General features: G+C 69.1%; 45 protein-coding genes (1 of these 45 running past the window's edge). 24 read left to right on the forward strand and 21 right to left on the reverse strand.

The genetic code is table 11. From position 1 onward, the window contains the following. From RIV12_RS09060 to RIV12_RS09080, 5 genes are all read right to left on the reverse strand, one after another. Positions 1-719 (reverse strand): HhH-GPD family protein (locus tag RIV12_RS09060; protein ID WP_309323293.1); only part of this gene is annotated, 719 nt, incomplete at its 3' end. Positions 720-868: 149 nt separating this feature from the next. Next, the gene (locus RIV12_RS09065) at positions 869-1705 is read right to left on the reverse strand and encodes a hypothetical protein (RefSeq protein WP_309323294.1); all 837 of its coding nucleotides are present in this window, start codon (positions 1703-1705) and stop codon (positions 869-871) included. Positions 1706-1827: 122 nt separating this feature from the next. Beyond that, positions 1828-2313: an SRPBCC family protein gene (locus RIV12_RS09070; protein ID WP_309323296.1), complete on the reverse strand. Its 486-nt coding sequence runs from the start codon at positions 2311-2313 to the stop codon at positions 1828-1830. A gap of 129 nt (positions 2314-2442) precedes the next feature. Further along, on the reverse strand, positions 2443-3075 hold the full coding sequence (locus RIV12_RS09075; RefSeq protein WP_075417413.1) for an amino-acid N-acetyltransferase: 633 nt from the start codon (positions 3073-3075) through the stop codon (positions 2443-2445). 126 nt (positions 3076-3201) lie between these two features. Next, a complete protein-coding gene (locus RIV12_RS09080) occupies positions 3202-4299 on the reverse strand; it encodes a sugar-binding transcriptional regulator (protein WP_075417395.1) in 1098 nt (365 codons plus the stop codon). Between the two features lie 361 nt (positions 4300-4660). Here RIV12_RS09080 and RIV12_RS09085 point away from each other — a divergent pair, with 361 nt between their 5' ends. From RIV12_RS09085 to RIV12_RS09110, 6 genes are all read left to right on the forward strand, one after another. Then, a complete protein-coding gene (locus RIV12_RS09085) occupies positions 4661-6472 on the forward strand; it encodes a glycerol-3-phosphate dehydrogenase/oxidase (protein ID WP_309323298.1) in 1812 nt (603 codons plus the stop codon). A gap of 167 nt (positions 6473-6639) precedes the next feature. Further along, positions 6640-7380, forward strand: coding sequence for an MIP/aquaporin family protein (locus RIV12_RS09090; protein WP_309323300.1), 741 nt, complete (start codon positions 6640-6642; stop codon positions 7378-7380). A gap of 90 nt (positions 7381-7470) precedes the next feature. Next, positions 7471-9006 carry a glycerol kinase GlpK gene (glpK, locus tag RIV12_RS09095; RefSeq protein WP_075418166.1) on the forward strand — a complete coding sequence of 512 codons (1536 nt, stop codon included), beginning with the start codon at positions 7471-7473 and terminating at the stop codon, positions 9004-9006. A gap of 242 nt (positions 9007-9248) precedes the next feature. Beyond that, positions 9249-11297, forward strand: a complete 2049-nt coding sequence (locus tag RIV12_RS09100; protein ID WP_309323302.1) for a heavy metal translocating P-type ATPase — start codon at positions 9249-9251, stop codon at positions 11295-11297. A 279-nt stretch (positions 11298-11576) separates the two neighbouring features. Further along, entirely contained in the window at positions 11577-13286 is a 1710-nt protein-coding gene (locus tag RIV12_RS09105; protein WP_075418165.1) for an L-lactate permease, read from the forward strand. Between the two features lie 268 nt (positions 13287-13554). Then, positions 13555-14388 (forward strand): RCC1 domain-containing protein, encoded by an 834-nt coding sequence (locus RIV12_RS09110; RefSeq protein WP_309323304.1) that lies wholly within the window; start codon positions 13555-13557, stop codon positions 14386-14388. A 126-nt stretch (positions 14389-14514) separates the two neighbouring features. On the opposite strand, the gene RIV12_RS09115 is transcribed toward RIV12_RS09110, so the two are convergent. Next, the gene (locus tag RIV12_RS09115; protein WP_309323306.1) at positions 14515-15132 is read right to left on the reverse strand and encodes a TetR/AcrR family transcriptional regulator; all 618 of its coding nucleotides are present in this window, start codon (positions 15130-15132) and stop codon (positions 14515-14517) included. Between the two features lie 176 nt (positions 15133-15308). Between RIV12_RS09115 and RIV12_RS09120 the strand changes: the two genes are divergently transcribed. The 5 genes from RIV12_RS09120 (at position 15309) to RIV12_RS09140 (ending at position 21381) form a co-directional block, all read left to right on the forward strand. Then, positions 15309-15989, forward strand: a complete 681-nt coding sequence (locus RIV12_RS09120; RefSeq protein WP_309323308.1) for a GAP family protein — start codon at positions 15309-15311, stop codon at positions 15987-15989. Between the two features lie 472 nt (positions 15990-16461). After that, positions 16462-17274, forward strand: coding sequence for a (Fe-S)-binding protein (locus tag RIV12_RS09125; RefSeq protein ID WP_075418162.1), 813 nt, complete (start codon positions 16462-16464; stop codon positions 17272-17274). Then, a complete protein-coding gene (locus RIV12_RS09130; RefSeq protein WP_075418161.1) occupies positions 17271-19004 on the forward strand; it encodes a LutB/LldF family L-lactate oxidation iron-sulfur protein in 1734 nt (577 codons plus the stop codon). The genes RIV12_RS09125 and RIV12_RS09130 overlap by 4 nt, the downstream gene beginning before the upstream one ends. After that, positions 19004-19654 carry a LutC/YkgG family protein gene (locus RIV12_RS09135; protein ID WP_309323310.1) on the forward strand — a complete coding sequence of 217 codons (651 nt, stop codon included), beginning with the start codon at positions 19004-19006 and terminating at the stop codon, positions 19652-19654. Before RIV12_RS09130 ends, RIV12_RS09135 begins: the two co-directional genes overlap by 1 nt. 209 nt (positions 19655-19863) lie before the next feature. Then, a complete protein-coding gene (locus RIV12_RS09140; protein WP_428978929.1) occupies positions 19864-21381 on the forward strand; it encodes a mannitol dehydrogenase family protein in 1518 nt (505 codons plus the stop codon). A 25-nt stretch (positions 21382-21406) separates the two neighbouring features. Here RIV12_RS09140 and RIV12_RS09145 read toward each other — a convergent pair whose 3' ends face one another. Next, positions 21407-22879 carry an OmpA family protein gene (locus RIV12_RS09145; RefSeq protein ID WP_309323357.1) on the reverse strand — a complete coding sequence of 491 codons (1473 nt, stop codon included), beginning with the start codon at positions 22877-22879 and terminating at the stop codon, positions 21407-21409. Between the two features lie 552 nt (positions 22880-23431). On the opposite strand from RIV12_RS09145, the gene RIV12_RS09150 reads away from it, so the two are divergent. The 4 genes from RIV12_RS09150 (at position 23432) to RIV12_RS09165 (ending at position 29755) form a co-directional block, all read left to right on the forward strand. Further along, positions 23432-24700, forward strand: coding sequence for an alpha-hydroxy acid oxidase (locus RIV12_RS09150; RefSeq protein ID WP_075418157.1), 1269 nt, complete (start codon positions 23432-23434; stop codon positions 24698-24700). A 309-nt stretch (positions 24701-25009) separates the two neighbouring features. Beyond that, the gene (locus RIV12_RS09155; RefSeq protein WP_309323312.1) at positions 25010-26617 is read left to right on the forward strand and encodes a peptide MFS transporter; all 1608 of its coding nucleotides are present in this window, start codon (positions 25010-25012) and stop codon (positions 26615-26617) included. Between the two features lie 238 nt (positions 26618-26855). Then, the gene (locus RIV12_RS09160; protein ID WP_309323313.1) at positions 26856-28427 is read left to right on the forward strand and encodes a peptide MFS transporter; all 1572 of its coding nucleotides are present in this window, start codon (positions 26856-26858) and stop codon (positions 28425-28427) included. A gap of 821 nt (positions 28428-29248) precedes the next feature. Next, positions 29249-29755 carry a ClbS/DfsB family four-helix bundle protein gene (locus RIV12_RS09165; RefSeq protein WP_309323315.1) on the forward strand — a complete coding sequence of 169 codons (507 nt, stop codon included), beginning with the start codon at positions 29249-29251 and terminating at the stop codon, positions 29753-29755. Positions 29756-29844: 89 nt separating this feature from the next. On the opposite strand, the gene RIV12_RS09170 is transcribed toward RIV12_RS09165, so the two are convergent. The 5 genes from RIV12_RS09170 to RIV12_RS09190 form a co-directional block, all read right to left on the reverse strand. Then, positions 29845-31215: an aspartate aminotransferase family protein gene (locus tag RIV12_RS09170; protein WP_309323317.1), complete on the reverse strand. Its 1371-nt coding sequence runs from the start codon at positions 31213-31215 to the stop codon at positions 29845-29847. Positions 31216-31388: 173 nt separating this feature from the next. Then, the gene (locus RIV12_RS09175) at positions 31389-32972 is read right to left on the reverse strand and encodes an APC family permease (protein WP_309323319.1); all 1584 of its coding nucleotides are present in this window, start codon (positions 32970-32972) and stop codon (positions 31389-31391) included. Then, on the reverse strand, positions 32969-33829 hold the full coding sequence (locus tag RIV12_RS09180) for a universal stress protein (protein ID WP_065361869.1): 861 nt from the start codon (positions 33827-33829) through the stop codon (positions 32969-32971). Before RIV12_RS09180 ends, RIV12_RS09175 begins: the two co-directional genes overlap by 4 nt. Before the next feature lie 30 nt (positions 33830-33859). After that, entirely contained in the window at positions 33860-35287 is a 1428-nt protein-coding gene (locus tag RIV12_RS09185) for an aminobutyraldehyde dehydrogenase (RefSeq protein WP_309323321.1), read from the reverse strand. A gap of 300 nt (positions 35288-35587) precedes the next feature. Further along, positions 35588-37168: a PucR family transcriptional regulator gene (locus tag RIV12_RS09190; protein ID WP_309323323.1), complete on the reverse strand. Its 1581-nt coding sequence runs from the start codon at positions 37166-37168 to the stop codon at positions 35588-35590. Between the two features lie 192 nt (positions 37169-37360). Between RIV12_RS09190 and gabT the strand changes: the two genes are divergently transcribed. From gabT to RIV12_RS09205, 3 genes are all read left to right on the forward strand, one after another. Continuing rightward, complete coding sequence (gene gabT, locus RIV12_RS09195; protein WP_309323325.1) at positions 37361-38683, forward strand: 4-aminobutyrate--2-oxoglutarate transaminase; 1323 nt, start codon at positions 37361-37363, stop codon at positions 38681-38683. Positions 38684-38763: 80 nt separating this feature from the next. Further along, positions 38764-40014, forward strand: a complete 1251-nt coding sequence (locus RIV12_RS09200) for a Glu/Leu/Phe/Val family dehydrogenase (RefSeq protein WP_309323327.1) — start codon at positions 38764-38766, stop codon at positions 40012-40014. Between the two features lie 39 nt (positions 40015-40053). Beyond that, a complete protein-coding gene (locus RIV12_RS09205) occupies positions 40054-41586 on the forward strand; it encodes an NAD-dependent succinate-semialdehyde dehydrogenase (RefSeq protein WP_309323329.1) in 1533 nt (510 codons plus the stop codon). Between the two features lie 113 nt (positions 41587-41699). Here RIV12_RS09205 and fepB read toward each other — a convergent pair whose 3' ends face one another. The 4 genes from fepB to RIV12_RS09225 are packed head-to-tail and all read right to left on the reverse strand — an operon-like array spanning position 41700 to position 45920. After that, a complete protein-coding gene (gene fepB, locus RIV12_RS09210) occupies positions 41700-42806 on the reverse strand; it encodes a Fe2+-enterobactin ABC transporter substrate-binding protein (RefSeq protein WP_309323330.1) in 1107 nt (368 codons plus the stop codon). After that, entirely contained in the window at positions 42803-43795 is a 993-nt protein-coding gene (locus RIV12_RS09215) for an ABC transporter ATP-binding protein (RefSeq protein WP_309323332.1), read from the reverse strand. Before RIV12_RS09215 ends, fepB begins: the two co-directional genes overlap by 4 nt. Next, the gene (locus RIV12_RS09220; RefSeq protein ID WP_075418145.1) at positions 43792-44910 is read right to left on the reverse strand and encodes a FecCD family ABC transporter permease; all 1119 of its coding nucleotides are present in this window, start codon (positions 44908-44910) and stop codon (positions 43792-43794) included. Before RIV12_RS09220 ends, RIV12_RS09215 begins: the two co-directional genes overlap by 4 nt. Further along, positions 44907-45920: a FecCD family ABC transporter permease gene (locus RIV12_RS09225; RefSeq protein WP_309323359.1), complete on the reverse strand. Its 1014-nt coding sequence runs from the start codon at positions 45918-45920 to the stop codon at positions 44907-44909. Before RIV12_RS09225 ends, RIV12_RS09220 begins: the two co-directional genes overlap by 4 nt. A 235-nt stretch (positions 45921-46155) precedes the next feature. Here RIV12_RS09225 and RIV12_RS09230 point away from each other — a divergent pair, with 235 nt between their 5' ends. The 5 genes from RIV12_RS09230 to RIV12_RS09250 all read left to right on the forward strand — a co-directional run bounded on the left by RIV12_RS09230 (position 46156) and on the right by RIV12_RS09250 (position 51195). Beyond that, positions 46156-46680, forward strand: a complete 525-nt coding sequence (locus tag RIV12_RS09230; protein WP_075418173.1) for a PadR family transcriptional regulator — start codon at positions 46156-46158, stop codon at positions 46678-46680. Beyond that, positions 46677-47483 (forward strand): ABC transporter ATP-binding protein, encoded by an 807-nt coding sequence (locus RIV12_RS09235; protein ID WP_008733072.1) that lies wholly within the window; start codon positions 46677-46679, stop codon positions 47481-47483. Before RIV12_RS09230 ends, RIV12_RS09235 begins: the two co-directional genes overlap by 4 nt. Continuing rightward, positions 47480-49693 carry an FtsX-like permease family protein gene (locus RIV12_RS09240; RefSeq protein WP_309323335.1) on the forward strand — a complete coding sequence of 738 codons (2214 nt, stop codon included), beginning with the start codon at positions 47480-47482 and terminating at the stop codon, positions 49691-49693. The genes RIV12_RS09235 and RIV12_RS09240 overlap by 4 nt, the downstream gene beginning before the upstream one ends. A gap of 210 nt (positions 49694-49903) precedes the next feature. Then, positions 49904-50641, forward strand: coding sequence for a pentapeptide repeat-containing protein (locus RIV12_RS09245; protein WP_309323337.1), 738 nt, complete (start codon positions 49904-49906; stop codon positions 50639-50641). Then, a complete protein-coding gene (locus tag RIV12_RS09250) occupies positions 50638-51195 on the forward strand; it encodes a DivIVA domain-containing protein (RefSeq protein WP_309323339.1) in 558 nt (185 codons plus the stop codon). The genes RIV12_RS09245 and RIV12_RS09250 overlap by 4 nt, the downstream gene beginning before the upstream one ends. Positions 51196-51294: 99 nt before the next feature. On the opposite strand, the gene RIV12_RS09255 is transcribed toward RIV12_RS09250, so the two are convergent. From RIV12_RS09255 to panC, 4 genes are all read right to left on the reverse strand, one after another. After that, positions 51295-52983, reverse strand: coding sequence for a lysine--tRNA ligase (locus tag RIV12_RS09255; protein ID WP_309323341.1), 1689 nt, complete (start codon positions 52981-52983; stop codon positions 51295-51297). A gap of 103 nt (positions 52984-53086) precedes the next feature. After that, complete coding sequence (locus RIV12_RS09260) at positions 53087-54286, reverse strand: hypothetical protein (protein WP_075418139.1); 1200 nt, start codon at positions 54284-54286, stop codon at positions 53087-53089. Positions 54287-54364: 78 nt separating this feature from the next. Beyond that, positions 54365-54820, reverse strand: a complete 456-nt coding sequence (gene panD, locus RIV12_RS09265) for an aspartate 1-decarboxylase (protein WP_309323343.1) — start codon at positions 54818-54820, stop codon at positions 54365-54367. Positions 54821-55065: 245 nt separating this feature from the next. After that, positions 55066-56073: a pantoate--beta-alanine ligase gene (gene panC / locus RIV12_RS09270; protein ID WP_309323345.1), complete on the reverse strand. Its 1008-nt coding sequence runs from the start codon at positions 56071-56073 to the stop codon at positions 55066-55068. A 63-nt stretch (positions 56074-56136) separates the two neighbouring features. On the opposite strand from panC, the gene RIV12_RS09275 reads away from it, so the two are divergent. After that, positions 56137-57120 (forward strand): Rossmann-like and DUF2520 domain-containing protein, encoded by a 984-nt coding sequence (locus RIV12_RS09275; protein WP_309323347.1) that lies wholly within the window; start codon positions 56137-56139, stop codon positions 57118-57120. Here the strand turns inward: RIV12_RS09275 and RIV12_RS09280 are convergent. Then, on the reverse strand, positions 57059-57671 hold the 3' end of the coding sequence (locus RIV12_RS09280) for a PH domain-containing protein (protein ID WP_309323349.1). Its footprint extends 1211 nt past the window's final position; 613 of the gene's 1824 nt are visible here — the last part of the coding sequence; its start codon lies beyond the right edge, outside the window; its stop codon occupies positions 57059-57061. The genes RIV12_RS09275 and RIV12_RS09280 overlap by 62 nt on opposite strands.

Genomic DNA, 57671 nt, shown 5'->3' on the forward strand with positions numbered 1-57671 from the left:
GGGCGGCCGGCAGCCAGCCAGGCGCAGCCCGCCTGCCACGGGCAGGCGCCGCAGTCCGGTTCGCGGGCGGTGCACACCAGGGCGCCGAGCTCCATGACGGCCACCGACCAGTGAGCGGCGGTAGGGTCGTCGTCGGGCAGCAGGTTCAGTGCCCGCTCGCGCTCGGCCCGGTTGAGGCTGGGGGCGGGAAGGGCCTGGCCTCCGACGGCGCGGGCCAGGACCCGCCTGACATTCGTGTCCAGCACGAGGGCGCGGCGACCGTGGGCGAAGGCCAGGACAGCGCCGGCCGTGTACTCCCCCACCCCGGGCAGGGCCAGGAGGGCGTCGAGATCGTCGGGCAGGACGCCGCCGTGCTGCTCGACGACGCTGCGGGCGCACTCGATGAGCCGCAGGGCCCGGCGCGGGTAGCCCAGGCGTCCCCAGACCCGCAGCACCTCGGCGGTGGGGGCCTGGGCGAGCTCGGTGGGGCCGGGCCAGCGCGTCATCCACTCCTGCCAGGCGGGGATGACGCGGGCCACCGGGGTCTGCTGGCTCATGACCTCCGAGACCAGGACCTCCCACGGCGTCGTACCGGGCCGGCGCCACGGCAGATTGCGGGCGTGGGCGTCATACCAGGCCATGACGTCCTGCGCCGAGGGCTCAGCCGGATCAGCGGGTGGCAAGGGCGATGCCGACAACGCGGCAGTAATCGTGTCATCAGAGGAGGGGCGGTCGGGCACGGGGGACACCGTAGCGGCAACGGCTTGGAGGCTCCGATGAGGGCGGACTGGCAGGTCGCAGGCGTCCGCCCAGCTGACATCAGCACCGCACCGGTGTCGTCAGGTGCCACGACGCCCGGAGCTCTCGGGCATTGTGACAACCTCCTTCTTCAGGGACGGCTCAGCCCCTGTCGGCGCTCCTGACGCTCCCGGAGTCCCTGCTGGATGCCGAGGACGCCGCTCAGCTCGACGTACTCCCCCGTCTCCTGGGCGTATCCGCGGGCAAGAGCCCAGGACCAGATGCGGTCCAGCTCGGCGGCCCCCTTGCGCTCCAGCGCCTCGCCGCTGAACCCGGACCAGCTCAGGCCGGTCAGGGCGATGGCCTTGCCGTCATTGTCGACGACATAGGCCTCGGCATGGCGGATCTGGGGTCTGCCGGCGGTGGCACTCAGGGCCGCAGGCGCACCGGAGACCTTGACGAACAGGCCCGTGCGCGACCGGGGCCAGGGGATGTCGCGGCCCCTGCCGCCAGCCCCCACGTGAATGCCGGTGGCGTCGAGCACCGTGTGCACCGACATGAGAAGCAGGACGCCGAGTACCAGGAACACCCCGAGCAGCAGCAGGATGACGAATGCAGTGATCGTTCCCTCATCACCGAGGTAGATGAGGTTCCATACCGCTCCGGTCAGGCATACCAGCCCGAAACCGCCACCGACGAGGAGCTGAATGCGGCTGGCGAGCGTCGCCGTGGGTTTGAGCACGACCTTGTCCTGCTCGACTGGGATCGGACCGAGCTGAGAGGGCCGGTACTCGGGCTGCGGGGGCGACGCCGTCGGCTGCTGACCGCCCGCAGCGCCATAGGCCGGCTGGTCGGCGCCGACCTGGCCGTACTGGACCTGAGGACCGGGTCGGCCATACTGGCTCTGTCGGGAGGTGACGCCGTACCGGCCGGGTTGGTCGGGCTGGAACGGCCGGCCGTAGGGACCGTTGACCGGTGGCTGACTCATGAGCACTGTCCTCAAGGGGGCTTCGGATGCGCAGGAACGCGACAAGGCCTCGTCAGGCTACCGACTCGGCCCCGCGGCAGCCCCAGGCAGAACTCCCCATCACCCTGAACAGTCCGTGATGGCTACCTGCCACGGGCGAGGCGGCGCAGCACGCGCACCCTCGGGGACCATGTCGCAGGACGGATGACCGTGCCGGTGGTCTCACGTTCGGCGTTGTCGAAGAGGTCCTCGACGACGGCGTCATGCAGAGGCTCGACCACGGCCGGGAACAGGAGACGCATGGCTCCGCGGGTACGGCCGATGAGGACGTGGCGGATACGCGTGCGCCTTTCGTCCAGGGCGTCGAGACTCAGCTCGTGGGCACCGATGATCCCCGTGCGGGGACGGAAGGTGAACCGCACTCGCCGGCCGGGCTCGTACTCGCTGACGTAGTAGTAGATGTCGTCATGCCCTCCATCAGCTCCCAGCGCCAGAGGCCGGTCCAGGACCATCGGCGGCCAGTGCTGTGAGGGCCAGAGGCGATCATCCTTCTGCCCGAGCCCGTCGAGCAGGACGCCCAGGGGCTCGAGTGGGGCGTTGATGACGCGTTCGTGAACGTTGCGGATCATGGGTGCTCCTCCACGGTTGTCGCATGGCTGTCACACGATTGTCGGTTGCTCGTCCGAAGGATCGCGCCCGTTGCGCACCCAGTCGCAACGCAACCGGCCCGCTCGGCCCGGCCACTCAGCCTGATCTGCTCACAGGTGCAGGAGCATGCGGGCGTTGCCCAGGGTGTTGGGCTTGACCCGGGCCAGGTCGAGGAACGCGGCCAGGCCGTCGTCGTGAGAGCACAGCATCTCGGAGAAGACGTCCGCGCCCACCGGGGTGCCCTCGATCGGCTCGAAACCGTGGGATCCGAAGAAGGGCTCCTCGAAGGTCAGGCAGAACACCCGCTTGAGTCCCATCTCCCGGGCCTGTGCAATGAGCTCGCGCAGAATGGCCGAGCCGAGACCGGTCCCCACGGCGTCGGGGTGGACGGCCAGGGTGCGCACCTCGGCGAGGTCGTCCCACATGACGTGCAGCGCCCCACAGCCCACGATCCTGGGTGTGGCCGAGGCCTCTCCGTCATCTCCTCCACCATGCCCGACGACGCCGGGGATCTCCTCGGCGACGATGAACTCCTGAATGTCCTCGAAGTAGGAGATGAGGTCCTTGGAGACCAGGACGCGGCGTTCGGCATAGGGGCGCACCAGCTCGGCGATGGCGCGCACGTCCGCCGGGCGCGCCGGCCGCAGAATGCGGTGCGAGCCGTCAACCCCGTAGACCTCGGCCCGGTGTGTCGCCCGGCCGGCGGGCAGGTGTTCATTTGTCATGACAGCAGTGCTGTTCATCGTCGTCCGCATTCAGTAGGGCTCAGTTCTGGTCTTACGCCCCACGAGCCGGTGCACCACCGGCGACGTCGGAGCCGTGAGCAGACCGCAGCGCGATCCGGGCCCACATCCTGCCACGTTCGCGGCTCATCGAGAACCGCCCCCGGTCTGGCCGCGGGCCTCGGCGAGCTCCAGGACGGCGCGGGCGGTGGCGTCGTCGACGATGAGATCGGTGGCGGTCCGGGCGCGCAGCGCGGCCAGCAGGGCGCGGGCCTTCCCGGTCCCTGCGGCCACGCACAGGCGTCGTGGTATCCGGGCGAGCTGGGCGGGAGTCGGTCCGGTGGCCCGGGCGTTGAGGGTGATGTCGCGCCAGGAGCCGTCGGAGCGCAGCAGGACGGTGCACACGTCCCCCACCACGTTCTGGCGGCGCAGGACGGTCTGGTCCCGGGAGGTGAGGTGGCCGCCCTCGTAGACCTGGGAGGGCAGTGCCCCATTGAGGGCATCGAGGGCGCCGACGCCGAAGACGGCCAGGCTCGCGCGCCGCGCCACCGACAGGACCCGCTTGACCGAGCGCTCCGACCACATGGCCTCACGGGTGGCCACATGGTCGAAGAAGGCCGGCACCGGGAAGGAGATCGTGCGCGCCCCCAGCGACAGGCGCATCCGGGAGAGCACCTCACCGGCGCTGGGCCCCTCACGCACGGGATCCGAGGCGCCGTTGAGCTGGACGACGGTCAGTCCCGGGACCGAGCGCGAGGGCAGGGCGGCACTGACCTCCGACATGGTGGTGCCCCAGGCGACACCGACGACGACTCCCCCGGCACCAACGTCCTGGCCGGCCGCATCGGCCGCAGCGGACCCGCTCTGCTCGGCCAGGGTCTCGATGAGGTCGACCATGTGCGCGGCGGCGACGGAGGCGACCTGCTGGAGACGGTGGATCTCCGTGGTGCCCTCACGCACCGGGACGATATGCGTGCGAACCCCGAAGACCTGCGCCATCCGCCCCTCCAGGGAGCCGGCGCCACCGGGCTGGACGAGACTGACCCGCACGACGCCCTCCTGGCGGGCACGTGCCAGGAGCCGGGAGACGGTCGAGCGCGACACCCCCAGGTGGTGGGCGATCACCTCCATCGTCTCGCCCTGGACGTAGTACATGGAGGCCGCCTCATAGGCACGCAGGAGGCCGCCGGGGGCGGCGGCGCTCGCCGCGCTCCCGGCCGCGTCAGAAGCGGTTCTGCCAGTCACGTCATCCTCCTTCTCCTCCCGTCGACGACGGGGCTGTTCCACACAGCGGGGGCACGATCCTCCCGCGTGCGACATCGGATGTCCTGGCGAGGAGGACTGTCCGCACGGATAAGCGGACATTCTTGTGGATACCTCGAAAGCCATCTGCACATTAGTGCACGCACCTTGCGCATTCTCCCACCCACGACGGACAGTGGTGTCCGCCACCACAGCAGGGCCGTGCGAGCGCGACGGAACGCAGCGGGCCCCGGCACCGGAAGTCGGGACTCGGCCTGCACCCGGTCCGGCACCCCGGTCAACGCCGACCGTCCCCGTACAGCCTCATCAGTTCGACCTCACGACACGTAGGAGCCCAGGAGCCATGATCTCCACCCGCAAGCCCTCCTCCAAGAAGTCCTCCACCCGCGGCTCGGGGCCGGCCGGCCCCGCCTCCCCCTCCTACCCCGCCCCCATCCAGGACACCGCGCTCAACGCCGCCCAGCGCGAGCACGCCCTGGAGGAGATGGCCTCGGCCGAGGGCCTGGACGTGCTCGTCGTCGGTGGAGGCGTCACCGGTGCAGGCATCGCCCTGGACGCCGCGGCCCGTGGCCTGCGCACCGGCATCGTGGAGATGGGCGACTGGGCCTCGGGCACCTCCTCGTGGTCCTCCAAGCTCGTCCACGGCGGCCTGCGCTACCTCTACCAGCTCAACTTCGCCCTCGTGCACGAGGCCCTCACCGAGCGCGGCCGCCTGCTGAGCACCACCGCGCCGCACCTGGTCAAGGCCCAGCCCTTCCTGTGGCCGCTCAAGCACCACTACGAGCGCTCCTACTCCGCCGTCGGCGTGGGCATGTACGACGCCCTCGCCCTGGCCGGCGCCCGCGGCCGCAAGACCGTGCCGATTCAGCGTCACCTGGGCCGCAAGGGCACCTCCGCACTCGCCCCCTCCCTGGACACCAGCGGCCTGGCCGGCTCCATCCGCTTCTTCGACGCCCGGGTCGACGACGCCCGCCTGGTCATCGACCTGGTGCGCACCGCCGTCGGCCTGGGGGCACTGGCCGCCAACCGCACCAAGGTCACCGGTTTCCTCACCGACGAGCGCGGCCACGTCCACGGCGCCCGCGTCACCGACCTGGCCACCGGCACCTCCCACGAGATCCGGGCCAAGCGCACCATCAACGCCGCCGGCGTGTGGACCGAGGACGTCCAGGACCTGGCCACCGACGCGGGCGGCCTGAAGGTCCTGGCCTCCAAGGGCATCCACATCGTGGTCCCCAAGGAGGCCATCGACGCCGAGACCGGAGTCTTCCTGCGCACCGAGAAGTCCGTCCTGTTCATCATTCCCTGGCCCGAGTACTGGGTCATCGGCACCACCGACACCCCCTGGGACCTGGACGTCTCCAAGCCCGTGGCCACCGCCGCCGACGTCGACTACATCCTCGAGCACGCCAACTCCGTGCTGTCGCGGCCCATCACCCGCGATGACATCATCGGCGTCTACGCGGGCCTGCGCCCCCTGCTCCAGCCCAAGCTCAAGCCGGGCGCGGAGGCCGCCTCCACGAAGGTCTCCCGCGAGCACACGGTCACCCGGATCGCCCCGGGGCTGACCGCCATCGCCGGCGGCAAGCTGACCACCTACCGGGTCATGGCCGCCGACGCCGTCGACCATGCCCTGGGCGAGGCCCTGTCCCACGCTCACCCCTGCGCCACGCAGGAGCTGCCCCTGGTGGGTGCGGCCGGCTACCACGCCCTGGCCAAGCGGGCCGGGCGGATCGCCGGCGAGCGCGGCTGGACCCTGGAGCGGGTCACCCACCTACTGGACCGCTACGGTGACGAGACCCCGGCCCTGCTGGAGGCCATCGACGCCGCCGGCCCCGAGGAGCGCCTGGGCGAGCCGCTGGCGGAGGCCCCCACCTACCTGCGCGCCGAGGTCGCCTGGGCCGTCACCCACGAGGGCGCCGAGTGCCTCGACGACGTCCTGCTGCGCCGGGTGCGCCTGGACTTCTCGCGCCGCGACCGGGGCCTGGCCGCCGCCGACGAGATCCTGGAGATCATGGCACCGCTGCTGAACTGGTCGGAGGATGACGTCGCCGCCCAGAAGGAGGCCTACACCCAGCGCGTGGCCCAGATCACCGCGGCCGAGGCCGAGCTGACCGACGCCGCCGCAGTGGCACACATCACCGAACCGATCTAGTCTCCTGCTGGCCGGGCGGACCGCACCCGGTACCGCTCGGCCAGCGGGATCCCCGTGGTGCCCGCAGATTCCAGCGGAGGCGGGCACCGCGACCACCCTCCACCAACAAACCGGACCTCGCAGTCCCGAATAGACCCGCACATCGTCGTGCAGAAAGAGAGCCGCACATGTCTGCGACCCTGACCCAGATCTTCGCCTCGGAGGCTCTGGGGACGTTTCTCCTCATTCTTCTGGGCTGCGGCGTCGTCGCCGGTGTCCTGCTGCCCACCTCCAAGGCCAAGGACAGCGGCTGGATCGTCATCACCATGGCGTGGGGACTGGCGGTCTTCGTGGGTGTCTACGCCGCTTACAAGACCGGCGCGCACCTCAACCCGGCGGTGACCATCGGCCTGGCGGTCGCCGGACGGGACCTGGCCGAGGGGATCCCAGCCACGGCGACCACCATCCCCGTCTACTTCGCCGCCCAGATGGTGGGCGCCATGGCGGGCGCCGCCACCGTCTGGCTGTCCTACAAGAAGCAGTTCGACCAGAAGGCCGACGCCGCCAGCAAGCTCGCCGTGTTCGCCACCGGTCCGGCGGTGCGCTCCTACGGCTGGAACGTCGTGACCGAGGCCGTGGGCACCTTCGTCCTGCTGGCCTGGATCCTCGCCTCGGGCAAGACCCCCTCGGGCCTGGGCCCACTGGCCGTGGCCATGGTCATCGTCGTCATCGGCATGAGCCTGGGCGGCCCCACCGGCTACGCCATCAACCCGGCCCGTGACCTGGGCCCGCGCATCACCCACGCCCTCCTGCCGATCCCCGGCAAGGGCGACTCGGACTGGGCCTACTCCTGGGTCCCGGTCGTCGGCCCGATCATCGGCGCCGTCGCCGCCGGACTCATCGTCCCCCACTTCGCCGGGCTGTTCTGAGCCCGCACGACCTCGTACCGCATCAACATCATCGCTGCCGAGCGCAGCCCTCACCACCGCCCCCTCACAACGCAGTGAAAGGACATTCCTTTGAGCCCCAACAGCACTGAGAAGAAGTACGTCCTGGCCATCGACCAGGGTACGACCTCCTCACGCGCCATCCTGTTCAACCACGACGGAGGGATCGTCGCCGTCGACCAGAAGGAGCACGAGCAGATCTTCCCGCGCGCCGGCTGGGTCGAGCACGACGCGAACGAGATCTGGGACAACATTCGCTCCGTCGTCGGCGGGGTGCTGGTCAAGGCGCAGATCAACCGCCACGAGATCGCCTCGGTGGGCATCACCAACCAGCGCGAGAGCGCCGTCGTGTGGGACAAGAACACCGGCGAGCCCGTCTACAACGTCATCGTCTGGCAGGACACCCGCACCCAGAAGATCTGCGACCGCCTGGCAGGCGAGGACGGCCCGGACAAGTACAAGGACCGCGTCGGCCTGGGACTGGCCACCTACTTCGCCGGCCCCAAGGTCGCCTGGATCCTGGAGAACGTCGAGGGCGCCCGCGAGCGCGCCGAGGCCGGCGACCTCCTCATGGGCACCATGGACACCTGGACGCTGTGGAACCTCACCGGCGGGGTCAACGGCGGTGTGCACGCCACCGATGTCACCAACGCCTCGCGCACGATGCTCATGAACATCGACACCCTGGACTGGAACCCGGAGATCTGCGCGGACATGGGTATCCCCATGTCCATGCTCCCCGAGATCCGCCCCTCCTCCGGTGTCTTCGGCTACGGCCGCAAGAACGGCCTGCTGGTGGACACCCCCATCAGCGGCATCCTGGGCGACCAGCAGGCGGCCACCTTCGGGCAGGCCTGCTTCGAGAAGGGCCAGGCCAAGAACACCTACGGCACCGGCTGCTTCATGCTCATGAACACGGGCACCACCCCGGTGCGCAGCGAGAACGGGCTGCTGACCACCGTGTGCTACCAGATCGGGGACGAGCCGGCCGTCTACGCCCTGGAGGGCTCGATCGCCGTGGCCGGCTCACTGGTGCAGTGGTTGCGCGACAACCTGGGCATCATCGCCGACTCCAAGGACATCGAGGCCCTGGCCTCCAGCGTCGAGGACAACGGCGGGGCCTACTTCGTGCCGGCCTTCTCCGGGCTGTTCGCTCCGCACTGGCGTCCCGACGCCCGCGGCGCCCTGGTGGGTCTGACCCGCTACGTCAACAAGGCGCACATCGCCCGGGCCGTGGAGGAGTCGACCGCCTACCAGACCCGCGAGGTCCTCGAGGCCATGAACGCCGATTCAGGGCACGCCCTCACCGAGCTCAAGGTCGACGGCGGCATGACCCGTGACGAGCTGCTCATGCAGTTCCAGGCCGACCAGGTGGGTGTGCCCGTGGTGCGCCCGAAGGTCGCCGAGACCACGGCGCTGGGGGCCGCCTACGCCTCCGGCATCGCGGTGGGCTTCTGGTCAGGAACCCAGGACGTCATCGACAACTGGGCCGAGGACAAGCGCTGGGAGCCGGCCATGGAGGAGGCCGAGCGCGAGCGGCTCTTCCGCAACTGGAACAAGGCCGTCCAGCGCACCCTGGACTGGGTCGACGAGGACGTGGTCGAGTAGTCGTGCAGGAGTGACATCCGGCAGCACTCAGGCGGCTGCGCCAGCAACCGCCTGGTGAGCGCCTAGCATCCCGGGCGCCGCCGACGGGTCCCGCCTCCCCACGGGCCTGTCGACGGCGCCCTTCTGCGTCACTAGTCCTCTCATACACTGTCGAGCCGCTTGAATGGTCGGTAGATTCCTGGGTGGCGCTCTCCGGCCCGCTCCGTGGAGTCCTTCCCGTCCCCCTTGCGAGGAGTCCCTGCATGACGGCTCATCCACCCACCGCCCACGTGTCCTCACGTGTCTCGGCCCCGTCGGCCTCGACGCCGGCACTGCCCGTCGATGAGCCCGACGAGCTCTCCGGTGCCGGCGGATCCTCCGGCGCCCGCCCGGGCGAGCGCATCCTCGACCGGATCGAGTGGGCCGACATCGTGCGCATCGTTGTGGTGGGGATTGCGGCCCTGGGCGCTTGGATCGCGAGTGCGGTCGGCACGCCCGGTTGGGCCGTGGGCGCCGTCGGGGCGGTGGCGCTGGCGGTGGGCTGCTGGCCGATCCTCGTTGAGGCGGCCGGCGATCTGCGCGAGCGGCGCATGAGTATGGAGCTGTCGATGCTGCTGGCCATCGTGGCGGCCGCCGTCATCGGTGAGTGGGTCACCGCCCTGGCCGTGACCGTCTTCGCGCTGTGCGCCGAGGTCCTCGAGGATCTGTCCATGGACCGGGGACGCGACGCCCTGACCGATCTCATGTCCTTCCTGCCGCAGACCGCGCGGGTGGTGGCCACCCCTGAGTCGGCCGAGTCCGCCGAGTCCTCCGGGACCACCGATGTCCCCCTGGATGAGGTGCGCCCGGGGCAGGTCATCGTCCTGAGCCCCGGGGGTCGGGTGCCGGTCGACGGTGTCGTGCGCACCGGTCGGGTCGACGTCGACCAGTCCCGGATCACCGGGGAGGCGCTGCCCGTGCAGGTCGGGCCGGGCGACCGGGTCCCCGCCGGGTCGATCACCCGCGGCGCCCTGGAGCTCGAGGTGGAGCGGGTCGGGGAGGAGTCCTCCTACGGACGGATCGTGGCGGCGGTGCGCCACGCCCAGTCGTCGCGCGCACCGGTCCAGCGCCTGGCCGACAAGCTGGCGGCCCGCATCGTCTACCTGGCGCTGGCGGCCTCCCTCGTCACCTTCCTGATGACCAGGGACGTGCGCGCCACGATCTCGGTCATCATCGTGGCCGGGGCCTGCGGGGTGGCCGCAGGCACTCCCCTGGCTGTTCTGGCGGCCATCGCCCGCGCCGCCCGCTGCGGGGCCTTCGTCAAGGACGGCACCCACCTGGAACAGCTCTCCGCAGTGGACACGGTAGTCGTGGACAAGACCGGGACCCTCACCGTGGGCGCACCGCGGGTCGTGAGCGTCAGCCCCACCGAGGCCGCCGCCGGGGAGGACCAGGTGCTGGCCCTGGCGGCTGCGGCGGAGTGGAACTCCGAGCACCCCATCGGCCGGGCCATCTACTCCGAGGCCGCCGTGCGCGACCTGACGGTGCCGGTACCGGGCGACGTCGTCTACTCCCCCGGAGCCGGCGTGAGCGCCCGCATCGAAGGGCGCCGGATCACCGTGGGGCGCTGCCACGGGCAGGAGAACAGACCGGAGCGGGACACCTCCCGCTGCGACGACGAGGCCATCGCCTTGAGCACCGAGTCCGACCCGGAGGCCCCGTCGGCCACCTCGGTGGTGGAGGTGCGCGCCGACGAACAGCTCCTGGGCACCATCGCCCTGGCCGACAGGCTGCGTCAGGGGGCGGCCACCGCCGTGCGCGACCTGGGTGACATGGGGCTGGAGGTCCTCATGCTCACCGGCGACTCGGCCGCCTCCGCACGCCACGTGGCCGGCCTGCTCGGCCTGACCGAGGATCAGGTGCGCGCCGACCTGCTGCCCACCGACAAGGAGGAGGTCATCGACTCGCTGCGCCGGGCGGGCAAGTGCGTGGCCATGGTGGGTGACGGCGTCAACGACGCCCCCGCCCTGGGCGCCGCCGACGTCGGCATCGCCATGGGCACCGGCACGGACGTGGCCCGCGAGGCCGGGGACGTGGTGCTCGTGGGATCCGCACCGGCCGACCTGGTCGAGACCGTGCGGGTGGCCCGCCGGGCCCGGGGCATCATCATGGTGAACTTCGTGGGCACAGTGGTGGTCGACGTCGTCGGCATGATCGCCGCCGGGCTGGGGCTGCTGGGGCCGGTGGCCGCGGCCCTCGTGCACGTCGTCTCCGAGTCCGCCTTCATCCTCAACTCGGCCCGACTGGTGCCCCGGCGCACCCGCAGGCGCTGAGCCGACCGGCCACCGGTACGCACCACGACGCCGGCGCCTTACGCACGCGGTTCCCGAACGCCATCACACTCGGCGCCACCTCGGGCACCGCGCCCCGCACCCCCACTTTCGCCTGGAAGGCCGCGACAAGACGGCACGCGGCCACCTCATATGGTGCACAAGTCACCGTCTCCGTGGCATGATCATTGGGCCTTAGTACCCAGGACGTAACAACACGGCTGCCAGCCCAGCCCCGTTCGCGACCTGGACGACCCCATCAGTACTCACAGTGGAGTAGCCATGACGCCAGCCGTCCTGTCAGCCCTGCCAATACATCCGGCACCGCTCGCCCCAGCCTTGGCGGGACTGCCCGCCGCCTTCACGCCGTCGACCACCGCCGTGGGGGGCAACGTCTACCTCACAGCCGCAGTGGGCCTGCTGCCGCTGGTGGTGTTCTTCGTCCTCATGGGCGTGTTCAAGGTGGCCACTCACTGGTGCGCCATCATCTCCCTGGTGATCGCGGCCTTCACCGCGGTCGTTCTGTTCCACATGCCGGTGGGTATGACGGTCATGAGCGCCACCCAGGGCATGGCCCTGGGATTCGTCCCGATCATTTACATCATTATCGCGGCCGTGTGGCTCTACAACCTCACTGATGTCTCGGGTCGCTCCATGGACCTCAAGGCCGTGTTCAATGTGATCGGCAAGGGCGACATGCGCGCTCAGGCCCTCATCGTGGCCTTCTCCTTCTGTGGTCTGCTGGAGGGGCTGGCCGGCTTCGGCGCCCCGGTGGCGATCGCCGCCGCCATGGTGGCGACCCTGGGCCTGCCCAAGCTCAAGGCTGCCGTCGTCGTCATGGTCGGTAACGCCATCAACGTGGGCTTCGGCGCCATGGCCATTCCCACCACGACGGCCGGCAAGCTCGGCGGCGAGGAACCGGTGACGGTCGCGACCGCCATGGGGCACCTGACCTGGGTGTTCTGCGCCTTCATCCCGCTCCTCCTGCTGTTCATCCTCGACGGCGCACGCGGCGTCAAGCAGCTGTGGCCGCTGGCGATCGTGGCGGGGCTGGCCACCGGGGTGGGGCACTTCTTCACCCCCTCGATCTCCTATGAGCTCACCGCCGTGCTGGCCTCCCTGCTGGGGCTGGCCGCCTCCTACGTCTTCCTCCTGGTGTGGACCCCGAAGACCCCTGACGAGTACCGCTCCCAGGTGGCTGCCGACGACGCCCCCGACCGCGAGCGCGTCATCCTGGCCCTGCTGCCCTACATCCTGGTGGTGGTCATCATCGCCACGACCAAGCTGTGGACCCTGGGCGTCAATCTCGACAAGGTCTTCAAGGCCACTGACCTGCCCGTGAAGTGGCCCGGCGTGTACGGCCAGCTCCTGACCGCCAAGGGCGAGGCCTCCAAGAGCGCCATCTACACGTTCCAGACCCTGTCCAACCCGGGCACCTGGATCTTCCTGACCGCCATCATCGTCACCTTCATCTACTCGGCGCGCTCGGTGCCGGGCAAGTTCGAGATGAGCGTGGGCAAGGGCTTCGCCACGCTGGCCAAGACCTGCTACACGCTGCGCATGGCGATCCTGACGATCGCCGCCGTCATGGCCCTGGCCTACGTCATGAACTTCTCCGGCCAGACCTCCGCGATCGGTGCGGCCCTGGCCGCCACGGGCGCCGCCTACGCCTTCCTCTCCCCGGCTCTGGGCTGGGTGGGAACCGCCGTGGCCGGCTCGGCGACGAGCGCGGGCGCCCTGTTCGCCAACCTGCAGGCCACCGCCGCCCAGGGGGCCGGGCTCGATCCGAAGATCCTGCTGGCCGCCAACACCATCGGTGGCGGCCTGGGCAAGATCGTCTCCCCGCAGAACCTGGCCATCGCCTCGACCGCGGTCGACGCCCCCGGTACGGACGCCGAGATCCTCAAGAAGGCGGCGCCCTACTCCATCGGGCTGCTGCTGGTGCTGGGCGCTCTCGTGTTCCTGGCCTCCCAGGTGGGGCTGGGCGTCTGAGGCTGCCGGCCACTGACTCTCGCTACTGCGCACTGCGCCCCCGGATCCTTCGCGATTCCGGGGGCGCAGTGCGTGTGCTCAGCCTCCGACGTCGGATCGGGGACGTACTTCTCACCCGAGAACTGCGTTCTCCCACCGACGACTGCACCCCGGCACCAGCATCCTGCCGGCAGACGCAGTCCTCACCGCAAAGGTACGTTCTCGACGACGGCGTCGGTGGCGAAAGCCGGGCGGTTCTGCTGGGATGAGACCGAAGGAGGACTTCGTGATGACTCATGCTCCTTTGGCTGCTGGACGCCGGCACACGGTCCGATGCCTCCCCGACGGACGGGTGGTCGCCGTCGGAGCGGACGGTGCCGGAGAGTGCCGGGTCTCGCAGTGGCGAGGCGTCATCTCCGTCGCGGCGGGCAGCGTCCATGTGGCCGCCAACACCGGCCGGTCCCACACGCTGGGCCTGTGCGACGACGGAACGGTGCTGGCCTGCGGTTGGAACGCGCAGGGGCAGTGCGACGTCCGGGACTGGCGGGACGTCGTCGCCGTCGCCGCAGGATGGCGATTCAGCGCAGGACTGCGCATCGACGGGACGCTGGTGACCACCGGCCGCGACGCCGAGGGGCAACGGCAGGTTGACCACTGGCGCGAGATCACCGGTATCAGCTGCGGCGACTGGCACACGGTGGCCGTTCGTGCCGACGGGAGCGTCTGCGCAGCCGGCAACAACACCGCGGGCCAGTGCGAGGTTCACGACTGGCGCCGAATGCGCGCGGTATCCGCGAGCTACCTCCACACCTTGGGGCTGCTGAAGAACGGCACTGTTCACGCAGCCGGACGTCCGGAGCTCTGGGCCGGGATCGAGCGCTGGACCGATATCACCGCCGTGGCGGCGGGCAGCTACCACAGCATCGGACTCAGGGCCGATGGGACCGTCGTCGCAGCAGGCAGATCAGAGTCCGGTCAGTGCGAGGTGAGCCAGTGGCGCGACATCGTGGCCATTGCGGCGGGCGCGGCCCACACCGTGGGGCTGCGCGCCGATGGCGGCGTCGTCACCACCGGCAGCAACAGCCACGGCCAGCTCGGGGTCGGGGCCTGGTCCGCCGGCTGAGCCCGGCGCTTCCACGAGGACGCGCCTTGGGCTCGAGGACGGATGCCCGGATCACGGCCCTCACGCCTCAACGTACGTCCTCGACGGCACTCACGGCCGACGGCACCGTCGTAGGTTGCGCGGGTCTCACAGGCCTCGCAGGATCAGGCCCAGCCCCGAGCGCAGCTGGCCGATCACCTCGTCAGACTCCGTTGGCGGGGCGTTGAGCAGGTCGAGGGTCAGCCCGTTGACGACGGCGGTCACCAGGCGCGCCCCCTCGGCGGGTGACAGGTCCACGCGCATACGACCGGCCTTCCGAGCGTCCGCCAGAATGCCCTCGACCCAGGTGCGCATGATCTGGAGCGCCTCCCAGTAGGGATCGGCCAGCCAGGGCCTGGTGGATGCGGCGGCACCGAAGGCGACCCAGGCAGCCGCGTCCTCGCGCTGCACGGCCCCGGTCGGCAGAAGCTCGGCAAGAGCCCTCACCAGGGTCTCCGGCTGCGCGGGGTCGACCTCATGAGAGACCACACGGCCGGCCTGGCGCTGGACGGAGCGGACGAGGGCGTCGGTCAGCAGAGTTCGCCGGCTCGGCGAGCGGTACTGGACTGTGCCCGGGGCGACTCCGAGCCGGGCCGCGACACTGCGCACGCTGACTCGGTCGAAGCCCTCCTCGGCGATGATGGCAATGGTGGCGTCAGCGGTCATGCTCGCGGCCGGCGACATTGGGGAGGCGAGGCCCGATTGCCGGTTCGTCTCTTGGTCCATAACGCTCTCCTCCGTCGTTCTTCACCTCAGCACCTTCACGGCCACCTTCCACCGTCACCACCGCAGGCTCCCCTGGCACTTTACGGCAGTTGCCTCGCCAGACCATTCCTCATACGATCGTACGAGAACCGTCATACGGTCGTACGACAACAGTCGGCCAACGAGCGAGGTACCCCATGGAGCACGCCGCCACACTCGCAGGACTCGCCCTGCTGGACTCCACCAGCCTGGGCACGCTGGTCATCCCGATCGCTCTCGTCGTGCGCAGCCGTCGCGTGGACCGCGGACCGATGACCATCTACCTGACCACCGTGTGCCTGGTGTACCTCGGCCTCGGGATCGCCCTGGTGGCCGGCTTCGACCTCATCGGCTCCGCCGCGGCACACCTGGCCCGCACCGAGACGGCACAGTGGGCGACCCTCGTCATCGGCGTGGTGCTGGCGGGTTTCGGCATCCTCGGCCCCGACCCGGCCAGGCCCGAGCCCGGAACGGATTCTCTGGGAAGCCGACCCACCCCCGCCTCGGCCGGGGCGATGGTCGTTCTAGGACTGGGAGCCTCACTCGCCGAAGCCGCCACCATGGTTCCCTACATCGCGGCGACCGGGATCATCGCCTCCTCACCAGAGGCTTGGCCGGGACGGATCGTCACCCTGATCCTGTACTGCCTGGTCATGATCGCACCCGCCCTCGTCCTGCTCGTCCTGGCCGATACGCTGGGGCAGCGTTTTCTACCCAAGCTGGCCAGAATCGCCCCCAGGCTGGAGTACGAGGCCAAGGTCACCCTCCTGTGGATCGCAGCGATCCTCGGCCTCCACCTCGCCGGGCGCAGCGCAGGCGCCCTGGGCCTGTTGGGCTAGCCGCACCAATCGGAGACCTACTTCTCACCCGAGAACTACGTTCTCCCACCGACGACTGCGCCCCGGCACCTGCATCCCGCCGGCAGACGCAGTCCTCGCCATGAAGGTGCGTTCTCGCAGCAAAAGTACGTCCTCGACGGCGGTGGTCTCGCTCCCGCCGGGGCCTCCCCGAGCCCGGTCACGGATAAGGACAGTGATGCATGACGCAATCCGCGTCTAGGACTTACCTCCCACACGCCGCGGACACCCCCTGCTCAGCCCACCCTCACCCCACACAGATCCTTGCCACCTCAAGGGAAAACCACCTCGGAGAGCGGAACCAACCGACCGGGAGAGCGTCGTCGTCAGATGAGTGCCACCGCCGAGCCGTAGCCTGAGACGCAGCCGAGGCCGCATCACGTCCTGCTCCGAACGCAGGTAAGTCCGGGCGGTCCTCGTGACAGTCTCAGCTACGACGTCGTGGAGGCATATCTTGCGAATCGCCCTTTTCGCCACCTGTCTTGCGGACACCATGTTCCCGCAGGCAGCGCAGGCAACCGTCACCATCCTGGAGCGGCTCGGCCACCAGGTCTGCTTCCCGGAGGGACAGGTCTGCTGCGGCCAGATGCACGCCAACACCGGCTACTTCAAGCAGGCCGCCAAGATCACCCGCAACCACGTGGACACCTTCTCCCCCGTCCTCGACGGCGAGTGGGACGCGATCGTCATCCCCTCGGGCTCGTGCACCGGCGCGGCCCGCCACGAGCAGGAGCTCGTGGCCGAGCACGTGGGCGACACGGCCCTGGCCAAGCGGGTCGAGCAGATCGCCGCGCACACCTACGACCTCAGCGAGCTGCTCATCGACGTGCTGGGCACCGAGGACGTGGGCGCCTACTTCCCCCACACGGTCACCTACCACCCCACCTGCCACTCGCTGCGCATCGCCAAGGTCGCCGACCGCCCCTACCGCCTCCTCAAGGCTGTCGAGGCCCTCACCCTCATCGACCTGCCCGACGCCGAGGTCTGCTGCGGGTTCGGCGGCACCTTCTCCATGAAGAACTCCGAGACCTCCACCGCGATGCTCGCCGACAAGATGAGCAACGTGATGTCCACGCGCGCCGAGGTCCTGTGCGCCGGCGACTACTCCTGCCTCATGCACATCGGCGGTGGCCTGTCGCGCGTCAACTCCGGGGTACGCATCATGCACCTGGCCGAGATCCTGGCCTCCACCAAGGATGCGCCCTTCGAGGGCAACATCTCCTTCGCTCCCAAGCACGTCCAGCACACACAGGCGGTGGCACGATGACACAGGTATTTCTGGGCATGCCCCACACGGGCGGCTGGCGCACCGAGGTCGAGCAGCCCGAGGACACGCTGCGCTGGGGACACACCTTCCCCGAGGGTGCGCACAAGACGCTGGCCAACACCCAGATGCGACGCAACCTGGGTCACGCCACACGCACCATCCGCTCCAAGCGCGCCGACCGCGTGGCCGAGATGCCCGACTGGGAGGACCTGCGCAACGCCGCGGAGGCCGTCAAGTTCGAGGTCGCCTCGCGCCTGCCCGAGCTGCTGGAGCAGTTCGAGGCCAACGTGACCGCCCGCGGCGGGATCGTCCACTGGGCGCGTGACGCCGCCGAGGCCAACCGGATCATCACCGACATCATCGCCTCCAAGGGCGTCGACGACGTCGTCAAGGTCAAGTCGATGGCCACCCAGGAGACGAACCTCAACGAGTACCTGGCCGACCGGGGCATCACCGCCCACGAGACGGACCTGGCCGAGATGATCGTCCAGCTCGCCGACGACATGCCCTCGCACATCGTGGTGCCCGCCATCCACCGCAACCGCTCCGAGGTGCGCGGCATCTTCCTGGACCGCATGGACGACGCCCCGGCGGATCTCTCCGACGACCCGCAGGAGCTCACGGCCGCGGCCCGCTCGCACCTGCGCAACAAGTTCCTGCACGCCTCGGTGGCCGTCTCCGGCACGAACATGGGCGTGGCCGAGACCGGCACGGTCTCGATCTACGAGTCCGAGGGCAACGGGCGCATGTGCCTGACCCTGCCGGACACGCTCATCACCCTCATGGGGATCGAGAAGCTGGTGCCCCGGTTCCAGGACGTGGAGATCTTCTCCCAGCTCCTGCCGCGCTCGGCCACCGGTGAGCGCATGAACCCCTACACCTCCATGTGGACCGGTGTCACCGAGGGCGACGGCCCCAAGGAGTTCCACCTGGTGCTCATGGACAACGGGCGCACCAAGACCCTGGCCGACCCGGTGGGCCGCCAGGCCCTGGCCTGCATCCGCTGCGGGTCGTGCATGAACATCTGCCCCGTCTACCAGCACACCGGCGGGCACGCCTACGGCTCGGTCTACCCCGGCCCGATCGGCTCGATCATCACCCCCCAGCTCACGCAGGGGCTGGCCGACGACGACCCGGTCCACACCCTGCCCTTCGCCTCCTCCCTGTGCGGGGCCTGCGGCGAGGTGTGCCCGGTCAAGATCGACATCCCCACGATCCTCGTCCACCTGCGGGCCCGCTCCGTGGATGTCAAGCGCCGCGTGGTGCCGGACGTGTGGGACGTGGCCATGAACGTCTCGGCCCCGGTGATGTCGAAGAGCTCGTTGTGGGAGGCCGCCTCGCAGACGGTCAAGGCCTCGGCGCTTCTGGGCGGCAAGGAGGGCAAGATCGGCGCCCTGCCCTTCCCGGCCTCACTGTGGACCGGGGCGCGTGACCTGCCGGTGGCCCCCTCGGAGACCTTCCGCCAGTGGTGGCGGCGTACCCACCCCGAGGGCGAGACCCCCCTGAGCCAGATCGCCGACTCCCGGGCCGGCCGCGGCTACGCAGACGGCTTCCCGGCCGACCCGCCACCGCCTCCCGGTCAGCCGGTGTCCGGCAGCGCGAGCGCCGACGGCGAGCCCGCCCCGGCCGCGCTGGACGCACGCTCGGCCATCATCAACCCTGAGCCGATCGCCCCGGAGGCACCCGCCACCCAGGCCCCGGCCGGCTCGACCAGCGAGGAGGAGCTGTGATGGATGCGAAGTCCGCGATCCTGGCCCGCGCCCACGACGCGATCTCGCGGTCCCAGACCCGCCCGGTGGGGCCGATCCCGCGCAACTACATCCGCTCCGGGGAGAATCCCCCCGGCTCCAAGCCCGTGGTTGACGAGATGATCGAGAAGCTCGAGGACTACTCGGCCGAGGTCATCGTCGCCCCCAAGGACGCGGCGATCCTGGATGCCATTGACGAGCTGCTCGGTGAGGCGCGCTCCGTCGTCGTCCCCACCGGGCTGCCCGAGGCATACAAGGAGGCGGCGGCCCGCAACGGCCGCACCGTGGTGGAGGACTCCCGCCAGGAGGCCATCGCCACCCTCGACCTCAATGAGATCGACGCCGTGTTGACCTGCTCGCGCGTGGGCATCTCGATCTCGGGGACGATCGTCCTCGACGGCGAGCCGGACCAGGGCCGCCGGGCCATCTCGCTGGTGCCGGACAAGCACGTCGTGGTCCTGGAGCGCGAGGCGATCATGCCGACGGTGCCGCAGGCCGTCGATGTCCTGGGCGAGCACCCCACGCGTCCGATGACGTGGATCGCCGGCGGTTCGGCCACCAGCGACATCGAGCTGGTGCGCGTCAACGGCGTGCACGGCCCGCGCAACCTGCGCGTCGTCATCGCCCACTGAGGTTCATCAACCGCACCCGCACTCCGCGTCGCCCGATGGCACACCGCCCGGGCGGCGCGGAGTTCTTCTGCGTTTTCTCCGCTCCCGCAAGGACTTCAGCGAACTGAGGCGAGGACGGGCAGGCCCGGTGAGGCTCACTCCGGGGCGGGCGCACACCGGTTTTCCAAGGAGGCGGGGTTGACTGGTGGCAGCGCGGAAAGGACCTCTTCTTGACCACCTCACTGACTGAATCGCCCTTGGCCCCCGACTACGACCGCTCCGCCATGACGACCGGGATCGTCCACATCGGCGTGGGTGGCTTTCATCGTGCCCACGAGGCCGCCTATCTCGACAGGCTCATGCGCAGGCGCGCCGGGGCCGGCCCCCACGACGGTGCTGAGCCCACCACTCCGGGGGGATCCTGCCTGGAGTGGGGGATCTGTGGTGTCGGACTACTGCCCGAGGACGCACGGATGCGCGACGCGCTGGAGAGCCAGGACCACCTCTACACCCTCATCCGCAAGCACCCCGGTGGACTGTGCGATCCGGCGGTCATCGGTTCCATTCACGACTACCGCCTCGCCTCCGACGCCCCCGAGGAGGTCCTGGCCCTCCTGAGCGCGCCGACCACCCGGATCGTCTCGTTGACACTCACCTGGGACGGCTACAACATCGATGACACCACGGGCGAGTTCCGCACCTTCGCCCCCGGGGCCGTCCACGACGCCGAGCACCCGGGCGAGCCGACGACCGCCTTCGGCTACATCGTTGAGGCACTGCGGCGGCGTCGGGAGAACGGGATCGCGCCGTTCACGATCATGAGCTGCGACAGCCTGCCCGGCAACGGGGCGGTGGCGCGCAATGCGGTCATCTCCCAGGCGGCGATGAGCGACCCGGAGCTGGCCGACTGGATCGACGGGAGTGTCGCCTTCCCCCGCTGTGTGGTCGACCGCGTCACCCCGCGCACCACACGGGCCGATATTGCCGACCTCCGGCGCGGAGTCAACGTTGAGGACGTCTGGCCGGTGGTCTGCGAGCCCTTCACCCAGTGGGTGATCGAGGACGACTTCCCCGCCGGGCGCCCCCCGTGGGAGGAGGTCGGAGTGCAGATGGTCGACGACATCTCCCCCTACGAGCTCATGAAGGTGCGCCTGCTCAACGCAGCCCACCAGGGCCTGGCCCACTGGGGGCGCCTGCTGGGGATGGAGTACGCACACGAGTCCGTCGCGGACCCGATGGTCGCCGCCTGGGTGCGGGCCTACCTTGAGCGGGAGGCGCGCGCGACACTGCGCTCGGTGCCGGGGATCGACCTGGACGACTACATCAGCACGCTCTTCAGGCGCTTGACCAACAAGGCGATCGCGCGCACGCTCCTGAGTCTGGCACGGGACTCCTCCAGCCGATTGCCGCGGTTCGTCCTGGGAACGGTGCGGGACAACCTGACCGCCGGTGGGCCGATCCGCCTGGGCACGGCGATGGTGGCCGCGTGGGCACTGGGCTCGGAGGGGCTCGACGAGAACGGTGGCAGGATCGTCGTCGACGATCCCCTGGCCGAGGAGCTACAGCACCTGGCGGCCGCGCAGCGGGCCGGCCACGGCACCGCCTTCATCTCCCACGAGGGGATCTTCGGAGGCCTGGCGACCAACGACCGCTTCCGACGCACCTTCGTCGAGGAGCTGGAGGCCCTGCGCCACGACGGCGCGCGGGCGCGACTGCGCAACCTGGCCGGCCGCACCCGAGCGGCGTAGCCCCGGCCCGTCGGCAGGCTCCGGTTCAGCTGTCCTTGACGGGGATGTCGGTGAGTCGGTAGGCGTAGGAGCCGTTGCCCTTCTTGATGCTCTGGTGGTCAACGGTGATGGTATCGCCACCGGGATCGGGCCAGACGACGGCAACGGTCATGGCGGTACCGGCCTGAAGCTTCTCCGCGAGATTGAAGTCGGCCAGTGGCCAGTGCGTGTCCTTCCCGCCGGGCACGTAGTCCGCCGGGAGAACCTGCATATCCCCTGCGACCACCGCGAGACCGTCGCAGGCATGGGAGAGGGTGTACTGGACTGAGGCCGAGTCCTCGTTGCGGGAGTTGGAGAAGATACCCCCGGAGTCGACGTCGTGGAACCAGTCCGACGCCGAGGTGTCACCATCAACGGCCACGACCTTCACCTCCCCCAGGAGGTAGCCGCCGGCACGGGTGACGTGGTCCAGGCTGATCGTCAGCTGACCACTGCCATCAGATCTTTTGACAGTGACACCCTCCGCCCCCTTGCCGACAGGCCCTTTGGCCTCAGGCAGGGAGGCACCACCAGACGAGGCCTGGGCCGACGGCGTCGCACTGCCAGTGCCGTTCCCTAATCCGCCGCGCTTCGTGCTGCTACCAGTACCGCCCGTGGGGGTGAGGGTGATCTCCACGCGCCGGTTGGCGGCCCGCGCCTCGTCAGTAGTGCCGGAGACACGGGGCTCGGACTCGCCCTTACCAGTGACGGAGGGGTTCCACTTGTCCAGGCTGGTGAGCTGCCCCAGACGGGTCTTGACCGCGTTGGCACGCTTCTCGGAGAGGGCCTGGTTGTAGGCGTCATCCTGGACGTCGTCAGTATGCCCCACGATAGTCAGCGTCCCACCATCGGGATACTGGGAGATCTGACCCGCCACGGTCTGCAGCTGAGCCTCGGCCGCCGCAGCCAGATCCGCCGAGTCCGAGGCAAACGTGACATCAGAAGCCATCACGATGGTGACGTCCTTGCTCCCGGTACGGGCACCCAGCGAACCGTCAACCGTGCAGGAGTTGATCTCGATGGGTGAGGCCGCAGCCTGTTCGGTGACCCGCTTGTCATCCTTGACCGCCGTCTCCATGGCCTTGAGGTCAATACCGGTCCTGGACACCTCGTCGCGACTGATGACATCAACGGTGACGAAACCGGTCTGAGGAACCAGGACGGTGACGGAATCGGAGTCGACCGCACCGAAGGCGACATAGGTGGTAACGCTCTGACCGGGCTTGATGGCGAGCCGCTCCTTGCTCATGGTGGAGACGGAGGTCCACGCACGCCCCTTGGCCGTATCGATCAGGCGGGTGCTGGTCACACCATAGCGCCAGTCTCCGGCGAAGTTGATGTACCCCATGACCGTCCCGAAGGAGAAGTCACTACCGTCCGCGTCGTCAGCAGCACGCGAGAGCACCATGGACAGGGCCGTCGTGGAGTCGTCGATCCGCACCAACGGCGAGACCTCAACCGTCAGACGATGACCCGACACACGACCGTCCAAGGCCTTGAAACCCGACTGCGTTCCTGTTGGTGACCCGGAGGAAGCAATTCCCGCAGCCTTCTTCGACGAGCGCGAACAGGCGGCCACCACCGGAACACCAACGGCCGCCAGCACCGAGGCCGACACGAACAAACGACGACGCATGACAACGCCTCCTTCACTTCCCCGGGCACCACCCGGACATAAACGGTCCGCGATCCGACTCTACCGAGATCCAACCAGCCCGTCGGCCGGGTGGGGACATTCGGCGCCGTTGGGGCGCAAGACCCTCCGTCCGGAGCCGCACGCACCCGACCGTGCAGAATGTCCCCGCCAACGAGCGGACTCCAGCGCTTCGGTGGACCAACCCCACCGTCCTAGCCACAACGACCATCTCCCACTATCGCAAGGATTGCTTAGGCTAACCTTGCTTCAGTGACCTTTGTCCCATAGCATGAGGTGGCTCGTGGGCCTCAGGGATGGCCATGGGGGCCGGTCGCCTCCCACGAGCACTCCGCGACGTGCGGAGCGTCCAGAATCCGACTCACTGATGAGGTTCCTATGGTCAAGCGCCAGCTGCCCAACCCGAGCGAGATCTTCGAGCTGCTCCACTTCAAGACGCCCGAGCTCAACCCCAAGCGTCGACGCCTCGACGCCGCACTGACCACCTGGGACCTGCGCAAGATCGCCAAGCGCCGCACCCCGGCCGCGGCCTTCGACTACACCGACGGCGCCGCCGAGGGCGAGGTCTCCCTGCGCCGCGCCCGCCAGGCCTTCCGCGACATCGAGTTCCACCCCGACATCCTTCGCCCGGCAGTCGACGTCGACACCTCCTGCGAGATCCTGGGCGGCCGTTCCGCCATGCCCTTCGGCATCGCGCCCACCGGCTTCACCCGCCTCATGCAGACCGAGGGCGAGGTCGCCGGGGCCGGGGCCGCAGGCGCCGCCGGGATCCCCTTCACCCTGTCCACCCTGGGCACCACCTCCATTGAGGACGTCAAGGCCGCCAACCCCCGCGGGCGCAACTGGTTCCAGCTCTACGTCATGCGCCAGCGCGAGATCTCCTACGGGCTGGTCGAGCGCGCAGCGGCCGCCGGCTTCGACACCCTCATGTTCACCGTGGACACCCCCGTGGCCGGGGCCCGCCTGCGCGACAAGCGCAACGGCTTCTCCATCCCGCCCCAGATCACGGCCGGGACCGTCCTCAACGCGATCCCCCGCCCGTGGTGGTGGTACGACTTCCTGACCACGCCCAAGCTGGAGTTCGCCTCCCTGAAGTCCACCGGCGGCACCGTGGGCGAGCTGCTCGACAACGCCATGGACCCCACCATCAGTGACGAGGACCTCAAGGTCATCCGCTCCATGTGGCCCGGCAAGATCGTCATCAAGGGCGTGCAGACGGTGGAGGACTCCAAGCGCCTCATCGACCTGGGCGTCGACGGCGTCCTGCTGTCCAACCACGGCGGGCGCCAGCTCGACCGCGCCCCCATCCCCTTCCGCCTCCTGCCCGAGGTGGTCCGGGAGGTCGGCAAGGACGCCACGATCATGGTCGACACCGGCATCATGAACGGCGCCGACGTCGTGGCCGCCGTCGCCCTGGGGGCCAAGTTCGGGCTCGTGGGCCGCGCCTACCTCTACGGCCTCATGGCCGGCGGGCGCGAGGGCGTGGACCGCATGATCGAGATCCTCTCCGACGAGGTCATCCGCACCATGAAGCTGCTGGGGGTCTCCAGCCTGGACGAGCTCGAGCCGCGCCACGTCACCCAGCTGACCCGCCTGACCCCGGTGCGCCCGCAGGTCAAGGCCGCGGCCGACGCCCTCACTCGCTGACGGCCCGGTCCGCGCAGCCCTGCCGGCCCCGCCCTCTCCGCCCGTCGGAGGAGTCCGCGCCATCACCCTCCGCGTGCGGCACCCGGTGGTCCCGGAGAAGCGACCCCAACGGTCGCTTCTCCGGGACCACCGGCGTCCTGACGAGAGCCGGAAGCATGCCGGAAACAGGCCAGGAACTATGGTCTTGGCACCACCACATCTCTCCTCGGCGACGGGCCTGTGCCTCCTCGTGCGAGACGGACCACCGTCGCCCTGGATTACCCCTGCGGTCAGCCCCGAGAGGCCACCGCCGGAGGAAGGGACAGCGCCATGGCACAGTCCGAGTCAGGCCCGGTATCAGGCACCGCGACGACGGTCGACGCCCCTGAGGACAATCTCGCCGAATCCGGCCGCCTCATCTCCAGCCGGTGGAGGCCCCGCAGCCTGCGCACGACGCCATCGCGGGAGGACCGGGGACTGTTCGGCCACCCCCGGGGGCTTCCCTGGATGCTCAACGTGGAGATGTGGGAGCGCTTCTCCTACTACGGCATGCGCGCCATCCTGCTCTACTTCATCACCGACACCGTGGCCCGCGGGGGCCTGGGCCTGAGCGACACCAGCGGACAGGTCGTCATCGCGCTCTACGGGATGGCCGTCTACTTCCTGGCCATCCCGGGCGGTATCTTCGCCGACCGCGTCATCGGCCCGTGGCTGTCCACCCTCTACGGCGGCCTGGTCATCATGGCCGGGCACATCTGCCTGACCATCCCCACCACAGTCACGTCCTGGACGGGGATCGTGCTGGTCGCCGTGGGAACCGGCTTCATCAAGCCGAACCTGACGACCATCGTCGGCGGCCTCTACGACGATGATGACATCCGGCGCGACGCGGGCTTCCAGCTGTTCTACATGTCCATCAATGTCGGCGCCTTCGCCTCGCCCCTGCTGACCGGCTGGCTTCGCGAGCACTACGGCTACCACGCCGGATTCTCCTCGGCCGCCGTCGGCATGGCCTTCGCCCTGGGCGCCTTCATCTACGGCCGCCACAAGCTCTCGGCCTTCGCCTTCACCGTCCCCAACCCCATCCGCCCCCAGGAGCGCCGGCGGCTGCTTCTGGGATCCCTCGGGGTCCTGATCATCATCGGCGTCGTCGTCGCCGTCCTTCAGGTGCTCACCGTCAACCTGGTGACCACCGTCGCCACGGCGGGACTCCTCGTCCCGGTCGGTACGGCCGTGGCCTACTTCGTGGTCATGTTCCGCTCGCCGAAGGTCACCGTCCCCGAGCGCACCCACCTGCGCGCCTACATCCCCCTGTGGATCGGCGCGGTCCTGTTCTTCATGATCACCGAGCAGGCCGCCGGCAAGATGGCCACCTTCGCCGAGTCCAACACCGACCTGCGGCTGCCCTTCCTCGGCTGGTCGACCACCGCGGAGGCCTATCAGTCGGTCAACCCCGCAGCGATCGTGCTGCTGGCTCCGCTGATCGGCATGCTCTTCACCCGGCGGGCGGGCAGGTTCCCCTCCACCATCATGAAGTTCGTCATCGCGGTGCTCATCGTGGGGCTCTCGGCACTCATGCTGGGTTACGGCTTCCAGATCTGGCCGGGCGGGAAGGACCTGTCCCCCTGGTGGTTCCTGGTGCTGGTCTACGTCATCCAGACCGTCGCCGAGCTCTTCCTGACCCCGGTCGGCCTGGCCACGACGACCGCCCTGGCCCCCAAGAGCTTCGCCTCCCAGGCGATGGGACTGTGGTGGCTCAGCGTCGCCACCGGGCAGGGCGTCGCCGGATTCGTCATCGCCCAGACCGAGAACGCCTCCGACGCCACCTACTACTACGGCCTGGGCGCGGCCACACTGCTCATGGCCCTGGTGCTGTTCGCCGTCGCCCCGTGGACCCAGCGGCAGATGGCCGACGTCGAGACGGCCACGGGCGACTGACTCAGCAAGCCGTCCCCACCGGGCGGTGGGGCGCGGAGGGGGCCGCTCGAGAACGTACCTTTGCGTCGACTAGCCTCATCCCGGCCTCACCGACCTCATTGGCTGCTTCGCCCAGCTGTTCTCACGTTCTCCCAAAATAACCGCATGGTCGGAGTAGGGTGCATGGGTACCTGTGGTTCGCGCCGGACACTGACGGTCCGGCGGCACGTCTCACCCGACCACAGGAAGGGAGAGTCTCATGTCAACGACCCCGACTCCCGTCGAGGACGATCTCGATACTGGTCGGATGATCGCCAGTCGGTGGCGACCCGCCACCCTGCGCACGACGCCGTCGAAGGAGGACCGGGGGCTGTTCGGCCACCCCCGGGGCCTGCCCTGGATGCTCAACGTGGAGATGTGGGAACGCTTCTCCTACTACGGCATGCGCGCCATCCTGCTGTACTTCATCACCGACACCGTGGCCGGCGGCGGCCTGGGCCTGAGCGCCAACTCCGGGCAGGTCATCCTGGCCTCCTACAGTGCGGCCGTCTACCTGCTGGCCATCCCCGGGGGCATCTTCGCCGACCGCATCATCGGACCGTGGCTGTCTACCCTCTACGGCGGCCTGGTCATCATGGCCGGGCACATCTGCCTGTCCATCCCCTCATCCGCCTTCTCCTGGACGGGGATCGTGCTGGTGGCCGTGGGTACGGGATTCATCAAACCGAACCTGTCCACGATCGTCGGGGGTCTCTACGACGACGATGACCCGCGGCGCGACGCGGGCTTCCAGCTGTTCTACATGTCGGTCAACGTCGGCTCACTCGCCTCTCCCCTGGTGACCGGCTGGCTTCGCGAGCACTACGGCTACCACGCCGGCTTCTTCTCGGCCGCCGTCGGCATGGGGGTGGCCCTGATCGCCTTCGTCTACGGCCGTCACAAGCTCTCGGCCTTCGCGTTCACCGTCCCCAACCCCATCCGGCCCCAGGAGCGCCGGCGGTTCGTGCTCGCTTCGGTACTGACCGTGGCGGCCGCGGCCGCACTCGTCGCGGCCCTCAGCATCCTGTCCGGCAGCCTGCTCGACGCCATCTCCACGACGATGCTCATCATCCCGGCCGGCGCCGCCCTGGGGTACTTCGTCCTCATGTTCCGCTCCCCCAGGGTCACGGCCCGTGAGCGCACCCACCTGCGCGCCTACATCCCCCTGTGGATCGGCGCGGTCCTGTTCTTCATGATCTCCGAGCAGGCGGCCGGCAAGATGGCCACCTTCGCCAAGGACAACACCGACGGCCATATCCCGTTGGTCGGCTGGGCCATCACCCCCGAGACCTACCAGTCCATCAACCCGGCCACGATCGTCATCCTGGCGCCATTCATCGGCTGGCTCTTCACCCGGCGGGCGGGCAAATTCCCCTCCACCATCATGAAGTTCGCGATCTCGGTGCTCATCATCGGGGTATCGGCCTTCATTCTGGGGTACGGCTTCCAGATCTGGCCGGGAGGGAAGGACCTGTCCCCATGGTGGTTCCTGGCCGTGGTCTTCATCATCCAGACCGTCGCCGAGCTCTTCCTGTCCCCGGTGGGCCTGTCCACGACGTCGGCACTGGCGCCCAAGAACTTCGCCTCCCAGACGATGAGCCTGTGGCTGCTGACGACGGCCACCGGCCAGGGCCTGGCCGGTTTCATCATCTCCAGGACGGAGCACGTCGCGAACTCCACCTACTACTACGGCCTGGGTGTCGTGACGGTCGCCGTAGCGATCGTCCTGTTCATCGTCGCCCCGTGGACGGAGCGGAAGATGGCCGACGTCGGGGTCACGGTGCAGGACTAGGCGCGGCTGGGGCGCCGCGAGTTCGTAGGTTGAGGACCCTGTGCCGTCTCCTCACTTCTGAGACAGGTGGGTGTCATGACGTCTGAGGCACTCGCTCGGGCGGGAGCCTTGGGCAGGCTGGTGGTCCTGGAGGTGACGATGCGCGGAGGGAAGAAGTCTGGCAGGCACTGGCGGGTCCTAGCAGGTCGCTGGTGTCCATGGTGCTGACATCAACCCCGCATCGGCGTTGGGCACCGAGGAAGAACCGCAGGATTCCAACGATCCCCACTGGGCGCACTGGCGCCGGGCTCGTTGATGTCAGCACTGTGGACACCGGGCCGCGCAGGAGCGAGTCCGGGGTTCTTGCGGCGCAGCCCGGAGTCTCCGTCACAGGTCTGCCCCCGCCGTTCCCTGCCCGCCATCTGAGCTGGGGCCCGGTGGTCAGGGTTCGACACCGGCCCCACTTTGAGTCTCGCCCCGAGTCGGCCTGCTCCACGAGGGTCGGGCTCCACTGGCCAAGGGTTGTGCGTACTGCACGAAAGCCCCACCTACCCAAAGTGCACCCAACCCTCGTCCAATAGCACCCCACTCTCGTGCAGTGCATCCAGACGATGCCGGCAGCCACCACAGTGACCGGGCCAGCCCCCTCCGGCAGGCCGAAGCAACAGCTCTCCCATCTAGCAGACGCACCTAACCGGTGTCGTGAGATGTCATGACATCCGAAACTCTCAGAAGCCATGAGACAACACAGCAGGTTCAGGGCACGACCGCGAGGGTTAACCTACGATCGCACGCCTCCGACTGCCACCGGCGGGCCAGCGAGGACGAAGAAGGAGACCGCCGTGAAGGACTACGCCTCCGGTGAGGAGCTCATCGCGGAGATCCGCAAGCGCGCTGAGCTGTTCATCGCCGAGTTCGACGACGTCCCCGCCTCCGAACTCCACACGCTCAAGGACGGGGTGGACCGCACGCCGGCGCAGATGCTCGCCTACCAGCTGGGGTGGATGGACCTGCTGCTGGGCTGGGAGCGCGATGAGCAGGCCGGACGCGAGGTGGTCACGCCCGCTCCCGGGTACCGGTGGAACCGACTCGACGATCTCTACAGCGCCTTCTACGAGCAGTGGCGTGACGCCTCCCTGCCCCGGCTTCAGGAGGCCTTTCGGAACCGGGGCGACGACGACGTCGCCCTCGTGGCATCGCTGAGCCGGGAGGAGCTCTTCACTTCCGGGCAGCGGGCGTGGGCCTCCTCGACGCCATCGGCCTGGCCGGTGGCCACGTGGGTGCATATCAACACGGTGGCGCCCTTCACCTCCTTCCGCACGAGGATCCGCGCCTGGAAACGCCACTGAGTGCCACCGAGCGCCACCGCGGGTAGGACACGATTCATGGGGGCCACCGACGTCTTCGGTGGCCCCCATGAGATCAGAGAGTGCTGACGTCACTTGGAAGTGATCGCCTCGGCAAGCTCCTCGAAGCAGCTGACGTAGGCGTCGATCGCCTCGTCCGTGTGGGTCACTGACAGGGTCCACTCCTCCTCGCGGCCCGGAGTCATGAAGATCCCCCGGTTCATGTTGAACAGCCACGCGAGCTCGGACAGCTCCGCGTTCTGGTGCTCCTTGAAGGACTCGTAGTCGACGACCTTCTTGGGGGAGAAGGTGACGCACCCCTTGCCGCCGACGCCCACCGCGTAGCCCGGAAGGTTGTAGCGCTCGATGACCTCTGTGCAGCCCGCGAGAATGCGCTCATTGAGGTGATCGAGGTGGGCGTATGCCTCCGGGTTGAGGACCTTCTCGAGGTTGGCCCGCACTGCGGCCATCACCAGGGGGTTGCCGTTGTAGGTGCCGACCTGGAAGACGGTGTGGTCCTCCACCACGGACATGACTTCCTCGGTGCCTCCGATGGCGCCCGAGGGCAGACCGCCACCCAGGGCCTTGGCCATGGTCACCAGGTCGGGAGTCACTCCGAAGCGCTGGGTGGCGCCGCCCGGACCGATGCACAGGCCGGTCTTGACCTCATCGAAGATCAGGACGACGCCGTGTCGCCGGGTGATCTCGCGGACCTGCTCCAGATATCCCGGTTCCGGCAGCACGACGCCCAGGTTCATCATGGCCGGCTCCATGATGACGCAGGCGGGCTTACGCCCCTCATCGGTCAGCCGGATGATGCGGCGCTCCATGGCCTCGGCATCGTTGAAGGGAACCGGCACCGTCATCTGGACGGTGGCGTCGGGAATGCCGCCTCCGTAGGGCAGCGAGGCCAGGTTGTCACGGTCACCGATCTTGTCGTACTCGACGCCGATCGAGACCATGACGGTGTCGTGGTGCCCGTGGTAGGAGCCGAAGATCTTCATGACCGTGTCGCGACCGGTGTAGGCGCGTGCAATACGGATCGCGTCCATCGTGGACTCCGAGCCCGAGTTCGTGTAGCGCCACTTCGGCAGCCCCCACCTGCTCGAGAGGTTCTCTGCCACCGCCAGGGCGTCCTCGGTCGGGGCGGCGAAGTGGGTGCCCTTGCCGTACCGCTCCTGAATGGCTTCTCCGATCACCGGGTGGGCATGCCCCTGAAGCATCGATCCGAAGCCGTTGTGGAAGTCCCACATCTCGTTGCCGTCAACATCCCAGACCTTCGGCCCCTGCCCCCGTTCAAGGTAAATGGGCCAGGGCTCGCGCAGCTGGTACGAGGAGGCGACACCGCCGGAAAGGCTGTTTCTCGCGCGGTTGTACATGTCGCCGGACCCCTTGGTCCGTTCATTGAGGCGCCTGGACTCGATCTCCGTCAGCTCAGCGACTCGCTCCATGTTGATGCTCATTGGTCACTCCTTCGTGGTCCGGCCTGGCGTCCACATATCGTGCGTTTGATTACCGGCGCATCGATCAGCTGTGGCCGTCGATACGATGACAATGTGATTCCTCTCAGCTCCTTCCGCCGGCCTGGCGCGGAGTGAGCTGTTTTCATGTGTGTGTTCGCTCCGGTTCACTGCATCTATGACGCAGCACGGAGCTGGGAGGCTTCACCATCGTCCTCCTCTAAGACAGTTGCCACCTTCAACTCCTCGGTGACAGCGTCGGATCGTGCGATCACCTCCCCGCGGAAGAAGGCCGGTGCTCGGACGTACTGTACGAGCATCAGCACCACGCCCAGGAGAATGAGGGCGAGGGTGAGGACGAAGACGAGACCGACGCCGAAGACCTGCGATCCCGACCCATACTCCGGGTCGAGGGAGTCCTTCAAGGTCAGGCCGAGGAGCGAGAAGAGGATGAGCCCCCCCAGCCCCGGCGAGACCAGCATGAAGAAGAAGTTCCTCACCGAGCGGAACCACTGTCCTCGGAAGTACCACACCGCGGCGAAGGCGGTGAGCCCGTAGTAAAAGGCGATCATCGCCCCCAGGGTCTGAACCGTGTCCCACAGGACGGAGGTGGATACGAAGCGCAGCAGCGTGTAAAAGGTCGAGGCGGCGATCGCCGAGACGACTGTTGCGCGCCCGGGAGTCAGGAAGCGCGGAGAGATCTCACCGAGCTTCTCCGGCATTGCTCCGTAATACCCCATCGACAGGAGGGTGCGGGCGGGAGAGACGAAGGTGGACTGCAAGGACGCCGCCGACGAGACCAGCACCGCCGTCGACAGGAGGATCGCGAACGGCCCCAGAACCGGCCTGGCCAAGGCGAAGAAGACATTGTCCTGGATCGCAGGATTGCCCAGCCCTATCCCGTCCTTCCCCAGACCGGCGAACATCATGGATCCGATCGTGACGAACATGTACACCGAGACGATGGTCATGACGGTGAGCACGGCGGCGCGCCCCGGGGTGGAGCTGGCGTCGTCGGCCTCCTCATTGACCGTCAGCGACACGTCCCAGCCCCAGTAGATGAACAGGGACAGGGAGACGCCCGCCACAAAGGTCCCCAGCGAGTCGACGGCGAAGGGATTGAACCATTCGAGCTTCAAGGGCGTCGGATTGACAGCGGTGCCGGTGAAGTAGCGGTAAATCGCCACCGCGCCGAAGCCGAGGAACACCGTCAGCTGAAACCCCACCAACCAGTACTGGAGCTTCTGGGTGGTCTGCATGTCGCGATACGCGATCCAGGTCGCCAGCGTGATGAAGACCAGGCAGGTGAGGGTGTTGACCCATACGTTGTCGGAGAGATCCGCAATGGCGGGCCGGCGAGTCACCTGTGCGAGCAACAGGTAGAAGAAGTCGACCGCGATGGCCGCGAGGTTCGACAGGACGACGACGGTGGCCACGATCAGCCCCCATCCGTTCATCCACCCGATCCACGGACCGAAGGCGCGGGTCCCCCAGGTGAAGGAGGTGCCCGAGTCGGGCATCGCCGCATTGAGCTCTCGGTATCCGAAGGCGACCAGGAGCATCGGGATGAACCCGACGAGGAAGATCGCCGGCACCTGTTCGCCCACTTCTGAGGCGGTCGGCCCCAGTGCGCCGGTGAGGGTGTACGGAGGCGCGATGCAGGACACGCCGATGATGATGGCGCCGAGCAGGCCGACAGAGCCCTCAGCCAGTCCCTTCTTCGACAGCCCGCCTCCAGAGCTGGTGGTCGCGGCGCTCATGTTCCACCTCCGACGTCGGCCGGATCAGCCGGGACGGCGACGAGCGGCACCGGCAGGACCCGCAGGATCTTGTTGGCGTCCGGCCCCAGGAACAGGCGCCCGCTCTGGGCCAGGCGCGCCGACCCCAGGAAGGCCAGCTCATTCCTGCTCCACTCCATGGCCAGCACGGCGGCGCTCATGGAGTGGGCGTGAACGATCTGGACACGCTGATCATCCAGTCCGGTGAGATCCAGGCGCACCTCGGCGAGCAGGGCCTCGGTCCGCTTCTCGATCTCCGCGGTGTCCTGTGAGTCCCCGGTGGCCACCGTGACGAGACGCAACGGGACACCGGCTCTGTCTGCGAAGGTCCTGGCCTTACTGAGCACTCCCCTCCACCTACCGGACTCGCCCAGCATGACCGTGATGCGTGAGAGCCCGTCGAGAGGGGCGTGCCTCATGCCGCGCGGGGACAGAGCGACAGGAACAGTCGAGGAGTTGAGCAGCGTCTGCCCCACGGAGCCGAGGGACACCCGCCCCAGGACCCCGTGACGGCCTCCGCCGGCTACGAGCAGGTCGGCCTTGAGCTCCTCGGCCGAGGCGATGATGCCCTCGGGGAAGGAGAGGCTGTACCGCAGGTACTTGCTCACCGGCACACGAGGCCGATGCTCCTCCATGATCTCCGACATCCAGTCGTCGACCTGCGTGGCGACGACGTCCTGGAAGGCGTGATCGGTGACGTCAAGGACGTAGCGTCCCCCGCCGCCCTTGACGACGGTGACGAGATCGAGTGGGCACGAGAACGCTTCAGCGAGAGACACCCCTAGGTGGTAGGAGTCTCGACCACCGAGCGAATTGGTGAAGGCCGTCAGAATGCGCATGGGGGTGACCTCCTGTTCGCTTCCGGGGCGTCACAGGGCACTCATGACGTGCTTGATACGTGTGTAGTCCTCCACGCCGTAGACGGAGAGGTCCTTGCCGTAGCCGGACCGTTTGAAGCCGCCGTGCGGCATCTCCGCGACGAGGGGGATGTGGCAGTTCACCCACACGCAGCCGAAGTCCAGGTCCCTGCTGAATCGCAGGACACGCTGGTGGTCGGTCGTCCAGATGGACGAGGACAGGGCGTAGTCCACGCCGTTGGCCAGGGCCAGGGCGTCGTCGTCGGAGGAGAACTCCTGAACGGTCAGGACCGGCCCGAAGATCTCCTGCTGCACGAGCGCGTCGTCCTGCTTGAGCCCTGAGATGACGGTGGGCGCGTAGTAGTAGCCGCTCTCGCCGACGCGGTGGCCGCCGGTCAGCAGGTGGGAGTGCGCGGGCCGCTCCTCAACGATCTTCTGCACGGAGTCGAAGTGGCGAGCATTGTTGAGGGGACCATAAAAAGCCTCCTCCTCGGGGATCGGACCGGTGCGCAGGGACTCGACGTGACGCACCAACGCTTCGGTGAACTCCTTGGCCACCGAGGCCTCGACCAGGACGCGGGTGGCGGCGGTGCAGTCCTGCCCGGAGTTGAATATCCCTGCGGCGGCGATGCCCTCGGCGGCAGCCTCGATGTCGGCATCGGCGAAGACGACGGCGGGGGCCTTGCCTCCCAGCTCGAGATGGACGCGGGTCACGTTGCCGGCCGCCTGTTCGGCGAGATCCGAGCCCGCGCGCACCGAACCGGTGAGCGCGACCAGCCCGGGCACCGGGTGGGAGCTCATGAGCCGCCCGGTCTCCCCGGTGCCGAGCACCAGGTTGAAGACCCCTGGCGGGAGGATCTCACTGGCGATCTCAGCGAAGACGATGGCGCTCTCGGGCGTGTTGGCACTCGGCTTGAGCACCACCGTGTTGCCTGCGGCCAGAGCGGGCCCGACCTTCCAGATGAGCATCATGAAGGGGTAGTTCCACGGGACGATCTGCCCGACGACGCCGATGGGCTCGCGGCGAATCTGCGAGTTCAGACCCTCGGCGTACTCCCCCGAGGCGACACCCGACTGGAGACGGGCGGCCCCGGCGAAGAACCGCAGCTGAGAGGCCCCTGTCACGACTTCCTCCGCCCGGATCATCTCGGCGAGCTGACCGGTGTTGCGGCGCTGAGCCTCGACGAGACGGTCGGCGTTGGCCTCCAGGGCGTCGGCGAGCCGGAGCAGGAGCATCTGCCGTTCCGCCGGCGTTGTCAGCCGCCAGCTCTCGAATGCCTTGAGGGCGGCGTCGTAGGCGGCGTCGACATCGGCGGAACCCGAGACCGGGCACTGCGCTACGACCTGTTCCGTTCGAGGATCCACGACGTCGAACGTGGCATCGGTGGCTGCCGGAATAAATTTTCCGTCGATAAAGTTCTGGAGGAGAGGAAGGCTCATGTGAATCACTCTGTTTCTTGGCTTCGGCGGGACGTCGGTGTCGAGGTGAGAAGTTTCGAGAGTCGAAAGAAATGAGACGACTCGGGCCTCTACTGCCCAAGCTCACGCAGGACCGGCGCAGGCCACATCGCCGCTAGCGCCCGACGCGCCACAAGTCCTGTGACAACAACGCGGGCTAAGGTCCTAGGTGACGGCGTAATAGTAAACACACACCACCAGGTATGTCGAACATCACGTTCCACACTTCAAGGAATCGCATCAAAACGCGGAAAAGTCACCCTTGTGCGAGATGACAAACCGTCACTCCGCCCAAAAATGTAACGCAAACCACAAATTCGCCCGCTGCTCGGCATCCTCGATGTCGACGCCGAGTGCCCTCCTCAGGCGCACAAGACGTGCGGGGACGGAGTTTCGATGCACCCCCAGACGCTCGGCGATGCGCTGCACCGCCCCGGCCTCGCTGAGGTAGATCCTCAACAGCTCGAGCAGCTCGGGCTGATCGGCGACGCCCCCGAGGCGAGCGCGGGCGAAGGCTTGGGCCCGCTCCTCGTCCAGGAGGTCCGTGACCGACGGCAGTCCCGAGGTCTCCCAGCGCACCGCCTGTCCGAGCTGCCGAGTTCCGGTGCAGACGGACAGCGCCTGCTGTGCGCCCCGCGGCAGATCAGTGACGCCGACAGGACCGCTGACGCCGATCCGCATCCGCTCCGTCCAGGGCGTGACACTGCCGTCCTCAAGAAGGGAGGGAACGCGCTCGACCTCGCCGAGGATCATCAGGCGGGTCCCGCCCCGGTCCGTGCGCCACAGAAGCCGCTCCCCCACCGGAGCCCCCCGACTCTCGACGAGCAGGCGGGCCAGCACTGTGGAGAGCCCGGCAACGTCAGCACTGCCACCCTCGAGGCAGACAACCCGCCACTGATGACCACCACCGGTAGCGGGCACCGATCGCCGCTCCGGAGACGGCAGGCGTGTGAGGACGAGCTCCTGAACCTGGTCCGCCAGCGCCAGCCCCTGCGCGATGTCACCCGCCAGGAGATGCCGGGTGGAGGCCCCCACGAGCTGGAGGAGCCATCCGGTGAAGGCCTTGGAGGACTCGGCGATGAGATTCAGAAACGACCAGGCGAGATCGACCCCCAGGGTCTGAGCGCGCGTGAGCGTCTCGCGCTGAACGGTCGCCAGGTAGCGCTCGGGCTCGCCGGTGATGCCGACCGGGCGGACGACCAGCCGCATGTCGCCGAGGCCGACCGCCCCGGCTCCTCGCATCCCTCCCGGACGGATCCTGTCGATGCACTCGGCGACCTCGTCGTCGATTCCCGTCGCCTCCGGCCCGAAGGGACCGACCACGGTGCGTCCCGTGGCATCCCGCAGGGACACCTCGCCCCGGAGGATTGAGGCCAGAGCGCGCATGATCGCGCTCTGGTTGTCCTTGGCGGCTGCACGCGTCAGCTGTTGCAGGACCAGGGTCTCCTCGTTTCCCGCCCCCTCGGCACCGATCTCAGGCTCGGTGGCCTGAAGCATGGCCCCGACCTCGCGGCTGATGGAGGCGAAGGAGACCTCGAGGGGGACCTCGATGAGATTGAGACGCCCGATCCGGCAGGCCTCGCGCAGGTCCTCGGGCACGGTGTCGAAGGCGATGCCGGTCCCCAGTCCGAGAGCCGCGACTCCCGCCTCGACCAGTGATGCCACGTACTCCCGCCACGTGGCCGCCTCCGCATCGGCCATGACGAGACCCGTGGTGAGAACGAGCTCGCCGCCCTCGAGGTAGGAGGCCGGTTGGAGGAGCTCAGTCGCGACGACCCAGGTGACCGCGGCGTGCGGTGCGGGCAGAAGCACCGCGCGAACTCCCAGGTCCGCTCCATCGATGAGATCCGACACCAACACCATGCCTGGATTCAAACACTGTTCTATGCATCACGCACAGGATTCGCGAGATTTTGTGCATTGGGCTTAGGTGCTCAGACCTAGAGGCGGGCATAACCTGAGACGGAACTCATAGCCGAGCACGTTTCTACGACAACCCGGAGCGCCCTGTTCCGCTGCAGATCTCCGCCCGTCACGACACACTGTGAGGTCCATATGGCAACGCTGCCCCAGACCATTCATCTCGCCACTCCTCTGCCCGGTCCCGAGGCCCGCGCCCTCGACGAACGCGCAGGTACCGCACTCCCACGCGCCCTGACCGCCGCCATGCCGACATTCGCACGGCGTACGGACCGAGGCGTCCTGGAGGACGTGGACGGCAACCGTCTCATCGACTTCGGATCCGGCATCGCGGTGACAACCGTGGGCGGTGCGGCGGCGCCCGTCGTCGCTGCAATCCAGGAGCAGGCCGAGAACCTGACGCACACCTCCTTCGCCGTCACGAGGTACGCCGGATACGTCGAGGTCGCCGAACGCCTGAACGCCCTGACCCCGGGCAGCTTCCCGAAGAAGACCGCGCTGTTCAACTCCGGGGCGGAGGCCGTCGAGAACGCCATCAAGCTCGCACGCAGGCACACCGGCCGCCAGGCAGTGGTCTGCTTCGACCACGCCTTCCACGGACGCACCTCCCTGACCATGGGACTGACGGCCAAGGTCGCCCCCTACAAGGGCGGCTTCGGCCCCTTCTCCCCTGAGCTCTACCGGGTCTCCGGCTCCTACCCGTACCGCGACGGACTGGACGGCGAGGCCGCCGCCGAGCGCACGATCAGCCAGATCGAGAAGCAGGTGGGGGCATCCTCCGTCGCCGCCGTCATCATCGAGCCCATTCAGGGCGAAGGCGGGTTCATCGTGCCGGCGCCCGGCTTCCTCACCGCGCTCCAGCGCTGGTGCCATGACAACGGCGCGGTCTTCATCGCCGATGAGATCCAGTCGGGAATCGCTCGCACCGGGGCGTGGTTCGCCTGCGACCACGAGGGAGTCGTTCCCGACCTGGTGACGACCGCCAAGGGCCTGGCCGGAGGCACCCCCTTGTCGGCGGTCACCGGTTCGGCCGAGATCATGGACTCCGCCGAACCGGGCGCCCTTGGCGGCACCTACTGCGGTAACCCCCTGGCCTGTGCCGCCGCCCTGGCGACCCTGGACATGATCGAGGAGCACGATCTCCTGGGACGGGCCCGCACGATCGGCGAGACCGGCATCCGCCTGATGGAGCAGTGGAAGGCGAAGGACCCCCGCATCGGCGAGGTCCGGGGCAAGGGCGCCATGATGGCTCTCGAGCTCGTCGACCCCGACTCGCAGAAGCCCGATGCCGCACTGACCGCCGCCGTCGCGCAGGCCGCGCGCTCACGCGGTCTGATCCTGCTCACCTGCGGCACCTACGGCAATGTCATCCGCCTCCTGCCACCGGTGACCATGCCGGACGAGCTGTTCGCCGAAGGCATGGAGATCCTCGAGCAGGCGCTCCGAGACCAGCCCTGATCCCCTCTTCCACCCACGTCTTAAGGCCGCACCGGCCCCGGATCACGCTGATCCACCCGACCGACCCAGGAGGTAGCTCCATGCCCTCGACCCCTCACCCCCTCACCGATGCACGGGCGCAGCTCGCCGAAGCGATCCAGTTCCTCGGCTTCGACGACGGAATGCGCCGCATGCTTGAGACCGCCCGTAAAGAGGTGACGGTCGCCATCCCACTGCGACGCGACGACGGCACGATGGAGCTGCATATCGGCCACCGCGTCCAGCACAACATCTCTCGCGGCCCCGCGAAGGGAGGGATCCGTTACTCCCCCAACGTGGACCTCGACGAGGTCCGAGCGCTGGCCATGTGGATGACATGGAAGTGCTCTCTTCTCGATCTGCCCTACGGCGGCGCGAAGGGAGGGGTCCAGGTGGACCCCCGGGCCCACTCGGAACGAGAGCTCGAGCGACTGACCCGCCGCTACACCTCGGAGCTGATCCCCCTGATCGGCCCCGACAAGGACATCCCGGCTCCCGATATGGGGACCGACGAGCAGACCATGGCCTGGATGATGGACACCTACTCGGTGGCCACCGGGCACACGGTTCTGGGAACCGTCACGGGCAAGCCGGTCAACCTCGGCGGGTCACAGGGGCGGGCCGCCGCCACCTCCCGCGGCGTCGTCTACTCCGTCCTCAACGCGATGGAGAGCATCGGCCTGACCCCCTCGCAGGCCACCGCGATCGTTCAGGGCTTCGGCAAAGTCGGTCGCGGCGCTGCCCGCTTCCTCCACGAGGCGGGCGTGAAGGTTCTGGCCGTGGCGGACGTCTACAGCACGATTCGCAACGACAAGGGCATCGACATCCCCGCACTCGAGGCCTTCGTGGATGAGACCGGCACCGTCGACGGGTTCCCCGGCGCGGACCCGATCCCTGCGAGCGAGCTGTTCGCCGTCGCCTGCGACGTCGTTGTTCCTGCAGCGGTCGAAGGGGTCATCACCGAGCAGACCGCGCCATTGATCGACGCCAAGCTGGTCGTTGAGGGCGCCAACGGCCCGACGACACCCACGGCCGACGCGATCCTGGCCGACAAGGGGATCCTGGTCGTACCGGATATCCTCGCCAACGCCGGTGGCGTCATCGTGTCCTACTTCGAGTGGGTACAGGCCAACCAGTCCTACTGGTGGACCGAGAAGGAGGTCAATGAGCGCCTGCGCACCAGGATGGACAAGGCCTGGAACGAGGTCACAGACTTCTCCAGGGAGCACGGACTCTCGCTGCGCACCGCCGCGACGACAATGGCCGTCAAGCGCGTCGCCGAGGCCCACGTCTCCCGCGGTCTCTACCCGTGATGCGTGGCAGGCGACAGTCGATACTCAGGGAGCACAACCATGGCTGACACACGACCCGGCGCGGCAACTGACACAGCGGCGTACACCACCCTCGGAGCCCACCCGGCTCTGGCCGACTACCTGCACAGGATCCGCCCCGAGGAGGGGATGCTCCTGGGCGGGCGGATGACGGCAGCCTCCGACGGCGGAACCTTCGACGTCGTCGACCCCGCCAGCAACGCCGTATTCGCACGCTGCACAGATGCGACTCCGGTGGATGCCGCACGCGCCGTCGACGCGGCCTCCGAGGCGCTGCCTGCCTGGAGCACCACCCCGCCCCGGCAGCGCGCAGAGCTGCTGCGGACCCTGTTCGACCTCATGGTGGGACAGACCGAGGAGCTCGCGGTGCTCATCAGCGCCGAGAACGGCAAGTCCCTGGACGACGCCAGGGCGGAGGTCCTCTACGCGGCGGAGTTCTTCCGATGGTTCTCCGAGGAAGCCGTGCGCACCGAGGGCGGTTTCGGCTCCTCCCCGGCAGGCGGGACCCGGACGATCGTCACGCACCGCCCGATCGGGGTGGTCGCCATGATCACCCCCTGGAACTTCCCGGCGGCGATGGGGACCCGCAAGATCGCCCCGGCCCTGGCCGCCGGGTGCACGGTGGTGCTCCGTCCCGCGTCCCTCACGCCCCTGACAGCGGTGGCACTGGGACATCTGATCCAGCAGGCCGGCGTGCCCGCGGGCGTGGTGAACATCGTGCCCTCGAGCCGTTCCGTGGAGGTCTCGACGACGTGGCTCGAGGACTCCCGGGTCCGAGCCGTCTCCTTCACCGGTTCCACCCAGGTCGGTCGTGTGCTCATGAAGCAGGCGGCGGAGAAGGTCCTGGTGTCGTCCATGGAGCTCGGGGGCAACGCACCCTTCGTGGTGGCGGCCGACGCCGATATCGACGCCGCGGTGACGGGTGCCGTTCAGGCCAAGCTCCGAGGCGGGGGCGAAGCCTGCACGGCCGCCAACCGCTTCTACGTCCACCGCGACGTCGCCCAGGAGTTCACCGAGAAGTTCTCCGCCGTCGTCCGCGACCTGAGGGTGGGGCCGGCCCTGGCGGACGAGGCGAACCAGATCGGCCCCCTGGTGACACCGGCTGCCCGCGACAAGATCAACGCCCTGGTGGACGGGGCGGTGGCCGGGGGCGCCGTCGTCTATGCCGAGTCCTCCTGGCCCCGGGAGTCTCCGGGAGCGTTCGTACCGGTGCGGGTCCTGACGAATGTCGCCCCCGACGCGGAGATCGTGCGCACCGAGATCTTCGGCCCCGTCGCCCCGATCGTCACCTGGGACGACGAGGACGAGCTGCTGACGTGGATCAACGATACGGACTACGGGCTGTCGGGCTACGTCTTCTCCCGCGACCTCGGGTGGGCACTGCGCCTGGCCGAGCGCATGGAGGTCGGGATGGTCGGCGTCAACCGTGGGCTCGTATCCGATCCCGCTGCCCCCTTCGGGGGCGTCAAGCAGTCCGGTATCGGGCGTGAGGGCGCGCGCGAGGGGATCCGTGAGTTCCAGGAGACTCAGTACTACTCGGTCGCCTGGGGCTGAGGGGCCCGTCCCCGAGCAGTGCTCGACCGCGAGGGTCGATGTCGTCGATATACGTGGTGCCCCGGGCCGAGAGCCCGGGGCACCAGTGCGCTGACACTCAGGTCGTCAGCGGTTCAGGAGGCCTTGGGGTAGGCCTTCTGGACGGCCTCGAGCATCTCGAGGGCCGAGTAGTAGTCCAGCCGGAAGGACGAGGGCGGCATGTACTGCACCTTGCCGCCGGTCACCGGGGCCGCCGAGCTGAAGGTCTCGTTGGTGGTGACGGCGTTCTTCGCGGTCTCGTCGGCGGCGATGACGACCCAGTTCTCACCGGTGAGTCCCGCCTGGACGTTCTCCGGCGAGAGCTGGACGATGTCCTTGCGATCGCCCATGGACTGATCGCCCTTGACGCTGTCGGGGACAGTGGCGATGGTGAAGCCCAGGTCCTTGAGGAGCTGGACCTGCGGGGCCTCCTCGGTGAAGGCGTTGGCGCCCTTGGTGCCGTCCCCGGGGACTGTGAAGACCGACGTCGCCCCCTTCGGGACGGCGATGGCGCCCTTGGCCTTCTCCGCCTTGGAGGTGTAGTCCTTGATGACGGCGTCGGCCTTGGCCTGGCGGCCGGTGGCCTGGCCCAGGGTCTTGGTGACGTCCTGCCAGGAGTGCGATCCGTAGTCGATGACGAGGACGGGGACCTCGAGCTGGCGCAGGCTCTCGACGACCTTGACGGCCGAGTCCTGCCCCGTCTTGGCGACGATGATGAGGTCGGGGTTGTCGCCGGCGACCGTCTGGGCGAGGTTGTCCTCGGTGCCGTCAATGGCCTTGACGCCCTTGTCGGTGGCCTGCTTGGACCACTGGGTGAAGAAGCCGTTGTCGTCGGTCTTCTCGTCCTTCTTCTTGGCCGGCGTCGAGGCGACCACCGGGGCATCGAGGGCCAGGAGCGATCCGGTCAGGGTCACGGAGGTGGACACGATGCTCTTGGGCTCGGCCTTGATCTCGACGTCGACGCCGTCGTCCCCCTTGATGGTGACCGGCCAGGTGGCCTTGGTGGAGGCCCCGGCCGAGGCGGCACCGGAGGCTCCTCCGGCCGAGGCTGCGCCGGAAGCCCCTGCGGAGCCGGCGGCGGTGGAGGTGGAGGTCGAGCTGTTGGAGGAGCCGCAGGCCACCAGGCCGGTGCTCAGCACCATGGCTGCCACGGCGAGGAGGCCCTGCCTCAGGCGGCTGGCACGCCGCGAGGATACGTTCATCTGTCTGTGTTCCTTTCTTGTCCGTCCTGCTGGGAGCGAGCAGTCGGGCTGGTTCCTGCCGAGACGGGCTCGGCAGAAGGCTGTGGTGCCGGACCTCCGGCGGAGTCGCCGGGAGCGGCGGGGGCCGTAGCAGGATCAGGGTCGGCCGGCGTGACCGCGCCCAGGTGACGGGGAACGACCATGGGGGTGCCGGCCACCGGGTCGGGGGCGATGACGACCGCCAGACCGAAGACCTCCTTGATGAGGTCCTCGGTGAGGATCCTGCGCGGGGAGCCGGTGGTGCGGACCCGGCCGTCGTGCATGACGATCATGTGCTCGGCGCAGCGCGCCGCCTGGTTGAGATCGTGCAGGACGGCCACCACCGTGCGACCGTCGGCGTTGAGGCGGCGGCACAGCTGGAGGATGTCGACCTGGTGGGCCAGGTCGAGGAAGGTGGTGGGCTCGTCCAGGAGGATCGTCTCGGTGCCCTGGGCCAGGGCCAGGGCGATCCACACGCGCTGGCGCTGACCACCGCTGAGCTCGTCGACGGGGCGGGCGGCCAGATCGGTGACTCCCACCATCTCCATGGCCTCCTCGACGGCCTGCCTGTCCTGCCGCGACCACTGACGGAACAGGCCCTGATGGGGGAAGCGACCACGGGCCACGAGGTCGCGCACCAGCATGCCGCCGGGCACGGTGGCGCTCTGGGGCAGCAGGCCGACCCTGCGGGCGACCTCCTTGGTGCCCAGGCGGGCGATGTCAGCGCCATCGAGGAGAACAACCCCCTTGGTGGGCCGGTGCAACCGGGCCAGGGCGCGCAGCAGCGTGGACTTCCCACAGGCGTTGGGCCCCACGATGGCGGTGAAGACGCCGGCCGGGACGTCGACGTCGAGGTCCCGGGAGACCACGTGGCTCTCGTAAGCGATGGTCGCACCCCGGGCGGCCAGCCGAGCCTCGGAGGCAGCTGGTCCGGCGCCGGCGTTCAGATCGGTGGAGGGCAAGTCGGTCACAGGGATCTCCTTCCGCGCGCAGCCACTGTCAGCGCCACCATGAGGTAGAGACCGCCGACGGCGTTGGTCACCACGCTCACGGGCATCGACTCGAGCACCAGCTGGCTGAGCAGGTCGGCACCCACCAGCAGGAGGCTCCCGGTCAGGCCGCTCACGAGCAGCGGGGACTGAGGGGAGCCGGTGAGGAACCGGGCCAGGTGGGGCGCCACGAGGGCCACGAAGCCAATGGGTCCGGCCGCCATCGTCACCACCGCCACCAGCACGGTGCCCAGCAGGATGAGGAGGGCACTGGCGCGGCGGGTGGGGCTGCCCAGGACGGTGGCCACCTGCTCCCCCAGGCACAGGACCTGCAGGTGCCGGGAGGCCAACAGGGTGAGGACCACGGTGACCCCGATGGCCAAGCAGGTCGGGGCCACCACCGGCCACCGTGCGGCCCCGAGGGTTCCGGTGATGGCCTTGAGGGCGCCCAGGCCCTCGTCGTCGTCGACCCGCACCAGCAGCCAGCGGTTGACGGAGACGAGCATGGAGCTGATGGCGATCCCCACGAGGATGAAGCGCAGGCCGGTGAATCCGCCGCGCAGGGAGACGAGGTAGGTCACCGCCCCCACGGCGGCCCCGCCGATGAAGGAGGCCAGGGAGGCGGAAAGCATGGATCCGGGTAGAAGGAGGACACTGACCAGGATCCCGGTCTGCGCGCCCGTGCTGAAACCGATGAGGTCGGGTGAGCCCAGGGGGTTGCGGGTGATGGTCTGGAAGACGGCCCCGGCCACGCCCAGGGCCAAACCCGCCACGAGCCCCAGCACGATCCGGGGCAGCTTCCACTTGACGATGACGACCTGAACGATCCTGCGCCCCTGCCCCTGGAGCGCGTCGATGGCCTCCTGGGTGGAGACGGGGAACTTCCCCAGGCGCAGGGCGGCCACGGCCACTGCGAGGCTGAGCACCAGCAGCATGAGGCCGACGATGACGTGGCGCGGGGTGATGAGCACCGACCAGCGTCCGACGACGATCCACAGGCGTCCGGCGTCGGCCCCCACGTGGAGACCACGGCGCGTGCCGGTGGCGGCGCGGCGACGCGCCGGAGAGGCGGCAGGGCTCAGTCTGATTCCCCTCATGAGTTCCGGTCCTTCATTCGCAGGACCATGAGCAGCAAGACGGGCGAGCCGACGAAGGCCGTCAGCAGACCGACCTGCATCTCGCCGGGGCGGGCCAGGACGCGGCCCAGGACGTCGGCTGCCAGGACGACGACGGGACCGCCCAGTGCACACAGGGTCACGATCCAGCCCCGGTGGGGCCCCATGAGCCAGGAGGCCGTCAACGGGGCCATGAGTCCGACGAACCCGATGGGGCCGGCCACCGTGGTGGCCGTGGCGCACAGGAGCGTGATGACCACCAGGCTCAGGCCCCGCACGAGGCCGACCCGGGTGCCCAGCGCGGCGGCGACGTCGTCGCCCAGGGCGATGTTGTCCAGCGACCCGGCCAGGAGGAGGGCCGCGCCGGTTCCCAGGACCACGAGGACCGTCATGGGCAGCAGGGGGATGTCGGTGCGGGTCAGGGAGCCGACCTCCCAGTCGATGAAGGTGCGGAACAGGTTCGGCATCGTCAGCACGACGCCGCGGATGACCGCCCCGGCGAAGGCCGAGAAGGCGACACCGATGAGCACTAGGCGCACCGGCGAGGAGGTCGAGGCGCCGATCATGCCGATGACCTGGACGAGCGCGGTCGCCACCAGGGCTCCTCCCGCCGCCAGGGCCAGTTGGTCGGTGATCGGGAGCACGCCCAGCGCGGCGGTACCCAGGACGATGCCCAGCGAGGCGCCGGCGTTGACGCCGAGCAGCCCGGGCTCGGCCAGGGGGTTGCGGGTGACGGCCTGCATGACCGCACCGGCCACCGCCAGGGCGGTCCCGACAAGCACGCCGATGATGGTGCGCTGCACACGCAGGACGTTGATGTTGTAGCTGACGTTGGAGGCGTCGGGGTGGAGCAGGTAGTGGGCGACCTGGTCGGCGGGGATCCTGGAGGAGCCGATGAACAGGGAGGCCAGGATGCACAGGGCCAGCAGGATGGCTGCGGTCAGAAGGATGGCCGAACGGCGTACGACCACGCGAGCACTCACCTCCGTCACCCTCTGAGAACGGGGGCGAAGACGGTCTCCGAGGACCTCGATCGGCATCCACTCTCCCCACGCCAGATATGCAAAGGTAAACCTAACCTAAGACGCCGGCTGGGGTCTGTCAAACCTGGACTGGCCTGTCGGTTTAATCATCGCGTCGACTCCACCCAGCAGCATGGGCAAGTTCGAGAACATCGTCCCCACGGAGTATGTCGTCGGTGTATACACTCGGCGTATAGTTGTGGACATGGAATCCCGACTCACTCTTCTTGGACTGCTCAGCGCCGGGCCGGGTCACGGCTACGACCTCAAGCGCTCCTGGGACCACTGGTTCGCCGCCTCCAAGCCGCTGGCCTATGGTCAGGTCTACGCCACGCTCGCCCGACTGGTGCGCGACGGGCTCATCACGCAGGTCGAGACCGAGCCCGGCGCCGGGCCGGAGCGCAAGCGCTACGAGGTCACCGATGCCGGGCGCCAGAGCGTCGAGCAGTGGCTGCTGACTCCGGTGGCCCCCGCCGGTGACGTCCAGGCCAATATCTTCGCCAAGACCGTCATCGCTCTCATGCTCGACGACGACGCCGGGCGCCTCCTCGACCTCCAGCGCGCCGAGCACATGGCGCGTATGCGCGAGCTGACCCGCCTCAAGCAGGACGGCGACCTGCGCACGGTGCTGCTGGCCGACCATGCCCTGTTCCACATCGAGGCCGACCTGCGCTGGATGGAGACCACTGCGGCCCGCCTGAGCGAGCTGCGTGAGGAGGTGCACTCATGAACGCCACCACCTCCACGGCCGCCGATGTCCTCCCCACGCCAGATCGGGGGGAGGCGGACCCGCCGGACAAGGTCATCATGCGCGCCCGCGGCCTGGAGATGAGCTTCGGGCAGACCCACGCGCTGCGCGGCGTCGACCTGGATGTCCTGGCCGGTGAGGTCCTGGCCGTCACCGGCCCGTCGGGCTCGGGAAAGTCAACGCTCCTGCACGTCATGGCTGGGGTCCTCGTGCCCGACGCCGGACGCGTCGACTATCACGGAGGCGATACGCCGCAGGACATCGCGGCCCTCGACGAGTCGGCCCGCAGCCGCCTGCGCCTGAAGGAGTTCGGCTTCATCTTCCAATTCGGCCAGCTCCTGCCGGACCTCTCCGCCCTGGACAACGTCACCATCCCTCTGCTTCTGGCGGGCGCCTCGCGCCGGAAGGCTCTGGCCCAGGCCCGCGAGACCCTCGGTGAGCTGGGGCTGAGCGAGCACCTGGACAAGCGCCCCACCCAGCTCTCGGGCGGGCAGGCGCAGCGGGCCGCCGTCGCGCGGGCACTGGTGACCAACCCGCACCTCCTCTTCGCCGACGAGCCCACCGGCTCCCTGGACTCCCTGGCCGCCGAGCGGACCATGGAGGTGCTCCTGAACTCGGTGCGCTCCCGAGGTGCCGGCCTGGTCATCATCACCCATGATGCGCGCATCGCCGCCTACGCCGACCGGGAGGTCACCGTGCGCGACGGTCGCATCGGTCCCGGGGCCACACACGCCGTGGTCGGACCAAAGGAGCCCGGGCACGCCGCTACCGGGGGCCGGTCATGAGCCGTATCGCCCTGACCCGGCTGCTCGTCGCCAACGACCGCTCCGCCCGACGCCGCCTGGCCGGGATCGTCGCCGGCGTCATGGTGGGAGTGGCCCTGTTCCTCATGCTGCTGGCCGCCGCCCAGGCCTTCCCTGAGCGCAGCATGCGCTCCAGCTGGGGGTCCACCGCGCTCATGCCCGGCCTTTCCCAGCAGTCGAACCACACGGACCTCCAGCCCGATCATGTCCTCACAGACAACGAGCTGGCAGTCGCCAGCAACGTCGACATCGTCGGCGACAGGCCGATCACGCTTCTACGGGTGGCCCTGCCGGAGTCAGGCACCACCTCAGTGAGGATCCCGGGGGCCGATGTCGTCCCGAAGCGGGGCGAGTACCTGGCCTCGCCGGCCCTGGCCAAGCGCATCTCCTCCCTCCCCGCCGACCAGCTCGGCGACCGCTATGGCAAGCAGGTGGGTGTCCTGGCCCCCGAGGCCGTCGAGGGCCCGGACTCGCTGGTGGCCGTCGTCGGGACGGACCTGGGGACCGTGGCCGCCTCCGAGTTCTACATCCCGCCCCAGGTGGTCACCTCCTTCCAGGGCATCCCCTACGAGAATGAGGCGTATCGGATCGCCACGCTCATCGGTGCCATCGCGGTGCTCGTGCCCGCGCTGCTGCTCGTCGGGATCGTCACGGACCTGGGGGCGGCGCAGAGGGCCGAGCGCTTCGCCACACTGCGCCTCATCGGGGCCACACCGCAGCAGGTGGCCCGCACCGCGGCCCTGGAGATCGGGGCCACCACCTTCGTCGGCGCCCTGGCGGGCGTGGGCCTCTACCTGGTCATGATCCCCGTGGCCGCGCAGATCACGCTGAGGTCCAGTCGCTTCTACTACTCCGACCTGCTGCGCTCACCGGTCAACGCGGTCCTCGCCGTCGTCGTGACCACCGCGGGGGCGGCGGCCGTGGCCTGGTGGCGCACGCGACGGGCCGACCTCGGCCCTCTGGGCGGGTCCCGAGAACGCACCGAGCGCCGCCCGCGCCTCATCTCGTTGGTGCCCGTGATCCTGGGGACTGCGGGTCTGGTCAGCACTCCGGCGGTGGCCCGTCAGGACTCCGATCTGACCATCTACCTGCTGCCCGCCTCCTTCCTGTGCGCGATGCTGGGGCTGCTGTGGGCCGGGCCGGTCCTGACCTGGTGGGTGGCGCAAGGAGGTCGGGCACTGGCCCGCTCGGCGGCGCAGGTCATCGGCTTCAACCGGATCACTCAGCACCCTCGGGCAGTCTTCCGAGCGGTGGCGGGCGTCGTCATCGCCGTCTACGCCATGACGGTGTTCGCCGTCGCCATCACGGCCGCTGCGGGAACCCGTGACGTCACGCAGGGCGGTGGGCACCTGAGCCCCACGACACTCGAGGTGATGCCGACGGTCAGAGACGAGGGCGTACTGGACAGCGCCGTCGACCGGCTCTCCGGCGTACCCGGGGTGACGACGGTCGCCGCGGGGAGGATCCGTGGAGACAGCACGCAGGACAGTCAGGTCATCCTCGAGGCCGACAAGGCCGAGGCACTCGGGGCGCCGCACGTGGCGGCCCCCGATGGCGCGGTGAGCATCAGCACCCGGTGGTTGTATGAGAATGCCGCCGCCTCGCCGTCACCGGTCAGTGCCGGGGAGCTGAAAACCGCCCATGAGCAAGGCGCTCCCGTCCTCCTGGTGGGCACCGACCCGGCCAGCCCCGGAGCAGTCGAGCGGGCCCGCACCGCTCTGGCCACCTCCGGCCTGGCCCCGGGTACCTCCCCGACCTCACCCAGCTCGATTCGGGCCCTCGAGGGCAGTGCCATGGAGAACCAATTCGCCCAGCTCGGTTACATCGGCATCCTCATCGCCGCGGGCATCTCCGCGGTCTCGCTCGGGGTGTCGACGGTGGCGGCGCTGCTGGGGCGCCGGCGGGTCCTCGGCCTGCTGCGACTGGTCGGCATGCCGGCGGCAACGCTGCGCTCCATGGTCTCCTACGAGACGGCGCTGCCGACGGCCACCGCCCTGGCCATGAGCATCGGGCTGGGTTGGCTGACCGCGTGGTCGCTGATCGGTGGGGTATCAGGGCGCCGTATCAGCTGGCCCAGCAGCGGCTACTGGTTGGTGCTGGGGGCGTGCCTGGCGCTGGTGGTGGCGGCGACCCTGGCCAGCGCCCGCTACGGCAGGCGGATGCTGGCCGGCACCACCGTCCGATTCGAGTAGCGGCGGTTCATGGTGTCCATGTCGGTGACAAAGGCCGCGATCACCCTCAGTTGCGGAAAAGAAAACCGCATGATTCCGAGGTTCCTTTCGGCGGAGTAATGGCCTCGGAGCTCCTTTGTCACAGATTTGGACACGAGTCCCTCCGTCACGTCCGGGCACCGGGGAGAACAACCCCCGGTGCCCGGAGCCGATCTGCGATAGAACATGTCCATGACCGCAGAACGGACCGACACGGCCGCAGGCTCCTCCATCGCAGCCTCCCCGAAGCCGCCGGTCCTCGCGGCACCGGGCCTCGGTCGCCTGCGTGACGGCGCGGCCGATGAACTGGCCGCCGGTGGGATGGTCGAGGATCTGCAGCTGGCCGAGGCGGACCTGAGCGGTTCGGACCTGTCCGCGATCAGCCTGCTGAGCTGCCGGTTCTCGGAGGTCTTCGCCAACGACACCGACCTGGCCGCCGCACGGCTGGTCGACTGTCGCCTGGAGCGCCTGAGTGCCACGTACCTTCACAGCCCGCGCTCCACATGGCGAACGGTGGAGTTGGTCGACTCCCGTATCGGGGCCTGGGAGCTCTACGACGCCGATGTCGAGTCCGTCCTCGTTGAGGACTGCCGTCTGGGCTTCGCCAACCTCGCCGGGACCGCTGTGCGCGACCTCCTCATCCGGGGCACCCGGATCGACGAGCTGGACCTGAGCGACATCGAAGCAGAGCGGGTCCGCTTCGAGGACTGCCAGGTGGGCACACTGCGCCTGCGCGGTGGGAGCCTGAGCGATGTCGACCTGCGGGGGCTGGAGATGAGGGTGGTCAGCGGCGTCGACTCCTTGGGTGGGGCGACCGTCAGCGGCGAGCAGCTCACCGAGCTCGCGCCGCTCTTGGCTCAGCACCTGGGGCTGCGGGTCGACGACCAGGACGGCGAGCAGAATCCAATAACAGGGGGTAGGCGAGCATGACGCTACTGACATCCGATGACGTCCTCAACGTGAAGTTCGATAGCACGAGACTCCGTGAGGGATACGTTCAGGACGAGGTCGACGAGTTCCTCGACGAGGTGACCACCACGCTGCGGGGACTCGAGGAGCGCCTTGGAATGGCACCGGGAGCGACTACCGGTTCTCACCAGGAGGCGGAGATACTTCTGACCTCCCAGGACGTCAGGAACATACGGTTCAAGACATCCAAGTTCCGAGAAGGGTACGAGCAGCCGGATGTCGACGCCTTCTTGGATACGGTCGTGGCCACCATGGAGACCATGGAGGCGCGGCTGAACGGCAGTGTCTACGGGGCGGACACGAGTTACGGATCAGCGCCCGGGGCGTACGGGAATGCCGGCTACACCACCGGGGCAGGGACCGTCCCGGGAGGCGGCGGAGCGATGAGCGACCCCCAGTACGCCGAGGCGATCACCCAGCGGGACCAGTACATCGCCCAGCTCCAGCAGGAGAACGCCTACCTGCGCGCCGAGCTCGAGGCCGCCCAGCGCCGCCTGGGGACTACCGGGTACTAGGCCTGCTGAGGCCCGTCGGGCTGCCATGACAGAACACCGGCCGATCATCACCTGCTCGGAGGCGGCGATGATCGGCCGGCGCGGGAGGCCGAGTATGGGTCAGCTCCGCTTGACCAGCGGGAAGGTGATGGTCTCGCGGATGCCCTGACCGGTGAGCACCATGAGGAGGCGGTCGATGCCCATGCCCATGCCGCCCGACGGCGGGAAGCCCTGCTCCATGGCCACGAGGAAGTCCTCGTCCAGCACCATGGCCTCGGGGTCGCCCTTGGCGGCCGCGAGCGCCTGGGCCTCGAAGCGCTCGCGCTGGACCACGGGGTCGGCGAGCTCGGAGTAGGCGGTGGCGGTCTCGAAGCCGCGCACGTAGAGGTCCCACTTCTCGGTCAGGCCCGGCTTGCTGCGGTGGTAGCGGGTCAGCGGCGAGGTGTCCTCGGGGAAGTCGTAGACGAAGGTGGGCGCCCACAGCTTGTTGCCGACGAGCTCCTCGAAGATGTCCTCGACGACCTTGCCGGCCACGGCGTAGTCGTCGATCTCGAGGCCGATCCTCTCGGCGTGGGCGACCAGCTGCTCGCGCGGGGTCTCCACGGTGATCTCCTCGCCGAGGGCCTCGGAGACGGAGGTGTAGAGGTCGATCTTGTCCCACTCGCCCGACAGGTCGTACTCGGTGCCGTCGGCCAGCGTGACGACCTCCCCGCCCTCGGGCAGGTCGAAGGCGTCGCGGGCCGCCTGCTGGACGAGGTTACGGGTCAGCTCGGCCATGCCGTCGTAGTCGGAGTAGGCCTCGTAGGCCTCCAGGGCCGTGAACTCCGGGGAGTGGGAGGAGTCGGCGCCCTCGTTGCGGAAGTTGCGGTTGATCTCGAAGACGCGGTCGACGCCGCCGACCACGGCGCGCTTGAGGTAGATCTCCGTGGCGATACGCAGGTAGAGATCCATGTCGAAGGCGTTCATGTGGGTAATGAACGGGCGCGCGGCCGCCCCGCCGTGAATGACCTGCAGCATGGGCGTCTCCAGCTCCAGGTAGTCGCGGCGGAAGAAGTTCTCGCGGATGGAGCGCACGACGGCGGCGCGGGTGCGCACCATGTCGCGGGCGGCGGGCCGGGTGAGCAGGTCGAGCTCACGACGGCGCACGCGCTGCTCCTCCGAGAGCGTCACCGCCTCGCCGGCCTCGTTGGTCCAGGTCTTGGGCAGGGGGCGCAGCGCCTTGGAGGCGATCCGCCAGGCGGGGACCTCGACGTCGTCGTCCCCGGCGGAGGCGGCCTCGGCGCCCTCGCGCAGGACCGGCTCGGCCATGACGGACAGCTCGCCGCGGCGCGAGGAGATGACGCGGCCGTGGACGAAGAGGTGGTCGCCCAGGTCGACGTCGGCCTTGAAGGCCGCGAGCGCGGTGTGCCCCTCAGCGGGCAGGGCCTTGGCCGAGAGCATGGCCTGCAGGGTGGTGCCGGCCCCGTCCTGGAGGGTGACGAAGCATAGGCGGCCAGTGTTGCGCAGGAAGACGACCCGGCCGGCCACGCCGACGACGTCGTCGGTCTCCTGCCCGGCCTCGAGGTGGGCGTAGCCCTCGCGCACGGCAGCGATGGTGGTGGTGACGGGCACTGAGACCGGGTAGGGGTCCCAGCCCTCGCCGCGCAGGCGCTCGCGCTTGCCTGCGCGGACCTCGAACTGCTCGCCCGGGCCCGGGTCGGCCTTGGGCTGCTTGGGCTGGGCCGATGAATCGTCTGCAGACTTCGGCGACTGGGTGCCGGCGGCGTCGGTGGCGGTCGGGTCAGGGCTGGGGGTGCTCTCGTCTGTCACATGAAGGAGTCTAACGGCGCCGGCCCTCCCCGACCGCCCCCTGGGGACCGACGACGCCCGATCCACCTCCGATCCTGGTCACACCGGGCGGCGGTTCCACCGGTCAGGTCCAGGTGGGCACGACAGCGGCCCCGGTCACGGTTTCCTCTCCCTTCCGGCTGCGGTGCACGGACACGCAGTACTCGGCCGGGAACCAGGTGGGGCCCAGGGCCTCACCCTTGACCGGAACCCGGCTCAGGCGCAGGGCGGTGCCGCGGGCCGTGGGGCGCTGCTCCCACTGGGGTGGTGTGCGAATGAGGAAGGCAGAGAGCAGCCTGGTGTAGTCGGGCCCGAGGTAGCACCACGGGACCGGGATGGAGGGAAGCCCACTCAGGATGACGCCGTCGGCGGCCAGGGACTGGGGCTGCTCGGCTCTGAGGTAGCCGGGCATGACGTCGCCGTCGTAGGAGTGATTCCATCCATCGAGGACCTGCGCCCAGGCCAGGTCGGCGCCGAGCTCGTCGCAGGCCTCGAGCAGCAGCTCGTGGAGGAGGTCCAGGTCGCCGGGGCTGAGGGGTGCCAGCTCGGCCACCCACTCAACCATGTACATGCCGTGAGGATCCTCCTCGAGGCCAAAGAACGTCGCCGTACTGATCGGCGCGGGCCCGGTCAGGAAGACCCCGACGTCATCGACATACCTGCGATCATCGGCGGCCTCGATCGTGGTCTCGCTCAGTGGCAGCATGCGTGCCTGGCCGGTGTACTCGGTGGGGCTCCAGTGCGGGGCCACTCGCCAGATGGCGCGCATCCAGGCCTTGACCGGATCGGGGCAGACGGACTCGCGCACGTAGGCCCGCATCTCGACCACCTGAACGTCCTCGTCAAGCCGCTCCCAGTCCTTCTCGTAGACGTCGGGATTGAAGTGGGGCGCGGACAGGGCTTCCTGCGGCTGTACCACGTGCTCGAAGAACAGGGCCACGACGCCGTCGTTCCAGCGGGCGAGGGTCTGCGCCGACGCCAGGGCCCTCTTGCTGGCCGAGTCGCCTCGGAACCAGCTCTTGGGCCAGGTGAGCCGGTAGCAGTAGGGCAGATCGGGGTAGCCGGAGACCTCCTTGACGTAGTCGACGAAGTCGAGCTGCACGTCCAGAGAGGTCTCCTCCAGCTCGAGGACCAGCAGGTGACCATCGCGGATGCGCAGGTGGGTTCCGTCCCCGTCGTTGCCCTCGACGGTGAGGTCCGGCAGCGCCGCGCGCACACCCTCGATCGTCAGCTCTCGAGTGGTGTAGAGCTCGTAGATGTCCTCGTCCTTGAACTGCCCCAGCATGCTTCCCGACCTTATCGGAGCACGGCGGTGTCGGGGGCGGTTCGGGACGGCCTGGTAGGGCGGCGGCCCGCAGAGCGGTCAGGCGCGGGCCTCGGCCAGGGGGATGCCGGAGGGACGCAGTCCCTGGAGGCGGGCGACGTCGGAGTCGGCCGGGATCTGGCCGGGGTCGGTGCCCCGCTCCACGATCCGGTTGGCCGCGTCGACGAAGACGACGTGGGGCAGGTAGGTGCGGGCCTCGGCGTCGGACATCTGGGAGTAGGCGATGAGGATGACGACGTCGCCGGGGCCGACCAGGTGGGCGGCGGCGCCGTTGACGCAGATCTCTCCGGCTCCGCGCTCGCCGGGGATGACGTAGGTGGACAGGCGGTTGCCGTTGGTGCAGTTGCAGATGTCGACGCGCTCGCCGGGCAGCAGGTCGGCGGCCTCGAGCAGGTCGATGTCCACCGTGATGGAGCCGACGTAGTCGAGGTCGGCCTGCGTCACGGTGGCGCGGTGAATCTTGGACGTCATCATCGTCCGGGTGCGGGAGCTCATCGCCGCACAGCGTAGACGGCGGCGGGCCCGGCGCACTGTACGGTGCGGCACAGGGTGAGCGACCTGACAGGCGCAATCGGGCCTGAGCGGGGCCAGGCCCCGGGCCGCCGGTTCCCGAGGACGACCATAGGGCTCCGGGACTGTTCCTCAAGGGTGCGTCCTCGGGGACTCATATGCGTCCTCACGCCGGGCCGGCCCGGTTCGCGGCGCCCGGCCCGGCGTGAGCCCCCGGCCGAGCGAGGCGGTCAGGGGCGCAGGTCGATGAGGGTGTTGTCGATGAGGCGGGTGGTGCCCACGCGGGCGGCGACGGCGAGTAGGCCCACGGAGGGCAGCCCCTCCCTCGCCGACTCTCTGCGCGGCAGGCCGAGACCGGCGCCGGCCAGGTCCTCGAAGCTGTCCGGGGCGACGAGGGCCACGTAGTCTACCTCGACGCCGTCGGCCGCCTCCAGGGACGCCAGGGCGGCCCGGCGGATGGCAGCGGGATCCGGGCGGGTGCCGGAACCGGCCCCCTGCGCGGCGGCGTCCCGGCCGGCGTGGAGCGCGCGGGACAGGGCCAGGGCCTGGCGGCGCTGCTCAGGGCTGAGGTAGGCGTTGCGTGAGCTCATGGCCAGGCCGTCGCTCTCGCGGCGGATGTCGACCGGCACGATCTCCAGCGGGACGGCGAGGTCGCGCACCATGGACTCGATGATCGCCAGCTGTTGGGCGTCCTTGCGGCCGAACAGCGCCCAGCGCGGCATGGTCAGGTGCATGAGGGTGAGCACCACCTGGCAGACGCCGGCGAAGTGGGTGGGGCGGGTACGGCCCTCCAGGACGGTGGCGATGGGACCGGGATCGATGCGCACCGCCGGCTGCCCGGCCGGGTAGATGACCTCCGGGGTGGGGGCGAAGACGATGAGCCGTCCCACGCCCAGGGAGCCGTCGGCGCCGGTGAGGGTCCGGACGAGGCCGGCCAGGTCGCCCTCGAGGTCACGCGGGTAGGAGTCGAGGTCCTCGGTGGGGGCGAACTGCAGGGGGTTGACGAAGATGGTGACCACCACTGTGCCGGTCGGCCCGACGCGCCGGGCGGCCTCACGCACGAGATCGAAGTGGCCCTCGTGGAGGGCGCCCATGGTCATGACGACCGCCCGCGGGTCGGGGGACTCGGCCAGGGCGGAGGCGAGGTCGGCTCGGCTGCGGGCGAGGACGGTTGCGGCGCCGGTTGATCGGGGGGCGGGAACGGGCGTCGGTGCGGATTCGGTGCTCACGTGCCCCACGCTAGTCGCCCTGCTGGGCGGTGCCGAATCCGCCGGGAGCCGCGGGCATGAGAGCATCGGGGCATGAGCGACATCGATGGCACGGGTCCCGGCGTAGGCGGCGAGCACGTGGGCCGTGCCCCGATCGCACCGGCCACTCCGAGCAGGCCGGGCCGGTTGGGCATTGGCATCATCTCCGCCGGGCGCGTCGGGGCGGTCCTGGGCTGCGCGTTGCGCGCGGTGGAGCACCAGGTGGTCGGCGTCCACGCGGTCTCGGAGGACTCGCGTGAGCGCGCCGAGATGCTGCTGCCGGGTGTCCCGGTTCTGGAGGTCGAGGAGATCGTCGAGCGCGCCGAGCTGGTCCTGCTGGCCGTGCCCGACGACGCCCTGGAGCCGCTCGTCCAGGGGCTGGCGGACCTGGAGCGCTGGCAGCCGGGCCAGCTGGTGGCCCACACCTCGGGTCGCTACGGCGCCGCCGTGCTCGCACCGGCTCAGCGCTGCGGGGCGATTCCGCTGGCGATCCACCCGGCGATGACCTTCTCCGGGTTCTCCACGGATGTGTCCCGGCTCGTCGGCTGCCCGATGGCCGTGACCGCGCCCGCCGCGGTGCTTCCGATCGCGCAGGCGCTGGTGGTCGAGCTCGGCGGGGAGCCCTTCGTCCTGGAGGAGTCGGCGCGCCCGACCTACCACGCTGCTCTCGCCCATGGCGCCAACCACCTGCTGACTGTGGTGACGCAGGCCGTCCGGGTGCTGGCGGCCGCCGGGGTCGAGGACGGTGCGGCCACGCTCGGCCCCCTGCTCACGGCGGCCCTGGACCGGGCCCTGCACGAGGGCGAGGCGGGACTGACCGGCCCGGTCTCCCGGGGCGACGCCGGAACAGTGGCCTCCCACCTGGAGGCGCTCTCCTCGTTGCGCGACGGCGAGGGGCGGGGTCTCGACGACGTCGTCGCCTCCTACCGGCAGCTGGCCGCCGCCACCACCGAGCGCTGCGAGGCCATCGGGCGTCTCACCATCGAGCAGGCTCTGCGCCTGCGCGAGGTCCTGGGCCCGGAGCGGCTCGAGGACTGACCTGCGAGGGATCAGCGGCCTGAGTGGCGGCGACGGCGCGCGCGAGCCACCGGTCGAGCTGCTCTGCGCGGGAGCGGCGCAGCGCCCGCTCGCTGATCCTCGCCGCAAGCTCCTTGGCGTCGGCGGCGTCGAGATTCGTGATCGAGGTGGGGACCTCTTGGGCGACCATGTCGAGCCGGAGGGAGGCCAGGCTCCGCCGGCGCGCCAGCGGCCCCTGGCGCACGCGCAGGGACTGGATGCGCTCGTAGGGGAAGACGGCGACTCGCCGTCGCCAGCGTCCGTGTCGGATGATGACACAGGTGTCGGTGAGGACAATGGCCGCGCGCCGCCAGGTCAGGGGACGGAAGAGCCGCCCCCTGCGGCTGAGGCGAACGAAGCCGCGCTCAGTCGAGCCCGCAGGGGCCTGCGGGTCGCCGACGCCGTCGTCGTCGCGGCCGGTGAGGACCTGGGTGAGCAGAGTGTCCGGGTCGGGTACCCCCAGGTCGGGGACCACGAGCCACAGTGCGCGCAGGGCGGTGTCCCGGCTCCCCACGGGCAGGAGCAGGTTGCCG

This window comes from Actinomyces stomatis (genome assembly GCF_031292835.1).
GTDB classification, from domain to species: Bacteria; Actinomycetota; Actinomycetes; order Actinomycetales; family Actinomycetaceae; genus Actinomyces; species Actinomyces stomatis.

Bases quoted from the DNA above. Each gene is read 5' to 3' on its own strand.
- RIV12_RS09160 (WP_309323313.1), top strand. From the start codon at position 26,856: ATGTCAACGACCCCGACTCCCGTCGAGGACGATCTCGATACTGGTCGG.
- RIV12_RS09110 (WP_309323304.1), top strand. From the start codon at position 13,555: ATGACTCATGCTCCTTTGGCTGCTGGACGCCGGCACACGGTCCGATGC.
- RIV12_RS09190 (WP_309323323.1), bottom strand. From the start codon at position 37,168: ATGGTGTTGGTGTCGGATCTCATCGATGGAGCGGACCTGGGAGTTCGC.
- gabT (WP_309323325.1), top strand. From the start codon at position 37,361: ATGGCAACGCTGCCCCAGACCATTCATCTCGCCACTCCTCTGCCCGGT.
- RIV12_RS09230 (WP_075418173.1), top strand. From the start codon at position 46,156: ATGGAATCCCGACTCACTCTTCTTGGACTGCTCAGCGCCGGGCCGGGT.
- RIV12_RS09170 (WP_309323317.1), bottom strand. From the start codon at position 31,215: ATGAGCATCAACATGGAGCGAGTCGCTGAGCTGACGGAGATCGAGTCC.
- RIV12_RS09105 (WP_075418165.1), top strand. From the start codon at position 11,577: ATGACGCCAGCCGTCCTGTCAGCCCTGCCAATACATCCGGCACCGCTC.
- panD (WP_309323343.1), bottom strand. From the start codon at position 54,820: ATGAGCTCCCGCACCCGGACGATGATGACGTCCAAGATTCACCGCGCC.
- RIV12_RS09205 (WP_309323329.1), top strand. From the start codon at position 40,054: ATGGCTGACACACGACCCGGCGCGGCAACTGACACAGCGGCGTACACC.
- RIV12_RS09185 (WP_309323321.1), bottom strand. From the start codon at position 35,287: ATGAGCCTTCCTCTCCTCCAGAACTTTATCGACGGAAAATTTATTCCG.
- RIV12_RS09065 (WP_309323294.1), bottom strand. From the start codon at position 1,705: ATGAGTCAGCCACCGGTCAACGGTCCCTACGGCCGGCCGTTCCAGCCC.
- RIV12_RS09240 (WP_309323335.1), top strand. From the start codon at position 47,480: ATGAGCCGTATCGCCCTGACCCGGCTGCTCGTCGCCAACGACCGCTCC.
- RIV12_RS09250 (WP_309323339.1), top strand. From the start codon at position 50,638: ATGACGCTACTGACATCCGATGACGTCCTCAACGTGAAGTTCGATAGC.
- RIV12_RS09260 (WP_075418139.1), bottom strand. From the start codon at position 54,286: ATGCTGGGGCAGTTCAAGGACGAGGACATCTACGAGCTCTACACCACT.
- RIV12_RS09180 (WP_065361869.1), bottom strand. From the start codon at position 33,829: ATGCGCATTCTGACGGCCTTCACCAATTCGCTCGGTGGTCGAGACTCC.
- RIV12_RS09235 (WP_008733072.1), top strand. From the start codon at position 46,677: ATGAACGCCACCACCTCCACGGCCGCCGATGTCCTCCCCACGCCAGAT.
- RIV12_RS09115 (WP_309323306.1), bottom strand. From the start codon at position 15,132: ATGGACCAAGAGACGAACCGGCAATCGGGCCTCGCCTCCCCAATGTCG.
- RIV12_RS09135 (WP_309323310.1), top strand. From the start codon at position 19,004: ATGGATGCGAAGTCCGCGATCCTGGCCCGCGCCCACGACGCGATCTCG.
- RIV12_RS09150 (WP_075418157.1), top strand. From the start codon at position 23,432: ATGGTCAAGCGCCAGCTGCCCAACCCGAGCGAGATCTTCGAGCTGCTC.
- RIV12_RS09155 (WP_309323312.1), top strand. From the start codon at position 25,010: ATGGCACAGTCCGAGTCAGGCCCGGTATCAGGCACCGCGACGACGGTC.
- RIV12_RS09200 (WP_309323327.1), top strand. From the start codon at position 38,764: ATGCCCTCGACCCCTCACCCCCTCACCGATGCACGGGCGCAGCTCGCC.
- RIV12_RS09120 (WP_309323308.1), top strand. From the start codon at position 15,309: ATGGAGCACGCCGCCACACTCGCAGGACTCGCCCTGCTGGACTCCACC.
- RIV12_RS09275 (WP_309323347.1), top strand. From the start codon at position 56,137: ATGAGCGACATCGATGGCACGGGTCCCGGCGTAGGCGGCGAGCACGTG.
- RIV12_RS09130 (WP_075418161.1), top strand. From the start codon at position 17,271: ATGACACAGGTATTTCTGGGCATGCCCCACACGGGCGGCTGGCGCACC.
- RIV12_RS09175 (WP_309323319.1), bottom strand. From the start codon at position 32,972: ATGAGCGCCGCGACCACCAGCTCTGGAGGCGGGCTGTCGAAGAAGGGA.
- RIV12_RS09220 (WP_075418145.1), bottom strand. From the start codon at position 44,910: ATGAGGGGAATCAGACTGAGCCCTGCCGCCTCTCCGGCGCGTCGCCGC.
- RIV12_RS09100 (WP_309323302.1), top strand. From the start codon at position 9,249: ATGACGGCTCATCCACCCACCGCCCACGTGTCCTCACGTGTCTCGGCC.
- fepB (WP_309323330.1), bottom strand. From the start codon at position 42,806: ATGAACGTATCCTCGCGGCGTGCCAGCCGCCTGAGGCAGGGCCTCCTC.
- RIV12_RS09245 (WP_309323337.1), top strand. From the start codon at position 49,904: ATGACCGCAGAACGGACCGACACGGCCGCAGGCTCCTCCATCGCAGCC.
- RIV12_RS09085 (WP_309323298.1), top strand. From the start codon at position 4,661: ATGATCTCCACCCGCAAGCCCTCCTCCAAGAAGTCCTCCACCCGCGGC.
- RIV12_RS09090 (WP_309323300.1), top strand. From the start codon at position 6,640: ATGTCTGCGACCCTGACCCAGATCTTCGCCTCGGAGGCTCTGGGGACG.
- RIV12_RS09070 (WP_309323296.1), bottom strand. From the start codon at position 2,313: ATGATCCGCAACGTTCACGAACGCGTCATCAACGCCCCACTCGAGCCC.
- RIV12_RS09075 (WP_075417413.1), bottom strand. From the start codon at position 3,075: ATGAACAGCACTGCTGTCATGACAAATGAACACCTGCCCGCCGGCCGG.